Raw genomic sequence first — 57,671 nt, forward strand, 5'->3', positions numbered from 1 at the left:
AGCATCGATCCAGAGAAAGGCACACCTTCAACGTCTTTAGGTCCAAAAATGGGTATGGAAGCTACTAGCCTATCACGTACCTTAAAAACCATGGAAGAAAAAGGACTAATTATACGCAGGCCAAATCCCGAAGACGGTCGTGGCGTGTTAATTCATTTAACCGAATTTGGTAAAGAAAAAAGAAACTATTCTAAAGAAAAAGTATTAACTTTTAACGACACTATAAAAGCTAATGTGTCTTCTGAGGAACTCTCAAATTTTTACAAGGTCGCAGAAGTTATTAATACCATGATCTCCAACAAACAGATTTATAACAAAAAAGAACACATTTCAAAATAAAGATGAGCAAACGAAGAATAAAAAAAATAGCAATTATTGGATCTGGAATTATGGGAAGCGGCATCGCTTGCCATTTTGCCAATATTGGGGTTGATGTCCTGTTATTAGACATTGTACCTAGAGAACTTACCGATAAAGAAAAAGCTAAAGGCTTAACCTTGGAAGACAAAGTAGTTAGAAACAGACTCGTTAACGATGCTTTAGCGGCCGCTATAAAATCGAAGCCTGCACCACTCTATCATCCTTCTTTCGCCAACCGAATCACTACAGGAAATCTTGAAGACGATATCGCCAAAGTAAAAGATGTCGATTGGATTATGGAAGTTGTAGTCGAAAGACTAGACATTAAACAGCAAGTTTTTGAAAAGTTAGAAAAACACAGAACACTTGGGACTCTAATTACTTCGAACACTTCTGGGATTCCTATTAAGTTTATGAGCGAAGGACGAAGTGACGATTTCCAGAAGCATTTCTGTGGCACGCACTTTTTCAATCCTGCGCGTTACTTAAAATTATTTGAAATTATTCCTGGCCCAAAAACAGATCAAGCTGTTTTAGATTTCTTAAATGAATATGGCGAAAAATTCTTAGGAAAAACATCGGTAGTAGCTAAAGACACTCCTGCTTTTATTGGAAACCGAATCGGAATTTTTAGTATTCAAAGTTTATTTCACGCCGTTAAAGATTTAGATTTAACCATTGAAGAGGTCGATAAATTATCTGGCCCCGTAATTGGTCGTCCTAAATCGGCAACCTTCAGAACGGTCGATGTGGTTGGCTTAGACACCCTAGTTCACGTGGCCAACGGGATTAGAGAAAACTGTCCGAACGACGAGCGTTTAGAGTTGTTTGAATTACCAGATTTCATCAACACCATGATGGAAAACAAATGGCTAGGAAGTAAAACCGGACAAGGGTTTTACAAGAAAATTAAAAAAGACGATGGTACTTCAGAGATTTTATCACTAGACTTAAACACTTTAGAATACCGTTCTGCCAAACGCGCTAAATTCGCCACTTTAGAGTTAACAAAAACTGTAGACAGAGTGGTTGACCGTTTTAAAATTCTAGTAAATGGAAAAGATAAAGCAGGTGAATTTTACCGTAAAAGTTTCGCGGCATTATTTGCTTACGTCTCCAATCGTATTCCTGAAATTTCAGACGATTTATACAAGATTGACGATGCCATGAAAGCTGGTTTTGGCTGGGAACACGGTCCTTTTCAAATTTGGGATGCCATTGGTGTGGAAAAAGGCATCGAAATGATGCGCGCCGAAGGCTTAGAACCTAACGCTTGGGTAAACGAGATGTTAGCCACCGGGAGTACATCCTTCTATACCGTTAAAGAGGGTGCAACGTATGCGTATGATATTCCTTCGAAAAAACAAGAAAAAATACCAGGTCAAGACAGTTTCATCATCTTAGATAATATCAGAAAAACAGCTGAAGTATTTAAAAACTCAGGAGTTGTAATTGAAGATTTAGGCGATGGCATATTAAACTGTGAGTTCCAATCGAAAATGAACACTATTGGTGGCGACGTATTAGCCGGACTAAATAAAGCGATTGATTTGGCTGAGAAAGATTTCGCAGGTTTGGTAGTTGGTAATCAAGCCGCAAACTTCTCGGTTGGTGCCAATATCGGTATGATTTTCATGATGGCTGTCGAACAAGAATATGATGAGTTAAACATGGCCATCAAATACTTCCAAGACACGATGATGCGCATGCGCTATTCCGCCATTCCAACCGTTGCCGCACCACACGGTATGACCCTTGGTGGTGGCTGTGAATTATCCATGCACGCCGATAAAGTAGTGGCAGCAGCAGAAACCTATATCGGATTGGTTGAATTTGGTGTTGGTGTGATTCCTGGTGGTGGAGGTTCTAAAGAAATGGCTTTAAGAGCGTCTGATACCTTCAAAAAAGGCGATGTCAAGTTAAATGTGCTTCAAGAGTACTTCCTAACCATAGGTATGGCAAAAGTAGCCACTTCGGCTTACGAAGCATTCGATTTAGGCATCCTTCAAAAAGGAAAAGATATCGTTGTTGTTAATAAAGACCGCCAAATTGCCGTTGCCAAACAACACGCTAAATTAATGGCCGATATGGGTTACACGCAACCGGTAAAACGCAAAGATGTTAAGGTGCTTGGCAAACAAGCCTTAGGAATGTTCTTAGTAGGAACCGATGCCATGCAAGACAGTAATTATATTTCGGAACATGATATGAAAATAGCAAACAAACTAGCCTACGTTATGGCAGGTGGCGATTTATCTGAACCCAGCTTAGTCACAGAGCAGTATTTATTGGATTTGGAACGTGAGGCGTTTTTAAGTTTGTGTACAGAGCGTAAGACTTTGGAGAGGATTCAGCATATGTTGACTAAAGGGAAACCGTTGAGGAATTAGAAAAAAGTATTTAGTATTAAGTACAGAGTATTAAGTACAGAGTATTAAGTACAAAGACGTGTAAACATCGACAAGTATTTAATTAATAGTATTACGTTTTTAATATATACTTTTCAAAATCTTAATACTTAATACTAATAATCTTAATACAATTTTTTCAAGAACAATCTTAATACTTAATACTAACAATCTTAATACAATTTTTTCAAGAACAATCTTAATACTTAATACTAACAATCTTAATACAATTTTTTCAGAAACAAACTTAATACTTAATACTAACAATCTTAATACAATTTTTTCAGAAACAATCTTAATACTTAATACTTAAAGTCTTAATACAATTTTTTCAGAAACAATCTTAATACTTAATACTTAAAGTCTTAATACTAGTTACAATCAATCTTAATACTAATCAGCATGCACAGATTCGAAGATTTGAAAATATGGCAAAAAGCAATGGACATAACAGAAAATTGCTATAAAGCAACCGATAATTTTCCTAAAGAAGAAAAATACGGTTTAACATCACAACTTAGACGAAGTGCTGTTTCAATTTCTTCAAATATCGCAGAAGGAGCAGGAAGAAATACGAATGGAGAATTTAAACAGTTCTTAGGAATTGCAAATGGTTCTTCTTACGAACTATTAACACAATTATATTTATCAAAAAGATTAAACCTAATAACAGAAGAAAAGGTTAGACCTATAATTAAAGAAGTCCTCGAAGTGACTAAAATGAATTATTCACTTCAAAAAACACTTGCTAAGTCTTAATACTTAATTCTAAAAATCTCAATACTATAATAATGAAACAAGCATACATCGAACCTAATAACAGAAGAAAAGGTTAGACCTATAATTAAGGAAGTCCTCGAAGTGACTAAATTGAATTATTCACTTCAAAAACACTTGCTAAGTCTTAATACTTAATTCTAAAAATCTTAATACTATAATAATGAAACAAGCATACATCGAACCTAATAACAGAAGAAAAGGTTAGACTTATAATTAAGGAAGTCCTCGAAGTGACTAAAATGAATTATTCACTTCAAAAAACACTTGCTAAGTCTTAATACTTAATTCTAAAAATCTTAATACTATAATAATGAAACAAGCATACATCGAACCTAATAACAGAAGAAAAGGTTAGACTTATAATTAAGGAAGTCCTCGAAGTGACTAAAATGAATTATTCACTTCAAAAACACTTGCTAAGTCTTAATACTTAATTCTAAAAATCTTAATACTATAATAATGAAACAAGCATACATCGAACCTAATAACAGAAGAAAAGGTTAGACCTATAATTAAGGAAGTCCTCGAAGTGACTAAAATGAATTATTCACTTCAAAAAACACTTGCTAAGTCTTAATACTTAATTCTAAAAATCTTAATACTATAATAATGAAACAAGCATACATCGTAAAAGCATACAGAACCGCAGTTGGTAAAGCACCAAAAGGCGTGTTCCGTTTTAAAAGAACAGACGAACTAGCTGCTGAAACCATTCAGCACATGATGACTCAACTTCCTAATTTAGACAAAAAACGTATTGACGACGTTATTGTTGGAAACGCCATGCCAGAAGGTGCACAGGGCTTAAATATGGCACGATTTATTTCATTAATTGGATTAGATAGTGTGGATGTTCCTGGAGTAACCGTGAATCGTTTTTGTGCATCGGGTATCGAAACCATAGGCATTGCCACAGCAAAAATACAAGCTGGGATGGCCGACTGTATTATAGCAGGCGGTGCCGAAAGCATGAGTGCCGTACCTATGACCGGCTTTAAACCAGAATTAAACTACGATACCGTAAAAGCGGGACACGAAGACTATTATTGGGGCATGGGAAATACGGCTGAAGCCGTTGCTAAGCAATTTAAAGTCTCCCGTGAAGACCAAGATGAGTTTGCTTACCATTCGCACATGAAAGCGTTGAGAGCGCAAGCTGAAAATCGTTTTCAAGAGCAAATTGTACCGATTACAGTAGATGAAACCTATATTGATTCCAACGGAAAAAAAGCAACAAGGTCTTACACCGTTACTAAAGACGAAGGCCCTCGTGCCGGAACCAGTCTGGAAGCTTTGGCAAAACTACGACCAGTATTTGCTGCAGGCGGTAGTGTAACCGCAGGAAACTCGTCGCAAATGAGTGATGGTGCTGCCTTTGTTATGATTATGAGTGAAGACATGGTTAAAGAATTAAATCTTGAACCCATTGCACGTTTGGTCAGTTATGCTGCAGCAGGCGTAGAACCAAGAATCATGGGTATTGGCCCAGTAAAAGCCATCCCAAAAGCATTAAAACAAGCGGGTTTAAAACAAGAGGACTTATCCCTTATAGAATTAAATGAAGCCTTCGCATCTCAGTCTTTAGCAGTTATTCGCGAGTTAAACCTAAACCCAGATATTATTAACGTAAATGGTGGTGCTATTGCATTAGGACATCCACTAGGCTGTACCGGAACTAAATTATCGGTGCAACTCTTTGATGAAATGCGCAAACAAAACATGCCAGGCAAATATGGTGCTGTAACCATGTGTGTGGGTACGGGTCAAGGCGCCTGTGGGATATTTGAATTTTTGAAATAAACAGAATTAAGATTTTTAGTATGAAGTATTAAGAACTTCGTACTTGAACTTTATACTTGATACTAAATATAAATATTGAGGAAAAAGAATTAATAAAATAACAACGCAACTTGTATTTAAGTACAAAGACAATAACTTTTCAGCTGGAAAATCTTAATACTTTGTACTGCATACTTAATACTAAGAATAAATGGAATCAAAAGAAAAAGATTTATTAAGAGGCGGACAATTTCTTGTAAAAGAAACCAACTGCGAAGACATTTTTACTCCGGAAGATTTTACCGAAGAGCAAAACATGATGAAAGCATCGGTTATAGAATTTAACGACCGAGAAATCATACCCCATAAAGCACGATTTGAAGCAAAAGACTATGCATTAACAGAAGAGGTGATGCGTAAAGCTGGTGACATGGGTTTTTTAAGTGTAGCTGTACCTGAAGCCTATGGCGGTCTAGGCATGGGCTTTGTATCTACCGTATTAACCTGCGATTATATCTCGTCTGGAACAGGTTCATTTAGTACGGCCTTTGGTGCGCATACTGGTATTGGAACCTTACCTATCACACTCTATGGTACAGAGGAACAAAAGAAAAAATACGTTCCAAAATTGGCCTCTGGCGAGTGGTTTGGTGCCTATTGCTTAACCGAACCAGGTGCGGGATCTGATGCGAATTCTGGGAAAACTACGGCCGAGTTATCTGCAGATGGCAAGACGTATAAGATTAACGGACAAAAAATGTGGATTTCAAACGCCGGTTTTTGTAGCGTCATGATTGTTTTTGCGCGAATTGAAGACGATAAAAACATCACAGGATTTATTGTAGAATACGACAAAAACAACCCGAATGGTATCACTATGGGTGAAGAAGAGCACAAATTAGGTATTCGCGCCTCATCAACACGTCAAGTATTCTTTAATGATACTGTTATTCCCGCAGAAAACATGCTGGCAGGACGTGGTGAAGGTTTTAAAATAGCCATGAATGCATTAAACGTGGGTCGTATTAAATTGGCTGCGGCCTGTTTAGATTCTCAACGTCGTATCTTAACAACTGGAGTACAATACGCCAACGAACGCAAGCAATTCAACACCCCTATCGCAAATTTTGGTGCTATAAAAACCAAATTAGCCGAAATGGCAACGAATGCTTACGTAGGCGAATCTGCAACCTATAGAGCGGCAAAAAACATTGAAGACCGCATTGCATTGCGCGAAGCTGCCGGAAATTCTCACCAAGAAGCCGAATTAAAAGGCGTCGAAGAATACGCCATTGAGTGCTCCATACTTAAAGTGGCCGTTTCTGAAGACATACAAAATGCCGCAGATGAAGGTATTCAAATTTTTGGAGGCATGGGCTTTTCTGAAGACACACCTATGGAAGCCGCTTGGAGAGACGCTAGGATTACACGAATTTATGAAGGCACAAACGAAATTAACCGCATGTTATGTGTGGGTATGCTAGTGAAAAAAGCGATGAAAGGCCATGTAGATTTATTAGGTCCTGCTCAAAAAGTGCAAGAAGAATTAATGGGCATACCATCGTTTGAAACCCCAGATTATTCTGAGTTATTTTCAGAGGAAAAAGAAATGATTAAGAAGTTGAAAAAAACCTTCTTGATGGTTGCTGGTGGTGCCGTTCAAAAGTTTGGACCTCAACTTGAAGAACACCAACAATTATTAATCGCAGCTGCAGATATTTTAATTGAAATCTATATGGCAGAATCGGCGATTTTAAGAACCGAAAAGAATGTTAAGCGTTTTGGCGAAGCTTCGCAGTCGGTTCAAATTGCCATGTCTAAATTATATCTATACCAAGCGGTAGATATTATTGAAGAAAAAGGAAAAGAAAGCATTATTTCTTTTGCTGAAGGTGATGAACAACGCATGATGCTTATGGGTCTTAAACGTTTTACAAAATACCAAAACTACCCAGATATTGTAGATTTACGTATTGAGATAGCCGAAAAAGTAAAGGCTGAAAATAAGTATTGCTTTTAAAAACTAGCACTTAACTTTTAGTTTAAAGCCAATACAGCCAATAAATATTTTTGGCTGCATTGGCTTTTTTATTTCCCATTATTAGGTAAAAGCAATACATTAAAAAAACATTTCGCTATTAATCCCTTATATTTTCTTTGCTTTTAAAGCCTCAATCTCTGGAGACCGTATTCTTTTTTGCGCTGTATCGTTCAGTTAAAAAGGTTATGAGATGTCTCAATCGTACCTCATCTCGACATGACAAATCCGTGTTGGTAAAAACTTGGGAATCTGTATCCAAACAAAAATGCACAATCCTGTACCCCCCCATAAAACCTCGGTGAAACTCTCTTCAATCTCTGTGAAACTCTGTGTAAAAACCTCAATCCTTGAAAACCGTATTCTTTTTTGCGTGTATCGTTTAGTTAAAAGGATGATGTCTCAATCGTGCCTCATCTCGATAGAACAAATCTGTATTGGTAAAACATTGAAAATCTTTGTCACATAAACATATAAATATCCGAAAAAAGCATACATAATAGAAGTTGGATTAATCACAATATTTTCGGAACTTTAAAGCGCACTAATTCAAGAGCAGATAAACATCCGTAAATAAAGCCTAGTTAAATACAACAATAATTTAATTGTAGAGATGCTGCTAATAAACTCACATTTAATAATATGAAATATCTCTTCACACTTTTCGCCCTTTTATATTCAATCGTATCTTTTTCTCAAACAGATTTAAAAATCTATGATATAATTGATGCTGTTTCCGAAGAACGTTTAAAAAATGATGTGCAAACTCTAGCTAATTTTGGAACGCGACACACCTTAAGCGACACCGTTTCTGAAACCAGAGGGATTGGTGCCGCACGACGTTGGATAAAATCTGAATTTGAAACCATTTCAAAAAATTGCGATAATTGCCTTAATGTTTTTTATCAAAGTAACTTTATTAAAAAAGGCGCCAATAAACGCATTGTAAAAGATGTTAATATTGTAAATGTGGTGGCTATTCAAAAAGGCACAACCTATCCAAACCGCTATATTATTATGAGTGGTGATATCGATTCTAGAGTTTCCGACCCGAATAATTACACCTCAGATTCGCCCGGTGCTAACGATAATGCTACAGGTATGGCGGGTGCTATAGAAGCAGCTCGCGTTTTATCGAAATATAAGTTTGAAAACAGCATCGTTTATGTTGGGCTTTCTGGTGAAGAACAAGGCTTGTTTGGCGGACAGGGCCTAGCCAAATATGCCAAAGACAACAATTGGGATATTATTGGGGTGCTCAATAACGATATGATAGGGAACATATCTGGCGTAGATGGTGTGATTGATAACAGAACCTTCCGCATTTTTTCTGAAGCCATTACCACCTCAGAAACCGATTTTGAAACCTTAGCCAATCAAAATAGGCTACGTCGTTTTTATGGCGGTGAGGTCGATGGCATTTCAAGACAGCTAGCCCGCTACACCTATAAAACCACAAAAACTTATATGCCAGAAATGAACCCGATGATGGTGTACAGACTGGATCGTTTTGGTCGCGGTGGTCACCACAGACCTTTTAACGACATGGGTTTTGCCGGCATTCGCATCATGGAAGCCCATGAAAATTACACACAACAGCATCAAGATATTAGAACAGAAAACGGCATTAACTACGGTGATACTTTCGAGCATGTTAACTTTCCGTATTGCAAAAAACTAACTGCGGTAAATGCCATTACTATGGCCAGTCTAGCCGCTGCGCCACCCGAACCAAAAGAGGTAAGTATTGGTGGTATTGTAGAGGCTTCGGCAAAATTAAAATGGAATAAAGTAGCTGGTGCAAAAGGTTATAAAATTTACTGGAGAGACACCACATCGCCCACTTGGGACCATAGTCGTTACGTCGAAGACACCACAGCATTTACCTTAGAAGGCATCGTTATAGACAACTTCTTTTTTGGAGTAGCCTCAGTTGGCGAAAATGGTTATGAGAGTGTTGTTGTTTTTCCGAATAAGATTATGAGGTGATTTTTTTAGATTTACAACATTTCAAAAAGTAAATACAACAAAGAAATCATTTAATAAAATCAGATAAATCACTTTTCTTTGTAAAATCCCATACCAATACAAACTCTTTTTATTTAAAAGAGACAAAAACTACAAATCCCCATTAAAATGAAAAATATTTTATTCATCCTATCTGCTATATTCATACTAACAAGCAGTCAAAGTCAAAATATTCTATCAGAAAAGAATACCTTCACAAAACAAGACACTTTGCGTGGTAGCATCACCCCAGAACGTGCTTGGTGGGATGTCACTTATTATCATTTAGATATAAAAGTAAATCCGGACGAGAAATTTATTTCTGGAAAGAACACCATTCATTATAAAGTTTTAGATAATCGTGCTGTGATGCAAATTGATTTACAAGCGCCTTTAAAACTCACAAAAGCAACTCAAAATGGAAAAGACCTAGAAGTAAAACACGATGGAAATGCGCACTTTATTACACTAGCCAAAGAACAAAATATTGGTGACGTTAATTATGTAACTGTTTTTTACGAAGGTCATCCCAAAGAAGCCGTTAATGCCCCTTGGGATGGCGGTTTATCTTGGAAAAAAGATAATAATGACAAGCATTTTATTGCAACCTCCTGTCAAGGTTTAGGCGCCAGTGTTTGGTGGCCAAACAAAGACCATTTATACGACGAAGTGGATAGTATGCAAATTAGCGTTAATGTACCTAAAGATGTAGTGAATGTTTCCAACGGCAGATTAAGACTTGTAGAACGAATTGGCGATACAAAAACCTACCATTGGTTTGTAAAAAGCCCGATTAATAATTATGCCGTAAATATGAATATTGGTGACTATGTGAGTTTTTCTGAGGTATATGATGGTCAAGGCGGAAATTTAGATATGAGTTATTATGTACTGCGCGATAACCTCACCATAGCGACCGAGCATTTTAAAGACGCACCAAAAATGATGAAGGCCTTCGAGCATTGGTTTGGGCAATACCCTTTTTATGCCGATGGTTTTAAATTAGTAGAAGTGCCCTATTTAGGCATGGAGCATCAAAGCTCTGTAACCTACGGAAATCAATACAAAAAAGGCTATCTGGGCAATGATATCTCGGGAACCGGTTGGGGCTTAAAGTTCGATTTTATTATTATTCATGAAGCTGGACATGAGTGGTTTGGCAATAGCATTACCAATAAAGATGTGGCCGATATGTGGATTCATGAAAGCTTTACCTCCTACTCTGAAAACCTATTTTTAGACTATTACTACGGTAAAGACGCGGCAGCAGATTATGTAATTGGTACCCGAAAAAAAATAGTTAACGATATCCCTATTATTGGCAAATACTACAACGTAAATCAAGGCGGCTCGGGCACAGATATGTACTATAAAGGTGCTAATATCTTACACACCTTACGACAACTTATTGACGACGATGAGAAATGGCGTCAAATTTTACGTAAAATGAATCTGGAGTTTTATCATCAAACGGTGACCACACAACAAATCGAAAACTTTCTTTCTAAGGAAACCGAGATCGATTTAAGTGCGTTTTTTAATCAGTATTTAAGAACTACAAAAATTCCAACTTTAGAATATACATTTAAAAATAAAACTCTAAAGTATCGTTGGACTCAGGTTATTGAAGATTTCGATATGCCTATTCGTGTAAAAATTGCAGATCAAGATCAATGGTTATTTCCTAAAGCAGCATGGCAAGAACTCAAAACACCATCTAGTAATGCCACGATTAGTGTAGATAGAAATTTTTATGTGGACGTAAAAGCCCTGTAATAATAAGGCAAAAACGCCATAAAAATAAGAACTCAATTGCTTTCTTAACAACTGCTTATAAGTATATTTCACTTTATTTCTCTATTTTTGTTAGTTCTAAATCCCTGTCTTTGAAAACAAAAACTAAAAAGTTAGCCAAACAATCTAGGCTGTATAGAAAACTGCATCGCATTATTGCCGTGCCGTTTGTTCTATTGATGTTTTTATTAGGCGCAACAGGCTTGTTATTGACATGGAAAGATCAGTTAAATCTTAAACCTAGCGCTCAAAAATCGGTAGCTAATAATAGACCTTTAATTTCTCTAGATATCATTAAAGAAAATGCGATAAAGCATATAGAAACCCTAAACTTATCATCAGAAATTAACAGAATAGATTACAGACCCAACAAAGGCATTGCCAAAATACGTTTTGAAAATCATTTTACAGAATTACAAATAGACTGCTATTCTGGTGAAATTGTTTCTGAAAAACACAGAACCGCAGATATTATAGAAATGCTGCACGATGGCTCCATTTTAGATTATCTATTTAACAACCAATCCAAACCCATCAGATTGCTCTACTCTACAGCAACTTCATTAGCGCTTATGCTTTTGTCTTTTAGTGGCTTTTGGTTATGGTTGAAACCAAAGCAAATCAAAAATTTAAAACAATAAAAGGAATTTATTATGCTCTTAAACAGATTTTAGCCCATTATATTAATCTGTATAATTGTTTAAAAGCTAATAATAAGTTCAAAAAAAAATCTTAAATACCTGTTAAGACGTATATTTAGAGGCTAAATTGTTGTATTTTTATACTTCAATGAAAAAAGAAAACATAAACAGAACAGGATTTAAATTCACACCTTATTCTGCGCCTTCGCAAACCCCTTTCGAAAAACTATTTGATGTTTTTAAAGAACTTATAGTACACACTTCTGGCGATTTCGACGAGGCTATAGATTGGTTACGTGAATTAGACAAAGAATACGAGTTAACCACTCCAGACTATACCATAGAGGACTTTATTGAAGACCTCAAAGCTAAGGGTTACATTCGCGAAGAAATTAGACCAGACGGTAAAAAAGGCAACGCCATAACAGCAAAAACCGAACGCGTGATTAGGCAATCTGCCTTAGATCAAATCTTCGGTAATATTAAACGCAGTGGTTCCGGTAATCACAGAAGTAAGGGCGTGGGCATTGGCGACGAGCACACTGGCGATTTTAGAAACTATCAATTTGGAGACGATTTAGATAAAGTATCCATGACCGAAAGTTTACGCAATGCACAAATAAATCACGGTCTTAATAGCTTTAATTTAACCGAAGACGATTTGGTTGTTGAAGAAACCACCCACAAATCACAAATGAGTACGGTGCTCATGATTGATATTAGCCACAGCATGATTTTATACGGTGAAGACCGCATTACACCGGCTAAAAAAGTGGCCATGGCACTAGCCGAATTAATTACCACACGATACCCCAAAGACACCTTAGATATTTTGGTTTTTGGAAACGATGCTTGGTCTATAAAAATTAAAGATTTACCCTATTTAAACGTAGGACCATATCATACCAATACCGTTGCAGGCTTGCAATTAGCGATGGATTTATTGCGAAGAAAACGCAATACCAATAAACAAATTTTCATGATAACCGATGGCAAACCCAGTTGTTTGCGCATGCCAGACGGCACTTATTATAAAGATAGTAATGGCTTAAACCCCTACATTACCAATAAATGCTATGCACAAGCTCAACAAGCTAGAAAACTGCACATCCCTATAACCACCTTTATGATTGCTCACGACCCCTATTTAATGCAATTTGTAGAGGCCTTTACAAAAGCAAACCAGGGGAAAGCATTTTATACAGGCTTAAAAGGATTAGGCGAAATGATTTTTGAAGATTACGAAACCAACAGAAAAAAAAGAATTAAAGGATAATGAATATAGAAACCATAAATACTTTAGGTGCTTTAAAAAAAGCAGGATACAAAAGCCAATCGATTAAAGATGAATTACGCACCAATTTAATTGAAAAAATAAAGCATAAAACCACCGTTTTTGAAGGCGTACATGGTTATGAAAACACGGTAATTCCAGAATTAGAGCGCGCCATATTATCACGCCATAACATTAATTTTTTAGGCTTACGCGGACAAGCAAAAACGCGTTTAGCGCGTTTAATGTTAAATCTTTTAGACGAATATATTCCGGTTGTTGAAGGTTCTGAAATTAATGACGACCCTTTGCAACCCATCTCACGTTACGCCATCCAACTCATTAAAGAGAAAGGCGATGACACCCCTATTTACTGGATGCATAGAAGCGAACGTTACGCCGAAAAACTAGCCACTCCAGATGTCACCGTTGCCGATATTATTGGCGATGTAGATCCCATAAAAGCAGCCAATTTAAAATTGAGCTATGCCGACGATAGAGTTATTCACTACGGCATGATTCCGCGTGCCAATCGCTGTATTTTTGTAATTAACGAACTGCCAGATTTACAAGCCAGAATACAAGTCGCCCTATTTAATATTTTACAAGAAGGCGATATACAAATTAGAGGTTTTAAATTGCGTTTACCTTTAGAAATACAGTTTATATTTACCGCAAACCCCGAAGATTATACCAACCGCGGAAGCATAGTAACCCCCTTAAAAGACAGAATTGGTTCTCAAATTTTAACACATTATCCAACCGATATTGAGACCGCAAAAACAATTACCACTCAAGAAGCCAAATCTGATGCACGCCAAAAAGAAACCATTCACGTGCCAGAACTAGCCAAAGATTTGTTAGAGCAAATTGTATTCGAAGCCCGTGAAAGCGATTTTATTGACGAAAAAAGTGGCGTGAGCGCACGATTAAGCATAACCGCTTTCGAAAACTTATTAAGCACTGCCGAATTAAGGTCTTTAAAAGCAGGCGATGAACATACCACCATTAGATTGTCTGACTTTATAGGCATTATCCCCGCCATTACAGGAAAGGTAGAATTGGTTTATGAAGGCGAACAAGAAGGCGCCGCACAAGTGGCATATAATTTAATAGGAGACGCCGTAAAAAGGTTATTCCCAGAGTTTTTCCCTAAAATCGAGAAGCTTAAAAAGCAAGACGAAGAAAGTCCGTACGACGATATTGTGTCTTGGTTTTTTAACAACTCAGACGGTTTCGAACTATTAGACGATTTAAGAGACAAAGAATATAAAAACCTGCTAGACGCTGTAACCCCTTTAGACGATTTATTAGGCAAGCACCAACCCAAATTATCAAAACAAGAAAGCTATTTTGTAAAAGAATTTGTGCTTTGGGCCTTAGTAGAATACAAGCAATTAAGCAAATATAGATTTAGTGAAGGCATTCAGTTTAAAGACCCTTATGGCAGTTTTATAAGTGGGATTTAGGATGCGATTGTTGTGTTGATTAAGTTTTATTTGAAATAAAAGTTGAGGTTTTTTATACTACAATAAAAAACCTCAACATACTTATACATAAATTACATACTATTATTTATGAAGATTACAAACCGTTAATATAGTATGGTATGAATTTGCTCGCTTGGTTTTTCTCTTGGCAAAAGTGCTTCCCATTTTCTAATAGGTTGGTTTGTTTTATATATTAGTGGTTTAAATGTAGACATACACACGTTGTGAACACGCTCTGAAAAACCATTTGCGCAGTCAACCACATTCGTTTTTTCAATGCAAAAGCCAAGGCTGAAAAAAACAAAAGAGCTATTTTAGCCAACCTGTCTGTCGAACAGGTAAACGCATACTAAAAAAGAAAACAAAAGAACTAAACCAAATATGTTAGAAGACCAAAAAAGGATATTAGAAACACAACTTTGGGGAATAGCCAACCTACTAAGAGGAAAGATAAGTGCAGACGACTACCGAGACTACATTCTCGGTTTTATCTTTTATAAATACCTTAGTGAAAAACAATATCTATATGCCAACGAACTACTTGAAGGCGAAGCCGTAACCGATTATAAAGCGGTAACCGATACAGAAACCCTTAATGCTATTAAAGAGGAATCCCTATTAAAATTGGGCTATTTCCTGAAGCCCAAAGAATTGTTTTCTGAATTGGCTAAAAAAGGAAATGCCGATATCGAAAGCGAAAGCAACTACATTATTGAGGACTTGCAAGCGGTAATGAACCACATTGAGCAGAGCACAATGGGAACGGAATCTGAAGAAGATTTCAACGCCTTATTTGAGGATTTAGATTTAACTTCCACAAAAATTGGTAGAACTGTAGGCGCGAGAAACGAGGTTATCGTAAAAATATTAAACCATCTTGATAAAATAGACTTCAAATTACAAGATATAGATGCTGATGTTCTCGGAGACGCCTACGAGTATTTAATTGCAAAATTTGCCGCAGGAGCAGGAAAATCGGCAGGAGAATTTTATACGCCACAACAAGTTTCTAAAATATTAGCCAAAATTGTAACCACAGGAAAAACCAAACTAAAATCGGTATACGACCCTACCTGCGGGTCGGGCTCGCTATTGCTTCGTGTGGCGCGTGAAGTAGAAGATGTTGGGGAGTTTTACGGCCAAGAACTCAACCGAACCACGTACAACCTGGCTCGAATGAATATGATATTGCACGATGTGCATTTTAGAAACTTTAGTATTGAGCAGGAAGACACCTTAGAAAATCCGCAACACCTTGAAAAACGCTTTGAGGCAGTAGTTGCCAATCCGCCGTTTTCGGCACATTGGAAAAGCGACAAAAACCCATTGAACAATACCGACGAGCGCTTTAGCCAATATGGACGATTAGCACCCAAAACAAAAGCCGACTATGCATTTATCACGCATATGATTTACCAGTTGGCAGACAACGGCATAATGGCAACCGTAGTGCCACACGGAGTGCTTTTTAGAGGAGCCGCAGAAGGCACGATTCGAGAATATTTAATAAAAGAACTCAATTATTTAGATGCCGTGATTGGTTTGCCAGCCAATATTTTTTACGGCACGTCCATCCCCACCTGTATTTTGGTCTTCAAAAAATGTAGAGAAGTAGATGATAATATTGTATTTATTGATGCCAGCGGAGACGACCATTTCATTAAAAACGGCAATCAAAACGAATTGCGTGATGAAGATGTAGAGAACATTATTAACACCTACCGAAACCGAGAAACAAAAGAGAAATACAGCTATGTGGCCAGCTTAGAAGAAATTGCCGAAAACGACTATAATCTCAATATCCCTCGTTATGTAGACACCTTTGAAGAAGAAGAACCCATAGACTTAACGGAAGTTTCCGAACGATTGGTAGGGTACGACAATGGCCTTAAAGAAGTAAATAAGGAAATAGCAGGTTTTTGTGACGAATTAGGCATTGTTCCCCCTTTTAAAGTTGAAGAAAATGGAGAATAACATTGCACCAGAATTGAGGTTTCCGGAGTTTGAGGGAGAATGGGAGGAAAAGAAATTGGGGGATATTGCTGAAATATCTTCAGGTGGGACACCAAAAAGAACACAAATGTCTTATTGGAATGGCATTATTCCTTGGGTTAGCACCGGTCTTATTAATTATAATCTAATACTTGAAACAGACGAGTATATCACGTATGATGGTTTAATTAATTCATCTGCAAAACTTTTTCCCAAAGGAACAATTTTGATGGCTATGTATGGTCAAGGAAAAACTAGAGGAAAAGTAAGTATTCTAGGCATAGAAGCTTCAACAAATCAAGCTTGTGCAGCTTTACAGTTGAAAAATAGTTTATCAATAAATTTTGTTTATAGCCATTTAGCAAAAGACTACAATAGAATCAGAAATATTGCAAACGATGGTGGCCAGCAAAATCTAAGTTTAGGTTTAATTAAGTCTCTCAAAATCTTCATTCCCTCCCTCTCCGAACAAACCAAAATCGCGACTTTCCTCACCACAGTTGACCAACGCATCAATCTTTTAGAAAAAAAGAAAACCCATTTAGAGCAATACAAAAAAGGGGTGATGCAAAAACTTTTTCCGCCAAAGGGCGAACAGACTCCAGAAATCCGCTTTAAAAAAGAAGATGGCACGGATTATCCAGCTTGGGAGGAGAAAAAAATCAAAGAATTATTCAGTTTTAAGCAAGGTGTTCAATGTGGTATTGAGAAACAAAGCTTAATAAAAAATGATGGTCAAATAAGATTTATAAGAATTGTTGATTTAACAAAAAATGATGAGCCAATTAGATATATTGACGACCCAGGAAAAGAACATCGAATTTATAATAATGATTTATTTATGGTCAGATATGGTAATGCAGGGCTAATTGGCTACAACTATCAAGGAGTAATTGCAAATAATTTATTCAAAATATTACCAATAAATGAAAACCTAATTGATAATCAATTCTATTTTTTTGTTTTTACCATTATGCAAAGGAAGTTGGAGGCTTTAGCAAGTTCTTCAACAATGCCTGCATTAAATTTTAAATCATTAGAGGGTTTAAAACTACCTTTTCCAACGAAAAAAGAACAACAAAAAATAGCCGCATTCCTTTCTGCCATCGATAAAAAAATAGAAAGGACGCAAGAACAGATTGTGGGAATGCAGGAATGGAAAAAGGGGTTATTACAAAAAATGTTTGTATAAAATGAAGAATAAATTACCCAATAGAAAATCCATACGATTAAAAGGCTACGATTATTCGCAGGCAGGGTTGTATTTTGTGACCATTTGTACGCAAAACCGCGCCCATTTATTCGGTAACATTAAAAATGGTGAAATGATATTGAATGATGCAGGTAAAATGGTCGAAACCGAATGGATGAAATTAACCGATCGATATAAAAATATACAATTACACGAATACGTGGTAATGCCCAACCATTTCCACGCCATATTTCAAATCGTAGGGGCGACCCTCGTGGTCGACCCTGATAACGGGCAACCACAAGGGATTGCCCCGACGCCGGGGATTGCCCCGACGGAAGGGATTGCCCCAACGCCGGGGATTGCCCCGACGGGAAAAAGATTGGGCGATATGGTTGGGGCATTCAAATCCATCACGACGGTAAATTATATCCGCCATATAAAAACCAACGATTGGCCGCGTTTTTATGGTAAATTATGGCAACGTAATTATTGGGAACACATCATTCGAAATGAATTCGCATATAATCGTATCTCACAATACATTATTAACAATCCTGTAAAATGGGAAAAGGATAAATTGAATAATGGTCGTGGTAATACGGTAATGGAACCATCTGCCGATTATGGAAATGAAAATTGGAACAACTATTTATGACTACACAGCCAGAACAAATATTAGAAAACAACCTAGTTGCTCAATTACAAAAATTGGGTTACAAAAAAGTGGTTATCAAGAATGAAAGCGACCTTTTAGATAATCTAAAACGTCAATTAGAAATTCATAATAAAACTATTCTTTCAGATAGTGATTTTAAGCAAATACTTAACTACATCAACAAAGGCAATGTATTTGAACGTGCAAAAATTTTGCGAGACCGTGTTCCCTATACCAACGACCAAGGCGAACATAAAACCATTGAGCTAATCAATCAAATACATTGGTGCCAAAACGAATTTCAAGTTACCCAACAAGTAGAAATGGAAGGCGCCTACAAAAATAGATACGATGTAACCATTTTAATAAACGGCTTACCGTTGGTTCAAATTGAGCTAAAAAGAAGAGGTTTAGAACTAAAGGAGGCCTTTAACCAAACCAACCGTTACGAACGCCATTCTTACGGAGCAGGACAAGGTTTATTTCAATTTATACAAATCTTCGTCATTAGCAATGGCGTCAATACAAAATACTACGCCAACAGCCCATTAAAGGCTCGATCGTTTAAACAAACCTTTTACTGGAGTGATGTTGAGAACAAACTTAACACACAATTATCCACTTTTGCCGATATATTTTTAGAGCCTTGCCATATTTCGAAAATGATTTGTAAATATGTGGTGCTTAACGAATCGCAAAAAATATTGATGGTGCTTCGCCCCTACCAATTTTATGCAGTAGAAGCTATTATTGAGCGCGTGAAGAATACAACAGACTATGGTTATGTATGGCACACCACAGGTTCAGGCAAAACCTTGACTTCTTTTAAAGCAGCACAAATATTAACCAATTTGCCACAAGTGCACAAGGTGGTTTTTGTGGTGGACCGTAGAGATTTAGATTATCAAACCACCAAAGAGTTTAACGCCTTTAGCAAAGGAAGTATCGACGGTACAAACAACACCAATACTTTGGTAAAACAAATGGTTGGCGATAACAAACTTATAGTAACTACCATTCAAAAACTGAATACCGCAATAAGCAAAAAAAGGTATTTAAGCAGAATGGAGACATTAAAAGACGAACGTATTGTTTTCATTTTTGATGAATGCCACCGTTCTCAATTTGGGAAAACACACGAAACCATTAAAAGGTTCTTTAGCAATTGTCAAATGTTCGGTTTTACAGGCACGCCAATTTTTGAAGCCAATGCAGGAAAAAATGAGTATGGTAAGCGAACAACGACCATGCTTTTCGATAAAATTTTGCACAAATATGTGATTACAGATGCCATAAGAGATGAAAACGTATTAAAATTTTCAATCGAATACATCAGTACTTTCAAGAAGAAAGACCATATTTTAGATATAGACGTAGAAGCTATTGATGAAGCAGAAGTTATGAACGCGCCAGAGCGTTTAAATAACATTGTGGATTATATTATAACCAATCATAAACGCAAGACACATAGCAGAGAGTTTACAGGCATATTTGCGGTTTCTAATATTGACACTTTAATTGAGTATTACCAATTATTTCATCAGAAAAAGAAAAAAGGAGAACATAATTTGCGAATAGCCACCATATTTTCATATCAATCTAATGAAGATGATAAAGAGGCCATTGGAGATACATTTATTGACGATGAATTTTTAAATAATGACGCATACAGTATTGCGGCCGAACCACAAACAAAATACCTTTCTGTTGAACAGGCAGGTGGCAACCAACATTCACGAGAATATTTGGAAGACTTTATAGTTCATTACAACAAACAGTTTAGTACAAATTTTACAACTAAAGATAGTAAGAGTTTTTACAACTATTACAACGACGTTGCAAAGCGGGTTAAACACAAACAAATAGATGTTTTGTTAGTTGTAAATATGTTTTTAACAGGTTTTGATAGCAAAGCACTAAACACACTTTACGTAGATAAAAATTTACGCTATCACGGTTTAATACAAGCCTATTCGCGAACCAATAGAATTTTGAATGAGTTAAAATCGCAAGGAAATATTGTATGTTTCAGGAATTTGAAAGGAGCGACAGATGAAGCCATTTCGCTTTTTTCAAATATCAATGCGAAAGATGAAATCATAATGCAACCTTATGAAGAATATGTTGCAAAATTTAATCAGGCATTTATCGCATTGTTACAAATAGCACCTACTGTAAATAGCGTGAATGACCTTCCAAGTGAAGAGGAAGAGTTGGAGTTCATCAAAGCGTTTAGGGAGTTAATGCGATTAAAAAACGTATTAGCAACTTTTACTGAATTTGATTTTGTGGACTTAACGATGGACGAACAGCATTTTGAAGATTACAAGTCCAAATATCTAGACCTTTACGACAAAGCAAAATCGGCTCAAGCAAAAGAGAAAGTATCCATTCTTCAAGATGTCGATTTTGAATTGGAATTGATACACAGAGATGAAATCAATGTCGCTTATATTTTGAAACTCTTAGCAAAACTTAAAGATGCTAATGTTGAAGAACAAGAACAACAGAAAAAGGCAATTTTAGAATTAATGTCGGGAGACACGCAGATGCGCAGCAAACGTGAACTGATTGAACGATTCATTCAAGAAAATTTACCGCAAATTGATGATTCTGAAGATATTCCAGATGAGTTTGCCAATTATTGGAGTAAAGAAAGAATTGCTGCAATTGAAAATTTGAGCGAGGAAGAAAATTTGGATGCTGAAAAACTACAAGAGGTTATCGGGAATTATTTGTTTACCGAAAAGAAGCCATTACGAGACGAAATAATTGGGATGTTGAAAGACCGACCAAGTTTGAAAGACCGAAAAACAATAGCTGAACGAGTGACAGAAAAAATAGTTGGATTTGTAGAAACATTTATCAGTGGAATTACAAGACCATAATGAAATGCCAACGCTAAAAAGTCCTACCCCCTAACCGTCTGGCAAGTGGGTTTGCAATTCGGATTAGCCAACGCTAGGCCAAAAATTACAAAAGCGTATGTCTGTTGCCAATTCTAGCAAGTTTTCCGAAAAAAAAATAGTGTACAAAAACATGTAAAACCTATATATTATGAGCTTTACAAGAGGTATAGGCGTATATACAAAGATTGTCGTTTATTTGATTTGACCTCATTTAAATTTATAAGCATTAAAATTTGGCTGGCGAGTATTCCTGAATTTGACTTTATAAATCTTAAACAAACGTAAGGCTCTTCTAAAACATTTTATATAAATTCCCCTCACTTTTTTACCCTTCAGACTTCAAAAACGAATTGTTTAATCTCCATAAATTAAAGGTGGCCCCAATTAAAGTAGTTAACAATCTGAAACTAAAAAACGTACTTGCCCATTATTACAATTCTAAAAAAACAGCCTAGCTGTTATAATATTAGTTTTAGTATTTTTACACACTAAGAAAGATCTTAAAGCATGAAAAAGCAAGTATTCAAGTTTTTAACAAAGCTTAATAAAATGGTGTTACCAAGTTATTCTAAAAAACAGTTAGACTTAAGTAAAGCCACCAAATTACAACTGGCCATTTTTGGTTGGCGTGTTTATGTTACCAAAAATGCTTTAGATTAATTCCAGACTCATTTATAACACAACGCTAAGGTGTTGTGGCTTTGTATAGGGTTGCATTAGATGTTGTCGTTATGCTATACTCAGCATCTGCTTCTAAAAACACCGAATCGCCCTTGCCCATTTGTAATACCGTTTCGCTTTCTGTAATTTCTGCTTCGCCATCAATAACCATAATAATTTGGGCAGTTTTTGCTTTAGATTGGTAAATATCGGCTTTTATTAAATCTATTTTACTCAATTCAAAATCTGGTGCTGGTGTTTTATAAATTCGTTCAAGACCATCGGCCTGCACGTGTCCTCGCATCACATTTGGAATGGTTTCTTCAAAAGCAATATGTTTTAACAACTCGGGTACGTCAACATGTTTTGGTGTTAATCCGCCACGTAAAACATTATCTGAATTGGCCATAAGCTCTATATTTTGCCCTTCCAAATAAGCGTGAGGAATACCTGCGTCTTGAAAAACGGCTTCGTCTTTATTGGTTTTAACAATATTGAAAAAGTAAACCGAGTAAATGCCTTTATCTAATTCCTGCTTATCTTTTGTGGCGTCCATGGCTTTTGCTGCCCAATAATCTGGGCTCATTTTATCTAGCTTACCTTCTAAGTATAAAGGCATAATGCGCTTTGCCAATGGCGATAATATGCGATTCGTTTCTTCTACCGACTGTTCCATCACGGTTTTATATAAACCCAGATACCCTTCTTCTTTAAAAACAGGCAGCAAATGTGTTAATTCTGAAACTTCTTTTAATCGTTTTATAAGTTTTTCCTGAGACAAGAAGCCGTGTAACAGCCAAAAATCGCTTAAAGCCACCATAATTTCTGGTTTATGGTTATCGTCTTTATAGTTTCTATGTGCTGCGGTTAACGGAATACCCAAAGCGTTTTCGCGTTTAAAGCCTTTCTCGGCTTCTTTTTTAGTGGGATGTACTTGTATAGACAACATCTCGTGTACATCGAGCACTTTAAACAAAAAGGGTAAGCCTCCAAATTTATGCGCAACCTCTGCTCCCAAACTTTTAATAGGATTTGCCAAGATGTAAGCATCAAGCTCCTGTTTACCAGTGGCTGTAGTAATTACAGCAGGGGCTTTTTTATGAGCGCCTAACCAATATTCTGCATATTTTTCGCTCGTACTACCAATTCCCAATAAATCAGGAATAAAATTTGTACCACCCCATGCGTAATTTTGTATTTCTCCTTTAAGTGCAAATAATTTAGACATCTTTTTTAATATTGAGATATGTGAAACCTAATCCTATAGAGGACGCAATATAATAACAATTACGGCTTTTATTTGAATTAATACGTTTTCGAACACAAATTTAATCAAGCCTAATGGTTATGATTAAATTAATCTCTAATTAAAGGCATTGTCGAACAGCGTAATAAACCGCTTTGCTTGGCTATTTCAGCATAAGGGACTTCCTCAACGTTAAAACCTTGGTGGCGTAACCAGGTGTTTAATCGCGTGAAATTTTGTTCTGAAACAATCACATCTTCAGCAATTGAAAAAATATTGCTATTCATAGCGTACATTTCTTCTTTGGTAATTTCAAATATATTTTCTGCTCCAAAAAAATCAACTAACCATTGGTATTCACTTTCAACTAAAAAGCCATTTTTATGAAGTATGGCTTTATTTGTTCCGATGGGTTGAAAACAACAATCTAGATGCAAGGCATTCTCTTTGGGGTTAATATTAGATTTTCTTAACTCGAAAGACTTCACCGTTTTTTCTGGAAACAATTCCTGAATGGCTTTTACGGCAGCCGTATTGGTTCGCGCCGTAATATAGTTTGGATAATCGTCTCCTGAGTAGGTACCAATAAAAATATAATCGTTCCATGGCATAACATCGCCACCTTCTATATGACAGGCCTCTGGTAACACCATTCTGTTACTAGCTTCGACTTGATTCCAGATATAATTTATAGCTTTAAATTCTGCCTCTCTATCGGGTAGAATATTGGCCTTTATCATTTTATCATCGATCACAAAGGCAATATCTCTGGAAAATATTTGATTGCAATCCTTTATAAGTTCTGGCCTAAAAACTTGAACATTATATTTTTTAAAGACGGCAGCGAGAGCCTCCATTTCTTTAATCATATCCGCCTCTTTCGGATAAGTTCCAGCTTTAACATGTTCGATACTTTTAGGATCGTAACATTCCTCAACCTGCGGTGTTGGACCATTACTATCTGCTATTCCAAGGACAACGGCTCGTAGACGAGCTGTTTCATTTTTAATATTTAATTTAAGCATAAGAGAAACCTAGAAAATAAATTCTTTTTATTGATAGAATTTTCAAACAACAGCTTACCTTTTTAGTACCACATTACATACCATTATATTTTTATAAACCGATGCTGTTGTTTGGCAAAAAGCTTCATAAAAAAATGAAGCTTTAATTTTTGTACGATAATCCAGAGATTATCGTTTATCAATTGACTTAAAAGGTCTATGTGTTTTTCCAATATAAAGTTGTCTTGGTCGTCCAATGGGTTCTTTTCGCAGTCGCATTTCCCTCCATTGTGCAATCCAACCTGGCAAACGTCCTAAAGCAAACATTACGGTAAACATATCAGTAGGAATACCCATAGCTCTGTAAATGATACCAGAATAAAAATCGACATTAGGATACAGTTTTCGCTTTACAAAATAGGGATCACTTAAAGCTTCTTGTTCGAGAGATTTGGCGATTTCTAAAATAGGATCTTCTACACCCAAGTCTCCTAAGACTTCATCGGCCGATTTTTTAATAATTTTTGCACGAGGATCGAAGTTTTTGTACACGCGATGTCCAAAGCCCATTAATCTAAACGGGTCGTCCTTATCTTTAGCTTTGGCCATATATTTTTTAGTATCTCCACCATCTGCTTTTATGTCTTCAAGCATTTCTAAAACGGCCTGATTTGCGCCACCGTGTAATGGGCCCCATAACGCCGAAATACCAGCAGATAAAGAAGCAAATAAACCAGCGTGAGACGAACCAACAATTCTAACCGTAGAGGTCGAACAGTTTTGCTCATGATCGGCATGAAGAATTAATAATTTATTTAAGGCTTCGATAATAATTTTATTGTGAACAAATTCTTCATTGGGTTTTTCGAACATCATTTTTAGAAGATTGTCAACATAACCCAAGGTATTGTCGCCATAACCTAGAGGTAAGCCCTGTTTTTTACGCATGGTCCAAGCTACTAATACAGGAAATTTTCCTAATATTTTCACAATGGCATTATACATATCTTCTTCGGAATCTACATTCACAGAAGACGGATTAAAGGCTGTTAAGGCACTTGTTAAGGAAGATAAAACTCCCATAGGATGTGCAAACCTAGGGTAAGCATCAACAATTTTCTTTACATCGTCATCTACTAAAGATTGTTTACGTATGTCTGAATGGAACCGCTCTAACTGCTTATTAGTTGGTAATTCTCCAAATATGAGCAAATAAGCAACCTCCAAAAAACTAGCTTTTTCTGCCAATTCCTCTATACTGTAACCTCTATATCTTAAAATTCCTTTTTCACCATCTAAAAATGTAATTTCACTTTCACACGATCCTGTGTTTTTATATCCGGCATCTAAAGTTATATAACCACCTGTATCACTTCTTAATGATTTTATATCTAAGGCATATTCATTTTCTGTTCCAGCAATTATTGGGAGTTCATGCGTGTTACCGTTAATTTCTAACGTAGCTTTATTTGACATATATTAAATTTTATAGTTGAATTATAATTAAAAATTTATCTCCCCAATTTACAAAATATCTATCTATTTTTAGAGCTTATTGCAAATGATTTAGCTGATTTCACTATCATAAAAACTAATAATACCAAATTAGCAATGCCATGTGCCCAGAATTCGATTCTTTTTCACCCATTTTTCGGTATAACATGAAGCCATAACTCTGGCTATACTTTGATTTTAGCTCACGCCCAAATTATAGTAAAATAAAGAGTTCGTGAATCTGCGATTTCAATGTCATCTGAATAAAAAACAATTCAAATTAACCATACCACATTTCGAAACTAAATTGGTATAACTAAAAAAAAAGAGCGATTACCAACCTGTAACCGCTCCTTTTTAAATTTGTAATACTAGAATAATTAGATTTTAAATGCTTTTTCCTGAGGAAAATAGGCTACTTCGCCTAACTCTTCTTCAATGCGAAGTAATTGGTTGTATTTAGACATGCGATCGCTACGAGATGCAGAGCCTGTTTTAATTTGACCCGTATTTAACGCGACAGCTAAATCGGCAATCGTGTTATCTTCTGTCTCTCCAGAGCGATGAGACATTACCGATGTATACCCCGCGTTATGCGCCATATTAACGGCTGCGATAGTTTCGGTTAACGTACCAATTTGATTCACTTTAATAAGGATCGAATTCGCTATACCTTCTTGGATACCTCTTGACAACCGTTCTACATTGGTAACAAATAAATCGTCACCAACTAATTGTACTTTATGTCCTATTAATTGGGTTAAGTATTTCCAACCATCCCAATCGTTTTCATCCATACCATCTTCAATAGAAATAATCGGATATTTTTCAACGAGTGCCGCCAAATAATCGGCTTGTTCTTTAGAGTTTCTTAAGTCGCCTGAATCGCCTTCAAACTTCTTATAATCGTAATTTCCATCTTCATAAAATTCGGCTGCAGCACAGTCTAAAGCGATTTTAATCTCGTCTCCAAATTTATAACCCGCATTTTCAACAGCTTTCGCTATAGTTTCAAGCGCGTCTTCTGTACCACCAGGTAAGTTTGGTGCAAATCCACCTTCATCTCCAACTGCAGTACTTAAATTTCTGTCGTGTAATACTTTTTTAAGATGGTGAAAAATCTCAGTTCCCATTTGCATGGCATGCGTAAAGCTTTTAGCTTTTACCGGCACGATCATAAACTCCTGAAAAGCAATTGGGGCATCACTGTGTGAGCCTCCATTAATAATATTCATCATTGGTAAGGGCAATGTATTTCCAGACACGCCACCAACATAGCGATATAAAGGTAAACCAAGCTCGCTGGCTGCCGCTTTAGCAACTGCTAAGGACACCCCTAGAATGGCATTGGCTCCTAATTTAGATTTATTGGGTGTACCATCTAAATCTATCATAATTTTATCGATTAGATTTTGCTCGAAAACCGAAACCCCTAATAGGGCATCGGCGATATGGGTATTCACATTATTAACAGCGTTTTGTACCCCTTTTCCCATATAGGCAGAACCGCCATCACGCAATTCTACAGCTTCGTGTTCGCCAGTTGAAGCCCCCGAGGGAACTGCCGCTCTTCCTAAAATATTGTTTTCGGTAATGACATCAACTTCTACGGTTGGGTTACCCCTAGAATCAAGAATTTGCCTAGCATGGACATTTATAATAATACTCATAATTGGTTTGTTTATAATCGTTTTTAGACTATTTCAAATCTACGGTAAAATACCGTTTTAATATCAATGTTTAGGAAGAACTTAACACATTTATTCCTATAACGTTTTAGTAAAAACACCCTCAAAAATAAACCGATTCTCGAAGGCTTTGTACTTATTTTAGTTTTTTAAATTATCTATAAACTGATCGAAAAGGTATGATGAGTCATGTGGCCCAGGACTAGCTTCTGGATGGTACTGCACCGAAAAACAATTTTTATTTTTCAAAGCCAAACCCGCAACCGTGTTATCGTTTAAGTGAACATGTGTAATTTCGAAATCTGGATGCGCCTCGGCAGCATCGCGATTTACCGCAAAACCATGGTTTTGAGAGGTGATTTCGCCTTTTCCCGTTTTTAAATTTTTTACCGGATGATTTATGCCTCTATGTCCATTATGCATTTTATAGGTGGAAACGCCATTTGCCAAGGCTATAACTTGATGGCCTAAACAAATACCAAATAAAGGAAGGTCTCGCTTAATAATTTCTCTGGCTAACTCTTGAGCTTCTATAAGAGGTTCCGGATCACCAGGGCCATTAGAAAGAAAATATCCATGAGGTTTAAAGCCTTCTAAATCTTCGAAGGTAGCATTGTATGGAAATACTTTTATATACGCGTCTCGCTCAGCTAGATTTCGAAGAATATTCTTTTTAATTCCAAGGTCTAGAGCGGCGATTCTATAGCTCGCGTTTTCATTACCAAAATAATACGGCGATTTAGTAGACACCTTAGAGGACAGTTCTAAACCATCCATTTCAGGAATTTTGTTTAATTGAGCCATTAAACCATCGATATTATCTACTTCTGTAGAGATTACGGCATTCATAGCGCCATGATCTCTAATATAGCTCACCAAAGCTCTGGTATCGACATCGGAAATAGCCAGTAAATTATTGTCGTTTAAAAAATCTTCCAAAGACTTGTCTGCCGTATCCCTAGAATATTCATAACTAAAGTTTTTCACAATAAGTCCTGCTATTTTAACAGAATCAGATTCCATATCATCTTTATTGGTGCCGTAATTTCCAATGTGCGCATTTGTAGCCACCATAAGTTGCCCATAATACGAGGGATCGGTAAAAATTTCTTGATACCCAGTCATACCGGTATTAAAACAAACTTCACCAAAGGCACTGCCCTGCTTATTAGCAACGGCTTTACCGTAAAAAATAGTGCCATCTGCTAAAAGTACTATGGCTTTTTGTCTTTTTTGATATTTCATATTTACCTTAAATTCTTAGCATTCCTGATGTCGCAGAAACATATTTCACAAAATTGCATAAAAAAAAGGATAAACTAAAATAGTTTATCCTTTTGTATATAAATCGTTAAAAACATTTATACTTCTTCTTCGTTAGACTCTTGAGTTTCAACAGGAGCTTCAGTAGGCTTCGAGCCGCCTCTTCTACTTCTTCGAGTAGTTTTCTTTTCTTTTTTACCTGCAGTATAAATCTCATTAAAATCTACAAGCTCAATCATCGCCATATCGGCGTTATCACCTAATCGATTTCCTAGCTTTATAATTCTTGTATAACCGCCAGGTCTATCGGCTACTTTTGGAGCAACATCTCTAAACAATTCTGTTACAACGTCTTTTTGTCTCAACTTAGCCATAACAATTCGTCTGTTATGGGTTGTATCTTCCTTAGATTTAGTAATCATAGGTTCAATAAATTGTTGTAATGCTTTTGCTTTAGCTACAGTTGTGTTAATACGCTTGTGTTGGATTAACGAACAAGACATGTTAGCTAACATTGCTTTTCTGTGCGCAGTTTTTCTGCTTAAATGATTGAATTTTTTTCCGTGTCTCATGACATTGTTATTATCATCTTGCTACCAAATCTCTTTTTACTTTAAGAAGAGAGAGCAAAATATGATGGTTTATAATAGTTTTTGACATTCCTGTCGGTAATATTAAAGCACATAATTACGAGTTATGTTATAACATAACTCGTAAATGTTTTACTAATCTTTATCTAATTTATATTTAGATAGATCCATCCCGAAATTTAAACCTTTAACACTTACAAGCTCTTCAAGCTCGGTTAAAGACTTTTTTCCAAAGTTTCGGAATTTCATTAAGTCGTTTTTATTAAAAGACACTAAATCTCCCAAGGTATCAACTTCTGCCGCCTTCAAACAATTTAATGCACGAACCGATAGGTCCATATCAATTAATTTAGTTTTAAGCAACTGGCGCATATGAAGTGATTCTTCATCGTAAGTTTCAGTTTGAGCAATTTCATCAGCTTCCAAGGTTATACGCTCATCAGAGAAAAGCATAAAGTGATGGATTAAGGTTTTAGCTGCCTCTGTTAAAGCATCTTGAGGTGTGATAGAGCCGTCTGTAATGATTTCGAAAACTAGTTTTTCGTAATCTGTTTTTTGCTCTACACGAAAATTCTCAATGCTGTATTTCACATTTTTTATTGGCGTGTAAATAGAATCCATAAAAATGGTACCAATTGGAGCGGCACCTTTTTTATTTTCTTCAGCTGGTACATAACCGCGACCTTTTTCGACCGTGATTTCCATATTGAAGTTAACTTTAGGATCGAGGTTACAGATCACTAAATCTGTGTTTAACACTTGAAATCCTGAGATAAACTTTTGAAAATCTCCAGCCGTTATTTGCTCTTGTCCAGAAATTGAAATTGAAATTGACTCGTTATCGATGTCTTCAATTTGTCTTTTAAAACGAACTTGTTTTAAATTTAAAATAATTTCTGTAACATCTTCAACTACACCTGCAATCGCAGAAAACTCATGGTCTACACCTTCAATTTTAACTGAAGTGATTGCAAAACCTTCTAAAGAGGAAAGTAATACTCTTCTTAATGCGTTACCAACAGTTAATCCGTAACCAGGTTCTAAAGGACGAAATTCGAATTTGCCTTCAAAATCTGTCGAATCAATCATGATTACTTTGTCGGGCTTTTGAAAATTAAATACTGCCATATTGCGATTTCTATCAGGTTATTATTTAGAATATAATTCTACTATAAGTTGTTCGTTAATGTTTTCAGGAATTTGAATTCTAGCTGGCACACTAACATAAGTTCCAGATTTTGTATCATTATTCCAAGTGATCCATTCGTAAACTTGACTTGAGTTTGATAATGATCTTTCAATAGCGTCGAGTGATTTTGACTTTTCTCTAACGGCAACAACATCTCCAGCCTTCAATTGGTAAGAAGGGATATTAACAATCTCTCCATTAACGGTTATATGCCTGTGAGACACCAATTGTCTTGCACCACTTCTTGATGGTGAGATACCCATTCTGTAAACTACATTATCTAATCGCGACTCACAAAGTTGTAATAAAACTTCACCTGTAATACCACGAGATGCTGTCGCTTTTTTGAACATATTTCTGAACTGCTTTTCTAAAATTCCATAAGAATACTTAGCTTTTTGTTTTTCAGCTAATTGTATAGCATATTCAGATTTTTTTCCACGTCGTCTTGCGTTTCCGTGTTGACCTGGAGGATAATTTCTTTTTTCGAAAGATTTATCTTCTCCGAAAATAGCTTCACCGAACTTTCGGGCTATTTTTGTTTTAGGACCAGTATATCTTGCCATTTTAATTGTTTTTTTAGAGTGATTATGAATTAAGGTCTTAATCTTATCCTTCGATAATCATGTTGTCTCTAGTTAATACTTGTTTATTGTTATTTTTCAGTTTGCAAATTTACACAAAAAATTAATACCATCTGCAGGACAGTTGATATTAATTTTTTGAATTCGATTACAGCTTAATTTAGAAACAGAAATCCATTTCGAAATTAACATTGCAATCGTTAGACTCTCCTACGCTTTGGAGGGCGACATCCATTATGTGGTAATGGTGTTACATCGATAATTTCTGTAACTTCAATACCCGCATTATGAATTGAACGGATAGCAGATTCTCTACCATTTCCAGGGCCTTTAACGTAAACCTTTACTTTTTTCAAACCTGCTTCAACAGCTACTGCTGCAGCATCTTCGGCTGCCAATTGTGCAGCATAAGGTGTGTTTTTCTTAGAACCTCTAAATCCCATCTTACCTGCAGACGACCATGAAATTACGTCGCCTTTTTTATTGGTAAGTGAAATAATAATGTTGTTGAAAGATGCACTCACGTGGGCTTCTCCAACAGCATCAATAATAACTTTACGTTTTTTTGTGCTTGTTTTTGCCATATTCTTTTAGTTCTTAGTTTTAGTTGATAGTCGCTAGAATCCTAAACCATTATAATTTCAAACAGATTCTTTCCAACGTCTAAATACTAAAGACTATTTAATTATTTCGTTGCTTTTTTCTTATTAGCAACTGTTTTTCTTCTACCTTTTCTAGTTCTAGAGTTGTTCTTAGTACGTTGTCCTCTTAATGGAAGACTAGATCTGTGACGTATACCTCTGTAACATCCAATATCCATTAATCGCTTAATGTTTAATTGCGTTTCAGAACGTAATTCACCCTCGATTGTAAATGTACCAACAGCTTCACGAATGCCTGCTATTTGATCATCTGTCCAATCTTGAACTTTTGTACTTTCATCCACTTTAGCCGATGCTAAAATTTCTTTTGCTCTACTTCTACCTACTCCGTAAATATAAGTTAAAGAGATTACTCCTCTTTTGTTTTTTGGTATGTCTACACCTGCAATTCTTGCCATAGCTTATCCTTGTCTTTGTTTGAATCTAGGATTCTTTTTGTTTATTACGTAAAGTCTACCTTTTCTGCGTACGATTTTACAATCTGCGCTTCTTTTTTTAACTGATGCTCTTACTTTCATCTTGTACTAGTATCTATAAGTTATGCGAGCCTTCGTTAAATCGTAAGGACTCATTTCTAATTTAACTTTATCTCCAGGTAATAATTTAATGTAATGCATACGCATTTTACCCGAAATATGTGCTGTCACAATGTGACCGTTTTCTAACTCAACACGAAACATAGCATTGGATAATGCTTCAATAATAGTTCCGTCCTGTTCAATTGCTGCTTGTTTTGCCATAGTATTTCTTAAGCTACTGATTTTCTATTTTTACCCGTTTTCATCAAGCCATCATAGTGTCTATTTAACAAATAAGAATTAATTTGTTGCATAGTATCAATTGCTACACCAACCATAATTAAAAGCGAGGTTCCACCGAAAAATAAAGCCCAACCCTGACTTACTCCCATAAGCTTAACAATAAAAGCTGGGAACACAGCGATAAGTGCTAAAAATATAGAACCTGGTAAAGTGATTTGAGACATTATTTTGTCAAGATAATCTGAAGTTTCTGAGCCTGGACGAATACCTGGGATAAATCCTCCACTACGTTTTAGATCGTCTGCCATTTTATTCGTAGGTACAGTAATAGCGGTATAAAAATACGTAAAAATTATAATTAATAGCGCGAACGTTACATTGTACCAAAACCCAAACATATCAGAGTAGTTAGTTTGCATCCAAGCCCCAGCAGACGTTTCTTTCAATATTGCAGAACCGCCAATTAAGCTCGGAACAAACATAAGCGCTTGTGCAAATATTATAGGCATCACCCCAGAAGCGTTTAGCTTAAGCGGTATATATTGCCTAGAACCAGCCATGGCACTTTTCTCGTAACCACCAGATGCAGTTCTTCTAGCATATTGCACTGCAATCTTTCTAACCCCCATAACTAACATAATAGAAGCTAAAATGATAACCAGCCATATAACCAATTCAAAAAGAATCAACATAACATTATTACCTTCCAATCGTGTAGCCGCATTTTGCAAAAATGCTTGTGGTAAGGTTGCGATAATTCCAACCATAATTAGTAGTGAAATACCGTTTCCAATACCTTTATCGGTGATTTTTTCACCTAACCACATCGCGAATATACAACCTGTCACCAATATCGTAATTGAAGAGAAGTAAAATAATGGTCCTTGCCCCAACAAGAAAGCACTTTGTGGAATACCAAACATTGGTGTTAAACTCGCAAGGTAACCAGGAGCCTGCAATAAACAGATTGCAATGGTTAACCAACGGGTAATTTGAGTAATTTTCTTTTGTCCACTAGCACCTTCTTTTTGAAGTTTTTGTAAATACGGAATAGCGATTCCCATTAACTGAACTACAATAGAAGCAGAAATGTAAGGCATGATGCCCAAAGCAAATACAGATGCATTTGCGAAAGCTCCACCAGTAAACATGTTAAGTATACTTAATATACCCGAATCTGTCCCTTGTTGCAAACCGCCTAATTGCGAAGCATCAATACCTGGTAAAACAACTTGTGCACCAAAACGATAAACTAATAACAAACCAAGTGTAACTATGATTCTATTTCTTAGTTCTTCGATTTTCCAAACATTTTTAATTGATTCTATAAATTTCATACTTATAATAAAATATTATAATGTTACAGCTTCTCCTCCAGCAGCTTCAATTGCAGCTTTAGCCGAAGCGGTAAATTTATGTGCACTTACTTTTAACTTTGATTTTAACTCGCCGCGACCCATAATTTTAACTAAGTCGTTTTTTCCAACTAAACCGTTAGAAAAAAGAGTTTCAAAATCTACGGTGTCTTTAATTTGGCTATCATCCACTAACTTTTGTAGTGTATCAAGATTAATTCCTTGATACTCCACACGGTTAATATTTGTAAAACCAAATTTAGGAACACGTTTTTGAAGCGGCATCTGACCACCTTCAAAACCAAGCTTTTTAGAATAACCTGAACGAGATTTTGCTCCTTTGTGACCACGTGTAGCGGTACCACCTTTACCAGAACCTTGGCCTCGACCTATTCTTTTTCCTTGATTTTTTACAGAACCTTCTGCAGGTTTTAAATTACTTAAATCCATTTTCTGTCTTTATTTTTAAGCTTCTTCTACAGAAACTAAATGTGAAACTTTTGCAACCATACCAAGTATATTAGGCGTAGCTTCGTGCTCTTTAACTTGACCCATCTTTTTAAGACCAAGAGCTTCTAAAGTTCTTTTCTGTCTTAGCGTTCGATTAATTGCGCTTTTAACTTTTGTTACTTTAATTTTTGCCATTTCTTTTAAGTATTAAGTATTTAGTATTAAGATTCAAAATTTAATCACTAATGATGTTGTCTGATCTCTTAATACGCTGTACTTGCATCTATTTAATTAAGCGTTAAAAACTTGCTCAAGTGTAATTCCTCTATCTCTTGCTATCGTATTTGCATCTCGTAATTGTAATAAAGCATCAAATGTTGCTTTTACTACGTTATGAGGGTTTGAAGATCCTTGAGATTTAGATAAAACATCTTGCACGCCAACTGCCTCTAGCACTGTTCTAACAGCACCACCAGCAATTACACCTGTACCAGGAGAGGCAGGAATAATGTTTACTCTAGCTCCGCCGTATTTACCTTTTTGTTCGTGTGGTAAAGTTCCTTTGATGATTGGAATACGTACTAAGTTTTTCTTAGCGTCTTCAACAGCTTTTGCAATGGCACTGGCAACATCCTTAGATTTACCTAATCCCTGTCCTACAACACCAGCCTCATCACCAACTACAACAATAGCTGAAAAACCAAATGCTCTACCACCTTTAGTTACTTTTGTAACTCTTTGTACACCAACTAAACGATCTTTAAGATCTAGCCCACTTGGTTTTACTAATTCTGCACTTTTATATTTTTTAAACATAATTTCTTAGAATTTAAGTCCGGCTTCTCTAGCGCCGTCGGCTAATGATTTTACTCTTCCGTGGTATAAATACCCACCTCTATCAAAAGCAATAGTTTCAACACCAGCTTTTAAAGCTTTTTCTGCAAGCGACTTCCCTACTAGGGTTGCTATTTCAGATTTATTGCCTTTTGCCGAACTAATATCTTTATCTCTTGAAGATGCTGCACTAATGGTTTTTCCATTCACATCATCAACAATTTGAGCATAAATTTCTTTATTACTTCTAAAAACAGCTAATCTAGGTCTAGTTTCTGTACCAGAAACTACCTTGCGAATTCTGTTTTTTATTCTTGTTCTTCTTTGATTCTTTGTTAATGCCATAACTTACTTATTAAGCTGATTTACCTGCTTTTCTTCTTAATTCTTCACCAACAAACTTAATACCTTTACCTTTATATGGTTCTGGCTTTCTAAATCCTCGAATTTTAGCAGCTACTTGTCCTACAAGTTGCTTATCGTGTGAAGTTAATTTGATGATTGGATTCTTTCCTTTGTCACTAATTGTTTCTACTTTAACCTCTGGAGCTAAATTCATAACAATATTGTGAGAAAAACCTAAGGCTAAATCAAGTTTCTGACCTTGACTAGACGCTCTATAACCAACACCCACTAATTCTAAAGATAAAGTCCATCCTTTAGATACACCTTCAACCATATTATGCATTAATGATCTGTATAAACCATGTTTTGCTTTTTGGTCTTTAGAATCAGAAGAACGTGTTACCCAAACACTATTGTCTTCAACTTTAATTTCGATAGAATCGTAACTCTGTGTTAACTCTCCTAATTTTCCTTTTACAGTAACAACGTTATCTTTAACATCGACTGTTACACCCTCTGGAATGGCTATTGGATTATTTCCTATTCTTGACATTTCTTTAAGGTTTTAAATTAGTAAACGTAACATAATACTTCTCCGCCTATATTATCTCTTTTGGCCTGTTTCCCCGTCATTACTCCGTGAGAAGTAGAAACTATGGCAACACCAAGACCGTTAAGAATTCTAGGTAAATCTTTAGAACCAGAATACAAACGCATCCCTGGTTTACTAAGACGTTGAAGTTTTTTAATTACAGGCTCTTTTGTTTCCTTATTGTACTTCAAAGCAATTTTAATTGTTCCTTGTACTGAAGTGTCATCAAACTTGTAACTTAAAATATATCCTTGTTCGAATAATATTTTAGTAATGTCTTTCTTTAAATTAGAAGCAGGAATCTCTACCACTCTGTGGTTAGCACGCACTGCGTTTCTAATTCTTGTAAGATAATCCGATATTGGATCTGTATACATATTTATTAATTTGCGGTAATGGTTTTTAAGAGAACTATTCTCTTAAACCTAAAACCAATTTAAAATTCTTTTTTACCAACTTGCTTTTCTAACTCCTGGAATTAATCCTTGGTTAGCCATTTCTCTGAATGTTACACGAGAAATTCCGAAAGTTCTCATATACCCACGAGGTCTTCCAGTAAGTTTGCATCTGTTGTGCATACGAACAGGAGAAGCGTTTTTAGGTAACTTTTGTAATGCTTCGTAATCTCCAGCTTCTTTCAAAGCTTTACGTTTTTCGGCATACTTAGCTACTGTTTTCGCTCTTTTTACCTCACGAGCTTTCATTGATTCTTTAGCCATATATTAGTTCTTTTGAAAAGGTAGACCCAATTCCGTTAATAATGATTTTGCTTCTTTATCAGTATCGGCGGTTGTCACAAAAGTAATATCCATACCAGAAATTTTATTAACTTTATCAATATTAATTTCTGGGAATATAATTTGTTCTGTAATTCCTAAATTGTAATTACCACGACCGTCGAATCCTGTAGCTTTTATTCCGTTAAAATCTCTAACACGTGGAAGTGAAGAGGTTACTAAACGATCTAAAAACTCATACATTCTTTCTCCACGTAAAGTTACTTTAGCACCAATTGGCATCCCTTTACGTAATTTAAATGAGGCAACATCTTTTTTAGATAATGTAGATATTGCTTTTTGTCCAGATATTGTTGTTAATTCTTCTACTGCGTAGTCAATTAACTTTTTGTCTGCAACAGCCGCTCCCACGCCTTTAGATATTACTATCTTAGAAAGCTTAGGAACTTGCATTACATTTTTATATCCAAATTCTTCGGTAAGAGCAGCAATTACTCTGCTTTTGTACTCTTGTTTAAGTCTTGGTGAATATGCCATATCTATATTACTTCATTAGATTTTAGTGAGAATCTCACTTTTTTATCACCTTCCATTCTATATCCCACTCGTGTAGCTTCTCCTTTAGAAGTTAACAACGATAAATTTGAAATATGAATAGCGGCTTCTTTCTCAACAATTCCGCCTTGAGGATTTTGTGCACTAGGTTTAGTGTGTTTCTTAACCATATTGACACCCTCAACGATTGCCTTATTCTTCTCTATAAATACCTTTTGTACTTTACCTTCTGATCCTTTGTGATCTCCAGCAATTACTCTAACGGTATCTCCAGTTTTTATTTTAAGCTTTCCCATCTTAATTTTCTGTATTAAAGCACCTCTGGTGCTAATGATACAATCTTCATGTATTGTTTATCACGAAGTTCTCTAGCAACAGGACCGAAAACACGTGTACCTCTCATTTCACCCGTAGGGTTTAATAAAACACAAGCGTTATCATCAAATCTTATATAAGATCCGTCTGGTCTTCTTACTTCTTTCTTAGTACGAACAACTACTGCAGTAGAAACCGCACCTTTTTTGATGCTTCCATTAGGAGTTGCGTCTTTTACCGAAACCACAATTTTGTCTCCTACAGATGCATATCTCCTTTTAGTGCCACCTAAAACACGGATGGTTAAAACTTCCTTTGCCCCAGTGTTGTCTGCTACTTTTAATCTTGATTCTTGTTGTAACATAATTATTTAGCTCTTTCTAGGATTTCTACTAATCTCCAACATTTTGATTTACTTAAAGGTCTTGTTTCCATGATCTTTACTTTATCACCAATGTTGCAGTCGTTTGTTTCGTCGTGTGCCACGTACTTCTTCGTTTTTGTAACGAATTTTCCATACATAGGGTGTTTTACTTTTTTAACCTCTGCAACAACTATTGATTTTTGCATTTTGTTACTAGTAACAACTCCTATACGTTCTTTTCTTAAATTTCTTGTTTCCATCTTTCAGCAGAATTATTGTAATTCTCTTTTAGTTAATTCGGTCGCAATTCTTGCTACAGTTCTTCTTAGTGAACGCAATTGAATTGGATTTTCTAAAGGAGATATTGCATGAGCCAATTTTAGGTCTGAATAACTCTTTTTAATTTCACCAAGTTTTTCATTTAACTCAGCTACAGATAATTCTTTAATTTCTGATTGTTTCATCATATCAAATAAATTATGCTTCGTAATCTCTAGCGATTAAAAACTTAGTTTTTACTGGTAACTTTTGTGCGGCTAAACGTAAAGCTTCTTTTGCTACGTCTATTGGCACACCACCAACTTCAAATAAAATTCGTCCAGGTTTAACTACAGCTACCCAATATTCAACGGCACCTTTACCTTTACCCATACGTACTTCAAGAGGCTTTTTTGTAATTGGCTTATCTGGAAATACTTTAATCCAAAGTTGACCTTCTCTTTTCATGTAACGTGTAGCGGCGATACGTGCTGCCTCAATTTGACGCGAAGTTAAAAAATTCGAATCTAATGCTTTTATTCCAAAAGTCCCGTTTGAAAGTTGAAAACCTCTACCGGTATTCCCTTTCATACGTCCTTTTTGTTGTTTACGAAATTTTGTTTTTTTAGGCTGTAACATTTTTCTTTACTTTATAAAAAATTACTTTCTACGACGAGGGCCTTTATTAGCACCACGTCCTCCGGCTCCACCTTTTCCTTGCTTCTTAGATAATCCAACAAGCGGAGAAAGCTCTCTTTTACCATATACTTCACCTTTCATGATCCATACTTTAACACCTAATCTTCCGTAAGAAGTATGTGCCTCAACTAAAGCATAGTCAATATCGGCTCTAAAGGTTGACAAAGGAATACGTCCTTCTTTGTAGTGTTCAGAACGTGCCATTTCAGCCCCATTTAAACGCCCACTAATTTGGATTTTAATTCCTTCGGCATTCATACGCATTGTTGCAGCAATAGCCATTTTGATTGCTCGTCTGTATGAAATACGATTTTCAATTTGACGGGCAACACTTGTTGCAACTAAAAACGCATCTAGTTCAGGTCTTTTAATTTCAAAAATATTAATCTGAACTTCTTTACCAGTAATTTTTTTAAGCTCTTCTTTTAACTTGTCTACCTCTTGACCGCCTTTTCCGATAATAATACCAGGTCTAGCCGTAGTGATAGTAACGGTTACAAGTTTTAAAGTTCTTTCAATAATTACTCGACTTACACTAGCTTTAGATAAACGTGCGTGAACGTACTTTCTTATCTTATCGTCTTCGGCAAGCTTATCTCCATAATCATTACCTCCGTACCAGTTAGACTCCCATCCTCTGATAATCCCTAAGCGATTCCCGATTGGATTTGTTTTTTGTCCCATATCTATCTTAGCTTTGTGTGTTATTGTTAGCTCCTACCACGATGGTTACGTGGTTTGAACGTTTTCTAATTCTGTGTGCACGACCTTGAGGTGCTGGACGTAATCTTTTTAACATAGATCCGCTATCAACTTTTATTTCCTTAACAAACAATTCCGCTTCGTCGATATTAGCATCTTCGTTCTTAGCTTGCCAATTTGCAATGGCAGATAACAACAACTTCTCTAAACGACCTGAAGCTTCTTTTTGATTAAATTTAAGAATATTAAGTGCATGTTCTACTTTTTCGCCTCTTACTAAATCGGCTACTAAACGCATTTTCCTCGGTGATGTAGGACAGTTATTAAGTTTTGCAAAAGCAACTTGCTTTTTAGCTTCCTTAATAGCGTCTGCCATTTGTTTTTTACGACTTCCCATAGCTACTACCTTTTACCTTTATTTTTAGCACCTGCATGTCCACGGAATGAACGCGTTGGTGAAAATTCTCCTAACTTATGCCCTACCATGTTCTCAGTTACATATACTGGTACAAATTGACGGCCATTGTGTACTGCTATAGTTTGTCCAACAAAATCTGGAGTAATCATAGAGGCTCTCGACCACGTTTTGATTACTGTTTTCTTATTAGATTCAACATTTACAGCGACTTTCTTTTCTAATTTATAATGAACGTAAGGTCCTTTTTTTAATGATCTTGCCATGTCTCTTATTTCTTTCTACGTTCTACAATATACTTATTACTTGCTTTAGTCTTAGAACGGGTTCTATAACCTTTTGCAGGTATACCATTTCTAGAACGTGGATGTCCACCAGAAGCTTTACCTTCACCACCTCCCATTGGGTGATCAATTGGATTCATCACAACTGGTCTAGTACGAGGTCTTCTTCCTAACCATCTTGTTCTACCTGCTTTTCCACCAACTAATAATTGGTGATCTGAGTTCGATACCACACCTACAGTTGCCATACAAGTTACTAGAATGTAACGTATTTCTCCCGAAGGTAATTTTATAGAAGCGAACTTACCATCTCTTGCAATTAATTGAGCAAACGCTCCAGCACTACGCGCCATAATAGCACCTTGACCTGGGCGTAATTCTAAACAAGAAATAATCGTTCCTAAAGGCATTTCACTTAATGGCATTGCATTCCCAATTTCTGGTGCAATACCTTCTTTACCAGAAACTACATTTTGACCAACCTGAAGACCATTTTGAGCAATAATGTATCTTTTCTCACCATCTTGATAATTCAATAGAGCGATAAAAGCTGTTCTGTTTGGATCGTATTCGATTGAAGCGACTTCGGCAGGAATCCCCACTTTATCTCTTTTAAAATCGATAATACGATACTTTTTCTTATGACCGCCACCAATATAGCGCATGGTCATTTTTCCCTGACTGTTTCTACCACCAGACCTTTTATTCGGAACGAGCAAACTCTTTTCCGGCTTATCAGTAGTAATGGCGTCATAACCATTTACTACTCTAAAACGCTGTCCTGGTGTGGTTGGTTTTAATTTTCTTACTGACATTTGTCTTTAATTACATGTTACTGTATAAATCAATCATTTCACCTTCCGCCAGCTGTACAATTGCTTTTTTAACAGCATTTGTTTTACCATTTTGAATACCAGTTTTCGTGTGCTTGGTACTACGATCTGGACGGACATTTATAGTACGAACTTTTTCAACAGAAACACCATAAACAGCTTCCACTGCTTTTTTTATTTCTACCTTGTTCGCCTTGGTATTCACTGCGAAAGTATAGCAGTTTCTCAACTCACTATTTGTTGTCGCTTTTTCTGTGATTATAGGTTTAATTAAGATACTCATTGTTTCTATTTACTTAAATTTGTTTCAATTCCTGCTAACGCACCTTCTAAAAACACTACTTGATTAGCGTTTAAAATTTTGTAAGTGCTTAATTCTGAGAATAATACAACATCAGAACCTTTTAAATTACGCGAAGACAAATATACATTATTATTTGGCTCACCCAACACAAAGAGTGTTTTTTTATCCTCTAGCTTTAAGGCCTTTAAAACCGATGTGAAATTTTTAGTCTTTACAGAATCGAAGTTAAAATCTTCTAAAACTGTAATAGATTGCTCACCTGCTTTGATACTTAAAGCAGATTTACGTGCTAAACGCTTGAGGTTTTTATTAAGTTTGAAGCTGTAATTTCTTGGTCTTGGGCCGAACATACGACCACCGCCCTTAAAAATACCAGACTTAATACTTCCCGCTCTTGCTGTACCGGTTCCTTTTTGCTTTTTAATCTTACGTGTACTCCCAGAGATTTCTGCACGCTCTTTCGATTTGTGCGTTCCCTGACGTTGGTTTGCTAAATATTGTTTAACATCCAAATATACGGCGTGATTATTAGGCTCTATAGCGAACACATCGTTAGAAAGGTCTGCCTTTCTACCTGTGTCTTTTCCGTTTATATCTAAAACTGCTACTTTCATTATTTTCTAATAATTACATAAGCGTTTTTGTGACCAGGAACACATCCTTTTACCACAAGTAGATTCTTTTCAGCAACTACCTTTAAAACTCTTAAATTTTGAACTTTAACTGTTTCTCCACCCATTCTACCGGCCATTTTCATGCCTTTGAATATTCGAGCAGGATAAGACGCCGCACCAACAGAACCTGGAGCTCTACCCATGCTTTGTTGACCGTGTGTTCTTTCAGAACCAGCGAATCCATGACGTTTTACAACACCTTGAAATCCTTTTCCTTTAGAGGTCCCTGCGATATCCACAAAATCACCTTCTGCAAAATGATCTACAGTGATAGCATCACCTAACTTGTACTCCTCATCAAAACCTTTAAATTCAACGATTTTGCGTTTTACAGAAGTTCCCGCTTTTTTAGCATGACCTAAGGCCGCTTTTGTTGCGCTTTTTTCTGTCGCGTCATCGAAACCTAATTGAACAGCTTTATAGCCGTCAACCTCTTCAGTTCTGACTTGGGTAACGATACATGGTCCAGCTTCGATTACTGTACATGGTATATTCTTACCATTTTCGTCGAAAATGCTGGTCATACCGATTTTTTTTCCAATTAACCCAGACATATTTATTATTTATTAATTATTACTATGGTGTTGATACCCTATCAACTTTTATAATTCGCTATAAACATTCAAGGCCGAAAATACGTTTCAGCCTTGAATTGTATTTTTACCGTTTTTCCTTCGCTCGCAGCTCAGGACATGTTAGTTTATTACTAAACTTTTATCTCTACTTCAACCCCACTTGGTAATTCAAGCTTCATCAAGGCATCAATTGTTTTTGATGACGACGAGTAGATATCAAGTAAACGCTTGTAAGAGCTTAATTGAAATTGTTCTCTAGCCTTTTTATTAACGTGTGGTGAACGTAATACAGTGAAAATTTTCTTGTGCGTTGGTAATGGAATTGGTCCCGTTACAACAGCTCCTGTACTTTTTACTGTTTTTACAATCTTATCAGCAGATTTGTCTACTAAGCTGTGATCGTAAGACTTTAACTTTATTCTGATTTTTTGACTCATTTTTCTTAAAATTTACGATTCAACGCCTTTAGCTGCATTTATAACTTCCTCTGCAATGTTAGAAGGTGTTTCAGCATAATGTGAGAATTCCATTGTTGATGTTGCACGACCAGATGACAAAGTTCGTAATGTAGTTACATAACCAAACATTTCTGATAATGGTACGGTAGCCTTCACTGTTTTAGCTCCTGCTCTGTCACCCATATCACTCACCTGTCCACGTCTACGGTTTAAATCTCCTACAATGTCACCCATGTTTTCTTCAGGAGTAATTACCTCAAGTTTCATAATAGGTTCCATGATTACAGCTTTTGCAGCTTTTGCAGAATTTCTAAATCCAAGTTTAGCCGCTAATTCGAATGATAACTGATCTGAATCCACATCGTGGTAAGATCCATCTTTCAAGGTCACTTTCATAGCATCTACCTCATAACCTGCAAGTGGTCCATTAACCATAGCCATTTTAAATCCTTTTTCAATTGAAGGGATAAATTCTTTTGGAACGTTACCACCTTTAATTTCAGATATAAATTGCAATCCAGTTACACCTTCATCAGCAGGCTCAATAGTAAACACAATATCAGCAAACTTACCTCGACCACCAGATTGTTTCTTGTAAACTTCTCTATGATCGGCTGCTTGTGTAATAGCTTCTTTATACTCAACTTGTGGTTGCCCTTGATTTACTTCAACCTTAAACTCTCGCTTTAAACGGTCTACAATAATATCTAAGTGCAGCTCACCCATTCCAGAAATAATAGTCTGTCCTGATGCTTCGTCTGTTCTTGCAGTAAATGTAGGATCTTCTTCAGAAAGCTTAGATAAAGCCATTCCCAATTTATCTACATCTGCCTTAGTCTTAGGTTCAACAGCGATACCAATTACTGGATCTGGAAAATCCATAGACTCTAAAACAATAGGATGTTTTTCATCAGACATAGTATCACCAGTCTTAATGTCTTTAAATCCTACCGCTGCTCCAATATCACCTGCTTCGATAAAATCAATAGCATTTTGTTTATTTGAATGCATTTGATAAATACGTGAGATACGCTCTTTCTTACCTGAACGATTGTTCAAGATGTAAGAACCTGCATCTAAACGACCAGAATAGGCTCTAAAGAATGCTAAACGACCTACAAAAGGATCGGTTGCAATTTTAAAGGCAAGTGCTGCAAAAGGATCCTGAACACTAGGCTTACGTATTTCCTCTTCGCCTGTTACCGGATTTGTTCCTACGATACTTTCTCTATCCATTGGAGATGGTAAGTAACGACAAACAGCATCTAATAAAAACTGCACACCTTTATTCTTGAATGAAGAACCACACACCATTGGTATAATGGCCATATCCATAACAGCAGCTCTTAATGCAGCGTGCACCTCGTCTTCTGTGATAGAATCTTCATCTTCCATGAATTTTTCTAGCAAGTTCTCGTCGTAACTAGCAACTTCCTCTATTAATAAAGCACGGTATTGACGCACTTCTTCTTTCATTTCTTCAGGAATTGGCACCACATCGAAAGTAGAACCATAATTTTCATCATGCCATACAATCGCTCTATTCTTAACTAAATCTACAATACCTTTAAATCCATCTTCTTCACCTATGTTAAGAACAATTGGCACTGCATTAGATTTCAACATGTCTTTAACTTGTTGACAAACCCCTAAAAAGTCTGCACCTTGACGATCCATTTTATTAACGAATCCAATTCTAGGCACTTTATAGTTATCTGCTAACCTCCAGTTCGTTTCAGACTGAGGCTCAACACCATCTACAGCACTAAATAAAAACACTAAACCATCCAGTACACGTAAAGAACGATTTACCTCTACGGTAAAATCTACGTGACCAGGAGTATCGATAATATTAAAGTGATAATCTTTAGCATCTTCAGTTGGTTGTCCATTTTCCATTGGGAATGTCCAATCACAAGTAGTCGCGGCAGAAGTAATGGTAATACCTCTTTCGGCTTCTTGCTCCATCCAGTCCATCGTAGACGAACCTTGATGCGTTTCACCCATTTTATGGTTAACGCCCGTATAAAAAAGAATACGCTCTGTTGTTGTCGTTTTACCAGCATCAATGTGAGCCGCAATTCCTATGTTTCTTGTAAGTTTTAAATCTCTTGCCATATCGTCTTAAAATCTAAAGTGAGAGAATGCTTTATTTGCTTCTGCCATTTTATGAGTATCTACTCTTTTCTTAACTGCCGCACCTTCTTCTTTAGCTGCCGCTAAAACCTCAGAAGCTAAACGTAAAGCCATAGACTTCTCATTTCTCTTTCTCGAATAAGTAATCAACCACTTCATAGCGGTAGAAACCTTACGATCTGGACGAATCTGCATTGGTATCTGAAAAGTTGCACCACCTACACGACGACTACGTACTTCTACGTGAGGCATCACATTAGATAAGGCGTCTTTCCACACCTCTAGTCCCGATTTTTCTTCATCAGTTTTTTTTGACTCTACAATATCAATCGCATCGTAGAACACTTTAAAAGCTACCGATTTTTTACCATCCCACATCATCATATTAACGAAACGCGTCACTAATTGATCATTAAACTTTGGATCTGGTAAAAGAGGCCTCTTTTTTGCTGCTTTTTTTCTCATGTCTTCTTTTTGAGTTTTTAGTTATTAGTTTACCGTTATTGTTTAAAATTTAAAACCCTAACTTTAAACTTCTAACTTTGTTTTACTTCTTAGGGCGTTTTGCACCATACTTAGATCTACGTTGCGTTCTACCCGTAACACCAGCTGTGTCTAAAGCACCACGTACAATGTGATATCTAACTCCTGGTAAATCTTTTACCCTTCCACCTCTAACCAATACTATCGAGTGCTCTTGTAGATTATGTCCTTCTCCACCAATGTATGCGTTAACCTCGTTCCCGTTTGTTAAACGCACCCTTGCCACCTTACGCATTGCTGAGTTAGGTTTTTTAGGAGTTGTTGTGTAAACACGAGTACATACACCACGTCTTTGCGGACAAGAATCTAAAGCAGCCGATTTACTCTTCTTGGTTATTTTGGCTCTTCCTTTTCTTACTAATTGCGAAATTGTTGGCATATTAATTAAATATAATTTTTATTATCCTCTTTTTTAAGAGGCTGCAAAGTTAGAAATTAAATTGAATAATTCAAACACTAATACATTAATTTTCAATAGAATTTGAAATTATTTATATTTTTATTTTTCGGCACGCTTGAGATTAAAAAAAAATTAAACTGTCAGGCCGCTCATTCTTCTAAAAAAAATAAAAACAAAGGCTCAGTATAATCTGGGAAAGAATTGATGGATAGCACCTATTATGCTCTCTGTTCTCGTAAATCATTTTAAAACAACAGCGCCAAGTTTTTTTTAAATAATAAAGTCTTTAATAATGATAAGTATAAATAATGATAACTATAATTATCACAAGGTAAATTACTTAGTCATCAAGCCTAAATAAAAAACTTATATGCAAAAAGCGAATCACTAAAAACAGTTGCAACACCATCATTGAAAAATATATAAGACGTCATATTAAAAAAAAAAAAAAAAAAAAAAAAACGATATGACTCACCCAAACCAAAAGAGCGATTTGCTGCATAAAGCAAAAAAAAAAAAAAAAAAAAACCGCTAAAACCTTCAAACCGTTCAAATTAAAAACCCCAAAAACACCAACAACGATAGTAACTAACTTGAGAATAAAAAATACCTATATCACAAACTTTAACTTTTATTTGTTGTTTTATTAACTTTATTTTATGATTTTTGACGTTGACTAATTCAAATAATTATAAAATGAAAACAAAGTTTAATGGAATTTTAACGCTATTTCTAGCGTTTGTTGTGCAATTTGCATTTGCACAAGAAAAGACAATTTCTGGGACAGTTTCAGACGAATCTGGAATGCCGCTGCCTGGAACAACAGTCTTAGTAAAAGGTACAACCACTGGCACATCGACAGATTTCGATGGCAAATATTCAATCAATGCGAATCAAGGGGCCACCTTGGTTTTTAGCTTTGTTGGGTATACTACTCAGGAGGTTACAGTCGGAGTTTCGAACACTGTAAATGTGTCTTTGCAGGAGGATGCCGAGTCTCTTGATGAGGTTATTATTACTGCCTTAGGTATAGAAAAGAAAAAAGATGATGACCTTTCTTCTTCTACCACAGTTAGCGCGGAAGACATCCAAAAATCAGGAGAATCTGGTGTTATTCAAGGTTTGGCTGGTAAAACTTCTGGTCTTAAAATTACCAGAAACTCTGGAGACCCTGGAGCAGGTGCTTTTATACAAATTAGAGGACAAAATACCATTTTAGGAAACGGCTCGCCTTTAATTGTTGTAGATGGTATACCAATGTCTAACAGTAGTATTGGTGGAGATGTAGATGGTGTTACCCAACAATCCAGACTTAATGATATAAACCCTGATGATATAGAAAACGTTACTGTATTAAAAGGTGCAGCAGCTGCTGCAGTTTGGGGTACAGGTGCTGCGAACGGTGTTATTTTAATCAATACCAAAAAAGGTAAAGGGAGAAATAAAGTATCGGTATCTGTAAGAAGCACAATAGCTATTGATGTTATTAATATTGAATTTGACAAACAAAACAAATTTGGTCAGGGAGTTAATGGAGAATATTCACTTAGTGGATTATCATGGGGTGATAAAATAGCAGATCGTTCTGGTGGTGCCGATGGTTTTATAGTAGGCAACCAAAGATTAGAATCTATCACAGGAAATATTATATATCCTTTAGATACAAACCCTGATGGCTCACTAGCCAAAAACTCACGAGAAGTTTTTAATCAAAAAAATAGAGATGCCATTTTTGGTACAGGGTTTACTTGGGATAAATCTATTGGGATTAATTTTTCTGGTGACGTATTTAAGACTTATTTAAGTTTTTCAGATTGGGATCAAGAAGGGATTATTAAAGGAAAATCTAATTATAGAAGACAAACGCTACGTTTAAATCATGTTGTTGATTTAACTGATAAATTTTCAATCCAATTTAACACATCGTATGCAAAGGTGGTTTCAGACCGTATACAGCAAGGTTCAAATCTTAATGGTTTATACCTTGGTTACTTAAGAAATGCTCCTGACTTTGATATCACTGATTACAAAGGTACTTTTTACAATAGTGCCAATGTACCAACGGCGAACTACCACAGAACTTACAGAAACCATGTTGGCGGTGGCGGAGCTATTTATAACAACCCGCTTTGGACAATTAATGAGCAGGCTAACCCAAACCAAGTTGAACGTTTTACTATTGCTCCTCAACTTACATGGAAAATAAAAGATAACATGAGCGTAATTGCACGCTACGGAATCGATTACTATACTGACCATAGAGAAACATTCTTTCCAGTTAATTCTGCTGGAAGTGGTGTAGGTCTTTACGAGCAACAAGACATCAATGAAAAAGTACAAAACTTTAATATTTTTATTCAATCTAGCCACGACATTAGCGATGATTTTAATTTAAATTGGGTTCTTGGAACTTCATTGGATAGAAAAGAATTGGCATGGGTTACAGGTACTTCAGAAAATTTCACAAACCCTATAGTTGATGACCTTAGAATATTTAGTAATGCTTCAGCTGCAGATAATTCCATAGAGAATTATAAGGAAGAAACTCGAAAACATGGAGCTTATGCAACTATAGGAACAGAATTGTTTAATCAACTATATTTTGAGTTTGCAGGACGTTATGAAAGACCATCTACATTAGAGACTAATTTATTCTATCCGAGTGCCTCTTTTGGATGGAAATTCTCTGAGATTATTGGTGAGAACGATATCTTAAGCTTTGGTAAGATAAGAGCATCTTACGGTGAAATTGGAATCGAGCCACAACCTTATCTTTTAAGTTCTACTTTTTCTGCTGGTGGTGCAACGAGTAGCGTAGAATCAAGCTGGGGAGATGGATTAAATAATGCTGCCTACGGTAACCCTTTTCAAAGAGATGTTATTGCAGGTAATCCAGACCTAAAAGAAGAACGTGTAAAAGAATTCGAAGTTGGAGCAGACATACGCTTCTTTAATAACAAAATTACACTAGGAGCAACCTATTACGATAGAACAACTGAAGATGCAATATTAGATTTACCCGTACCTAATAGTACTGGGTTTACATCACAGTTTAGAAACGCTGCCGAAATCTCTAATAAAGGATTCGAAATAGATTTAAGCGCAAATATTATTAACAGTGGAGATTTAAAATGGTCTTTAAACACCATGTTCTCAAAAAATAAGAGTCTTGTTAAAAGTTTAAGTGGGGTGAAGGAATATGGATTAAATGGTTTTACTTCGGCTTCTTCAAGTTTAGTTGAAGGTGAACCTTTTGGAGTGATTTTTGGTAATGAATTTGCCAGAGACGCTAATGGTGAGATGATTTTAGAGAATGGCTTCCCTACAACTACTGCAGGCTATGAGGCCGTAGTACTTGGAGATCCAAATCCAGATTGGATTGGTGGCTTAGGGACAGTTGTTTCCTATAAAAACTTTACACTTTCCGCTCAATTTGAAACATCTCAAGGAAATGATGTTTGGACTGGAACGGAAGGCGTTCTAAATTATTTTGGAATTAGTGAAGTAACCGCTAATGAATCTGTGTCTAATCAAGATTTACGAGTTTATAATTCTACTGATGTGATTCCCGCTGGAACCGTTTTTAGAGGTAACATTAAAGACTTTGGTGATGGCGATGTTGCTTTAACTCAATCGTGGTACACCGCAGAAGGTGGAGGATTTGGTAATGTAACAGAGGGTTTTGTTAAAGACGCTTCTTGGACACGTTTAAGAGAACTTTCTCTTACCTATGATTTCAACACAGCTTTAATTGAAAACACGGGAATTACTGAACTACAATTAAGTGTGACAGGACGTAATTTATTTTTATGGACTGATATTGAAGGATTTGATCCAGATTTAAATTTAACAGGAGCGAGTAAAGGTAGAGGATTAGATTATTTTACTAATCCAGCAACTAAATCCTTTCTTATGACCGTTACAATAGGATTCTAACTAAAAAAGACAATATATTATGAAACAAATAAAATTATATACATTATCACTATTTATGGCTGTTTTAACACTCGCCTCTTGTAGTGAATATACCGATGGTATTAATGACGACCCGAATGCATTCACTTCTGCTCCAGCAGAATTATTGTTAGGAAATGCACAATTGTCGATTATTACCCTATCTGAAAGTCAGGCAGCAAGAGTAGCTGGGATTTTCACAGATCAGTTTACAGGTGCAGATAGACAATTTATCCCTTTAAATAGTTATACGACTTCCAATACGGACTATGATGACATTTGGTCAGATTTGTATGTCGAAGGTGCTACACAAGCAGATTTAGCAATAAAAAAGGCTGCTGAAGAAGGTAATACAGTGCTTGAAGGTGTTGCTGAGATAAATTTAGCTTTATTAATGGGTGAAGCAGCAGCTCTTTTTGGAGATGTACCATTTACAGAAGCCTTTGATGCTCAAGCATTCCCTGAGCCTAATTTCGATGCGCAAGCAGACGTTTTAAATAGTGTTCAAGATTTATTAACTTCTGGAATTTCTAAAGTAGGTTCTACACCTGTTTCCATATATGGCGATTTAAGGTTTGCTAGTAATGGTGCAACATGGGCGGAAGTAGCTCACTCCCTTAAAGCACGTTATTATTTAGTTGCCAAAGATTATCCTTCTGCATTGGCAGAAGCTAGGCTAGGCATATCATCTAGTAATGGAGATTTAGTGGCTAGTCACTCTTCAACAGTTGGTGCAAAAAATTTATTTTTTGTATTTACAAAAGTAGAAAGAGAGGGTTACTTAACAACTGAAGGATCACATCTATACAATCTGGTATCTGGTGCGACACCAAGATTATTAGCAACACCAGGAGAAACCCAAAGAGAAGCGTATTACTATGCAGACAATGTTAATCCTAATACAGCCTCTGGTGGTGTTTTTGCTGAAGACGCAGATTTCCCAATCATCTCTTATATAGAAACTAAGTTGATTGAAGCTGAAGCAGCACAAAGAACTGGTGATGACGCCCTAACCCCTTTTAATGCTGTAAGAACAGAATTAGCAGGAATTTATGGTGGTGCTTTCCCAGCAACTACATCTACCGGAGCAACACTTTTAGAAGAAATTTTAGAAGAAAAGTATATTTCTCTAATTGGGTCTTTACAAGTTTTTCATGATGTTAGACGTACAAATAACTTAATTGGTGTACCAATTAAAAATGCAGATACGCCTATTTTACCACAAAGGTTTCTTTATCCTTTAAATGAAATAAATTCTAACACAAACACCCCTGCAACATCTGTAGGTCTTTATGATACTACTCAAGTTAATCAATAGTTATCTAGCTTAAAAAGCTAGTAAATAAACTAAAGCTGAACAATAAGATTATTGTTCAGCTTTTTTTATGTACTTAAAACCTCTTAGCAATTCCAAAACATGGTTAACAATAAATTATACACATACTTATAAACACTTCAATTACTACTATGCAAAAGAATGTTAAAATCTGATCACATTAAAGTCACTATTTAGATCACTTTACCAAAGAGTGTCTTGAAATAATAATAAATTTAATAACTGACACAAAATAGCCTAAGTTTTTTACCTTTGCATAATGCAAGATCAAACACAGATATTCGGATTAAGAGCCATTATAGAAGCGATTAATGCTAACAAAACCATAGATAAAGTTTTTCTCCAAAAAGGACTAAAAGGTGAATTATTTAGCGAGTTAGAGACGTTGTTAAACAGAAACGCTATAAATAAGTCTTATGTTCCTGTCGAAAAGCTTAATCGCTTAACAACTAAGAACCATCAAGGTGCTGTTGCTCAAATATCGCCTATTGCCTTCCATAATATGGAAGAGCTGATTGCAAACGTCATGGAATCTGGTAAAACACCTTTGTTTTTACTTTTAGATCAATTAAGTGACGTTCGTAATTTTGGTGCTATTATAAGAACTGCAGAATGCACAGGTGTAGATGGTATTATTATTCAGAAAAAAGGTGGTGCTCCTGTAAATGGCGATACGATTAAAACCAGTGCTGGTGCCGTTTTTAAAATCCCTATTTGTAAAGTAGACCATATTAAAGATGCCGTATTTTATATGCAAGCTTCAGGAATTAAAGTCGTTGCTGCCACCGAAAAAACTCAATATATTTTATACGATGTATCCTTTAAAGAGCCCTGTGCCATTATTATGGGATCTGAAGCCAGAGGGATAAACCCCTCTACCTTAAAAGTAGTTGACGCTAAAGCTAAATTGCCTTTAATGGGTGATATTGAATCGTTAAATGTATCTGTAGCTTGCGGGGTGTTTTTGTATGAAGTCTTAAGACAAAGATTATAATTAAAAAATGTAATCATCTAATCCTCGGTTTTCTTGAATGTATAAACAACTGTGGGAGGCTCTATCTCGACTTCGGTTTCGGGAACTTCGAAAGATTCTATAAAATTACCGTTTTCATCAAAATGCTTTAAAAATGGGTCGTCCGCTTCATTATAATGTTCGTGTTCCCAGACATATTTTTTGGGTTGTGCAATTTCTTTCTTAAAAAATAAAGCGAAAAACAAGCCCGTTATTAAACCTCCTAAATGGCCTTCCCAAGAGATGCCTCTTTCCAGTGGTATGGCATACCAAATCATACTTCCGTAAAGAAAAATAACTAATAATGACAACGCAATAAGCCGATAATGCCCTGCAAAAACGCCTTTAAAAAAGGTAAAACTAACTAAAACGTATATGAGGCCGCTAACACCGATATGATATGATGGTCTGCCTATAACCCACGTGATAATACCTGAGAATAAAATGCCAAACCATAGTACTTTCCATGCAATATGTCGGTAAAAGTAAAACAATGCCGTCGACAATACTAACAGTGGAATTGTATTGTGGTAAATATGTTGAATATCGCCATGAATAAACGGACTAAACACGATGCCACGAAGGCCACTAAACGTTTGGGGATAAATACCATATTTGCTTAGATTGATTCCAAAACGAACTTCGAACCAAAAAACCAGCCATAGTATTAAAACGAATAAAATAGGATACGCGATTACCCCTGTAGAAAATTTAAAATGCTCTTTATTGCTCATTATACGTTAAAGATAACAAATAATTAATTATCACTAAATTTGATATTTAATTGAACTCTACTTACTATGGGTACAGAACTATACAAAATTTAGAAAGCCTAATAAGATAGTATTGTTTTGGGAAACGTAAATACTTTAATTTTTAGCCATGAATGAACCTTTAGCCGAACGTTTAAGACCAAAAACTTTAGAAGATTATGTGAGTCAATCGCATTTGGTGGGCCCTAACGGTGTACTTACTCAGCATATAAAACGGGGATTAATACCATCCATGATTTTTTGGGGACCACCCGGAACAGGAAAAACGACCCTTGCAAATATAATTGCTACAGCGTCTGGACGACCCTTTTATACGCTAAGTGCCATAAATTCTGGTGTTAAAGATATTCGTGATGTAATCGATAAAGCCAAACAAAGTGGCGGGTTATTTACAACTAAAAATCCGATTTTATTTATTGACGAAATACACAGATTTAGCAAATCGCAGCAAGACTCTTTATTACAGGCCGTTGAAAAAGGCTGGATAACCTTAATTGGTGCCACGACAGAAAACCCTAGCTTTGAAGTCATTTCAGCGCTTTTATCGCGCTGCCAAATTTACATTTTAAAGCCTTTTAGTAGAAACGATCTGGAAACACTTTTACATCGCGCCATGGAGAAAGACGATGTTATATCGAAAAAATCAATCGATTTAAAGGAAACCAAAGCCCTTTTAAAACTCTCTGGAGGTGACGCTAGGAAGTTGCTAAATATTTTTGAGTTGATTATAAATTCCTACGACACTAACACTATAATAATTACAGATGAGGAAGTTTTAAAAAAAATTCAAAATAATACCGTTAGGTACGACAAAACTGGCGAACAACATTACGACATTATTTCAGCCTTTATAAAATCAATTCGTGGTAGCGATCCTAATGCAGCCGTTTATTGGCTAGCACGCATGATTGAAGGAGGTGAAGATGTGAAATTTATTGCACGCCGCTTGCTCATTCTTGCCAGTGAAGATATTGGAAATGCTAACCCCACAGCTTTAGTAATAGCCAATAACACCTTTCAGGCCGTGACGACTATTGGCTACCCAGAATCTAGAATTGTTTTAAGTCAATGTGCTACCTATTTAGCGTGTTCGCCAAAGAGTAATGCCGCTTACCTAGCTATTAATACAGCACAACAACTGGTTAAAGAAACAGGAGATTTAAGTGTACCGCTCGAAATTCGTAATGCTCCCACAACACTCATGAAAGAACTCGGTTATGGTGATAATTACAAATATGCACACCATTATAACTCAAACTTTGTCGAACAAGAATTTATGCCAAACGACATAAAAAACACGACGCTTTACGATCCAGGAAATAACACGCGAGAAAATGCACAACGCGAATTTTTAAAACAACGATGGAAAGATAAATACGGGTACTAATTTTTCAGGAATGCCTTCTGGTTTGGGTTATTAATGAATAAGATCGTACCGTCCTAGAATAACCTAGAGCAGTATTTATTGTATCGATAACTCATCAAAACATAAGCTTAAGCACCCACGCAACGCGTGGTTTTGAAATCCTAAATTTATTTTTAAAATTTAATATTTAAGATGTCTTGTTTCAAATCATTTTTCACGTAATATTCTAAAACCCAATCATTGTCTTTCTTATAAATAAGAGCACTTTTGTTTTCGACTAAGAAAACGTCATTTAAATTTGTGGATTTTATTCTATACACAACTTTAGGAGTACTATCGACCAGCTGAAAACCGTTTTCAATCGCTTGGGCATACAAAATAGTCATGCTGGTGCGGGTTACTGTAGGTGTAACCGCTTTAATTTCAGATTCTAAGACCTCGACAGCAGCCTCATTTTCCTTTTTTAAAGGCACCATTTTTTCTTTTGGTTTTTGTATTTCTTGAGTGGTCTCATTGCCAATTGTATTCGCATTACCTGCGGTCACTAAAGCCTCACTTTTAGCTGGATTATATTTGTAATTTTGAGCACTCAAGGCTTGAAAGGTCTTGCGCATGGCATCGACATAGGCTTTGTCGAACTCTTTTATTCTACTTTCTCCTAAAGGCGAGGTATACACGACTCTGTCGTTACAATCTTTTAATTGAATTTTAAGTTTTGTTTTAAACAAACCCGATTCTTTTAACACATTAGCCTTTAAAGCTAAGCACCTATTAAAAATAAGCTCGTCTGGGTAAATTTCACTTTCCATTAAAGCAATAAACCCTTCTTTTTCAAATAAAAATTTTGCCAATTCGTTTAAGCGATATTGATTTTCTTCATTTAAAAAACCAAATTTTTTCGGAACAATTACGTATTTATAATCATTTAAAACAGATTGAGAGAATGCAGTACTAATTATAAAACAAGCTAAAAACAGTGAGATTAATTTAGTTTTCATATTTTTAAATATAGAGTTTAATGGTAAATGTAAATATACAATTTGTAAGTTATAAATAATTTTTTAACTGAAGTAAATCATTTATTTGCTTAAAACCAGTACCGACTTCCTTATTAAAATCTCCAAAATAAATAGCATCCATTCCAATATTTTTAGCCCCAAGTATATCGGCCTCGTAACTATCACCTATCATTAAAGCCTGGTCTACCGTGGTATTTGCGTTTTTAAGCGCGTAATTAAAAATTAAGGGATTGGGCTTTTTAACTCCTACAGATTCCGAATTTGTAACCGTTTTAAAATAAAGGTTAATCTTAGCGTTTTTTAGCTTCTTATGTTGAATTTCTCTAAATCCATTGGTAATAATATGGAGGGTGTATCTAGATTTTAAATAATCTAAGATCTCAAAGGTGTTGTCGAATAAGTGATTAAAGCTGCTTAAATGTGTGATATAATCGTCAGACAACTGGTTAATAAGCTTGTTATTAATTGCATAATTCATTGCAGTAAAGGCTTCGTTTAATCTACCGAAGCGCAGTGATGCTTTATCAATTTTTTCATCTCTATAAAGCCGCCAGTACTTTAGATTAATAGGTTCGTAATACGATAAAAATTCACGCAAATCAATTTGGACATTGTTCATTTTAAAAATTTTATCGAATGTTAATGCCGAATTTTTATCGAAATCCCAAAGGGTATGATCTAAGTCGAAAAAAATATCTGTGATGCCTTTAATTTTCATTTTGCTGATTCTAAAATAATATTAAATAGTTCTTTAAACCCTTTCCAGCGATGTATATTGCTAAAGGTATAGTTATGAAAAACGGGGACAAACTCGCCGTTTACCTTCTTTATTTCATTTATTATTTGATTTAATGCCTTCTTTTTGTCTAATTGTGATTGATTTTTTAACAAAGCAAAATCCATAAGGTGATAGCCATAAACTTTTAAAGGGGTCTGCGTTTCGTAATCTAAATCGTAAAATAAAAATGGTGTACAGGAACCTGCTCTAAACCCAATATGATTGATATAACCCATGGTATAATCTTCTTTAATTTCTAATTCGATAAGATTTCTGTAAGATTCGGGCAAATTAAGTTTAGAGTGAGAATGCCTCGATGCTGTTAAAGCGGTGTTTATAATCGCCTCCATTTGCAGTTTCTCTTTCTTTAAAATAGCACTGTCTTCCATAGCAAAATAAGAAGCTTTTAAGCCTACCGTACTATAGTCTGCCACTTGTTTTATAAGGGATCTCAATTTCTTTTTGTTAACATTTACACCTTTATCGTATGTGGAGTAATTGCCTATTAAAAAGAAAAACATAAATTTATAACGACACTGTTTTTGCTTATTGATTATATACTTAAAAGTATCGAAAGTGTCTTTTTTTAAACTTAAAATAATAACAAACCTTTCGTATAAACTTCTAAACCTAAATCGCAAAATATCTTTAATAGTACCGCCAAAAGTCCTTAAAAACCCCTGAAGCTTATATTTGTAGGCACTAGGCACATCAATTACCGGTTTAATACGATAGGATTTTTTTGGAAATTTAAAATCTGGTAAATGATCTTGCAAAGCGGCTTTAAATTTTAAAGCCCAAATATCGACAACTGGTTGATGTAAAAAATTATGTTTGAATGCCAAACTCTCGGTAGCCAAAAACCTACCATACGAGTCTCTTACTTGGGGTAAGTACTCCTCGTATCTGGATAATAAATAAAAAGATGCCGAAAAAATATCGAATGGTAAAGCACATTTCTCACCATTGTAAAAGAAACATTTGGTATCTTCCCAATCGTGTACTTGAATATCTAAATCCGACAGCCCTTGCTCAAATAATACATCGTGACTTTTAATAAAAAATTCGTTTGAAAGTTGCTGTCTTGTGTACGACATTTTTAAATTATCGTGTGCAATAAACTCTTCAATTACCGTTGTAAAC

Annotated in this window: 60 protein-coding genes (2 of these 60 running past the window's edge); 19 read left to right on the forward strand and 41 right to left on the reverse strand. The window is 35.9% G+C overall.

The window, feature by feature from the left end; all coding sequences use genetic code 11:
- From FEZ18_RS02870 to FEZ18_RS02940, 15 genes are all read left to right on the forward strand, one after another.
- Positions 1 to 339 carry the 3' portion of a MarR family winged helix-turn-helix transcriptional regulator gene (locus FEZ18_RS02870; RefSeq protein WP_153266929.1) on the forward strand. The gene continues 117 nt to the left of window position 1, outside the view, so 339 of the gene's 456 nt are visible here — the last part of the coding sequence; the start codon falls outside the window, past its left edge; the stop codon is at positions 337 to 339.
- A gap of 2 nt (positions 340 to 341) precedes the next feature.
- Positions 342 to 2,750: a 3-hydroxyacyl-CoA dehydrogenase/enoyl-CoA hydratase family protein gene (locus tag FEZ18_RS02875; protein ID WP_153266930.1), complete on the forward strand. Its 2,409-nt coding sequence runs from the start codon at positions 342 to 344 to the stop codon at positions 2,748 to 2,750.
- A gap of 420 nt (positions 2,751 to 3,170) precedes the next feature.
- Positions 3,171 to 3,527: a four helix bundle protein gene (locus tag FEZ18_RS02880; protein WP_153266931.1), complete on the forward strand. Its 357-nt coding sequence runs from the start codon at positions 3,171 to 3,173 to the stop codon at positions 3,525 to 3,527.
- 630 nt (positions 3,528 to 4,157) lie between these two features.
- Entirely contained in the window at positions 4,158 to 5,348 is a 1,191-nt protein-coding gene (locus FEZ18_RS02885) for an acetyl-CoA C-acyltransferase (RefSeq protein ID WP_153266932.1), read from the forward strand.
- 190 nt (positions 5,349 to 5,538) lie between these two features.
- A complete protein-coding gene (locus FEZ18_RS02890) occupies positions 5,539 to 7,347 on the forward strand; it encodes an acyl-CoA dehydrogenase family protein (protein WP_153266933.1) in 1,809 nt (602 codons plus the stop codon).
- A 660-nt stretch (positions 7,348 to 8,007) separates the two neighbouring features.
- The gene (locus FEZ18_RS02895; protein ID WP_153266934.1) at positions 8,008 to 9,354 is read left to right on the forward strand and encodes a M28 family metallopeptidase; all 1,347 of its coding nucleotides are present in this window, start codon (positions 8,008 to 8,010) and stop codon (positions 9,352 to 9,354) included.
- 147 nt (positions 9,355 to 9,501) lie between these two features.
- Positions 9,502 to 11,148 carry a M1 family metallopeptidase gene (locus FEZ18_RS02900; RefSeq protein ID WP_153266935.1) on the forward strand — a complete coding sequence of 549 codons (1,647 nt, stop codon included), beginning with the start codon at positions 9,502 to 9,504 and terminating at the stop codon, positions 11,146 to 11,148.
- A gap of 110 nt (positions 11,149 to 11,258) precedes the next feature.
- Positions 11,259 to 11,807, forward strand: a complete 549-nt coding sequence (locus FEZ18_RS02905) for a PepSY domain-containing protein (RefSeq protein WP_153266936.1) — start codon at positions 11,259 to 11,261, stop codon at positions 11,805 to 11,807.
- Between the two features lie 148 nt (positions 11,808 to 11,955).
- Complete coding sequence (locus FEZ18_RS02910) at positions 11,956 to 13,083, forward strand: vWA domain-containing protein (RefSeq protein ID WP_153266937.1); 1,128 nt, start codon at positions 11,956 to 11,958, stop codon at positions 13,081 to 13,083.
- Positions 13,083 to 14,549, forward strand: coding sequence for a magnesium chelatase (locus FEZ18_RS02915; RefSeq protein WP_153266938.1), 1,467 nt, complete (start codon positions 13,083 to 13,085; stop codon positions 14,547 to 14,549). The genes FEZ18_RS02910 and FEZ18_RS02915 overlap by 1 nt, the downstream gene beginning before the upstream one ends.
- 402 nt (positions 14,550 to 14,951) lie before the next feature.
- Positions 14,952 to 16,544 (forward strand): type I restriction-modification system subunit M, encoded by a 1,593-nt coding sequence (locus FEZ18_RS02920; RefSeq protein ID WP_153266939.1) that lies wholly within the window; start codon positions 14,952 to 14,954, stop codon positions 16,542 to 16,544.
- Positions 16,534 to 17,754, forward strand: coding sequence for a restriction endonuclease subunit S (locus FEZ18_RS02925; RefSeq protein WP_153266940.1), 1,221 nt, complete (start codon positions 16,534 to 16,536; stop codon positions 17,752 to 17,754). Before FEZ18_RS02920 ends, FEZ18_RS02925 begins: the two co-directional genes overlap by 11 nt.
- Position 17,755: 1 nt before the next feature.
- Entirely contained in the window at positions 17,756 to 18,412 is a 657-nt protein-coding gene (locus tag FEZ18_RS02930) for a transposase (RefSeq protein WP_228122830.1), read from the forward strand.
- Positions 18,409 to 21,300 (forward strand): type I restriction endonuclease subunit R, encoded by a 2,892-nt coding sequence (locus FEZ18_RS02935; protein WP_153269030.1) that lies wholly within the window; start codon positions 18,409 to 18,411, stop codon positions 21,298 to 21,300. The genes FEZ18_RS02930 and FEZ18_RS02935 overlap by 4 nt, the downstream gene beginning before the upstream one ends.
- 528 nt (positions 21,301 to 21,828) lie before the next feature.
- Positions 21,829 to 21,981, forward strand: a complete 153-nt coding sequence (locus FEZ18_RS02940; RefSeq protein ID WP_153266941.1) for an SsrA-binding protein — start codon at positions 21,829 to 21,831, stop codon at positions 21,979 to 21,981.
- 25 nt (positions 21,982 to 22,006) lie between these two features.
- On the opposite strand, the gene manA is transcribed toward FEZ18_RS02940, so the two are convergent.
- From manA to rpsL, 37 genes are all read right to left on the reverse strand, one after another.
- Positions 22,007 to 23,209, reverse strand: coding sequence for a mannose-6-phosphate isomerase, class I (manA, locus tag FEZ18_RS02945; RefSeq protein ID WP_153266942.1), 1,203 nt, complete (start codon positions 23,207 to 23,209; stop codon positions 22,007 to 22,009).
- Between the two features lie 128 nt (positions 23,210 to 23,337).
- Entirely contained in the window at positions 23,338 to 24,252 is a 915-nt protein-coding gene (locus FEZ18_RS02950) for a dimethylarginine dimethylaminohydrolase family protein (RefSeq protein WP_153266943.1), read from the reverse strand.
- A gap of 168 nt (positions 24,253 to 24,420) precedes the next feature.
- Complete coding sequence (locus FEZ18_RS02955; protein WP_153266944.1) at positions 24,421 to 25,707, reverse strand: citrate synthase; 1,287 nt, start codon at positions 25,705 to 25,707, stop codon at positions 24,421 to 24,423.
- Positions 25,708 to 26,105: 398 nt separating this feature from the next.
- The gene (gene eno, locus FEZ18_RS02960; RefSeq protein ID WP_153266945.1) at positions 26,106 to 27,395 is read right to left on the reverse strand and encodes a phosphopyruvate hydratase; all 1,290 of its coding nucleotides are present in this window, start codon (positions 27,393 to 27,395) and stop codon (positions 26,106 to 26,108) included.
- Positions 27,396 to 27,554: 159 nt separating this feature from the next.
- A complete protein-coding gene (carA, locus tag FEZ18_RS02965) occupies positions 27,555 to 28,658 on the reverse strand; it encodes a glutamine-hydrolyzing carbamoyl-phosphate synthase small subunit (RefSeq protein WP_153266946.1) in 1,104 nt (367 codons plus the stop codon).
- 116 nt (positions 28,659 to 28,774) lie between these two features.
- The gene (gene rplQ / locus FEZ18_RS02970) at positions 28,775 to 29,248 is read right to left on the reverse strand and encodes a 50S ribosomal protein L17 (RefSeq protein WP_153266947.1); all 474 of its coding nucleotides are present in this window, start codon (positions 29,246 to 29,248) and stop codon (positions 28,775 to 28,777) included.
- Between the two features lie 153 nt (positions 29,249 to 29,401).
- Positions 29,402 to 30,394: a DNA-directed RNA polymerase subunit alpha gene (locus FEZ18_RS02975; protein ID WP_153266948.1), complete on the reverse strand. Its 993-nt coding sequence runs from the start codon at positions 30,392 to 30,394 to the stop codon at positions 29,402 to 29,404.
- Positions 30,395 to 30,415: 21 nt separating this feature from the next.
- Positions 30,416 to 31,021 (reverse strand): 30S ribosomal protein S4, encoded by a 606-nt coding sequence (rpsD, locus tag FEZ18_RS02980; RefSeq protein WP_153266949.1) that lies wholly within the window; start codon positions 31,019 to 31,021, stop codon positions 30,416 to 30,418.
- Positions 31,022 to 31,239: 218 nt separating this feature from the next.
- Positions 31,240 to 31,623 (reverse strand): 30S ribosomal protein S11, encoded by a 384-nt coding sequence (gene rpsK, locus FEZ18_RS02985; RefSeq protein ID WP_153266950.1) that lies wholly within the window; start codon positions 31,621 to 31,623, stop codon positions 31,240 to 31,242.
- Between the two features lie 101 nt (positions 31,624 to 31,724).
- Complete coding sequence (gene rpsM, locus FEZ18_RS02990; RefSeq protein WP_153266951.1) at positions 31,725 to 32,099, reverse strand: 30S ribosomal protein S13; 375 nt, start codon at positions 32,097 to 32,099, stop codon at positions 31,725 to 31,727.
- Between the two features lie 3 nt (positions 32,100 to 32,102).
- The gene (gene ykgO, locus FEZ18_RS02995) at positions 32,103 to 32,219 is read right to left on the reverse strand and encodes a type B 50S ribosomal protein L36 (protein WP_013305171.1); all 117 of its coding nucleotides are present in this window, start codon (positions 32,217 to 32,219) and stop codon (positions 32,103 to 32,105) included.
- A 6-nt stretch (positions 32,220 to 32,225) separates the two neighbouring features.
- Positions 32,226 to 32,441 carry a translation initiation factor IF-1 gene (infA, locus tag FEZ18_RS03000; RefSeq protein WP_007094967.1) on the reverse strand — a complete coding sequence of 72 codons (216 nt, stop codon included), beginning with the start codon at positions 32,439 to 32,441 and terminating at the stop codon, positions 32,226 to 32,228.
- Positions 32,442 to 32,449: 8 nt separating this feature from the next.
- The gene (secY, locus tag FEZ18_RS03005; protein WP_153266952.1) at positions 32,450 to 33,799 is read right to left on the reverse strand and encodes a preprotein translocase subunit SecY; all 1,350 of its coding nucleotides are present in this window, start codon (positions 33,797 to 33,799) and stop codon (positions 32,450 to 32,452) included.
- Positions 33,800 to 33,814: 15 nt separating this feature from the next.
- On the reverse strand, positions 33,815 to 34,267 hold the full coding sequence (rplO, locus tag FEZ18_RS03010; protein WP_153266953.1) for a 50S ribosomal protein L15: 453 nt from the start codon (positions 34,265 to 34,267) through the stop codon (positions 33,815 to 33,817).
- A gap of 15 nt (positions 34,268 to 34,282) precedes the next feature.
- Positions 34,283 to 34,462 carry a 50S ribosomal protein L30 gene (rpmD, locus tag FEZ18_RS03015; RefSeq protein ID WP_153266954.1) on the reverse strand — a complete coding sequence of 60 codons (180 nt, stop codon included), beginning with the start codon at positions 34,460 to 34,462 and terminating at the stop codon, positions 34,283 to 34,285.
- A gap of 96 nt (positions 34,463 to 34,558) precedes the next feature.
- Positions 34,559 to 35,083: a 30S ribosomal protein S5 gene (rpsE, locus tag FEZ18_RS03020; RefSeq protein ID WP_153266955.1), complete on the reverse strand. Its 525-nt coding sequence runs from the start codon at positions 35,081 to 35,083 to the stop codon at positions 34,559 to 34,561.
- Between the two features lie 6 nt (positions 35,084 to 35,089).
- Positions 35,090 to 35,446, reverse strand: a complete 357-nt coding sequence (rplR, locus tag FEZ18_RS03025) for a 50S ribosomal protein L18 (RefSeq protein ID WP_153266956.1) — start codon at positions 35,444 to 35,446, stop codon at positions 35,090 to 35,092.
- Positions 35,447 to 35,456: 10 nt separating this feature from the next.
- Positions 35,457 to 35,999 carry a 50S ribosomal protein L6 gene (gene rplF / locus FEZ18_RS03030; protein WP_153266957.1) on the reverse strand — a complete coding sequence of 181 codons (543 nt, stop codon included), beginning with the start codon at positions 35,997 to 35,999 and terminating at the stop codon, positions 35,457 to 35,459.
- 17 nt (positions 36,000 to 36,016) lie between these two features.
- The gene (rpsH, locus tag FEZ18_RS03035; protein ID WP_153266958.1) at positions 36,017 to 36,415 is read right to left on the reverse strand and encodes a 30S ribosomal protein S8; all 399 of its coding nucleotides are present in this window, start codon (positions 36,413 to 36,415) and stop codon (positions 36,017 to 36,019) included.
- 72 nt (positions 36,416 to 36,487) lie between these two features.
- Positions 36,488 to 36,757, reverse strand: a complete 270-nt coding sequence (rpsN, locus tag FEZ18_RS03040; RefSeq protein ID WP_148456585.1) for a 30S ribosomal protein S14 — start codon at positions 36,755 to 36,757, stop codon at positions 36,488 to 36,490.
- Positions 36,758 to 36,760: 3 nt separating this feature from the next.
- Positions 36,761 to 37,312: a 50S ribosomal protein L5 gene (rplE, locus tag FEZ18_RS03045; protein WP_153266959.1), complete on the reverse strand. Its 552-nt coding sequence runs from the start codon at positions 37,310 to 37,312 to the stop codon at positions 36,761 to 36,763.
- 2 nt (positions 37,313 to 37,314) lie between these two features.
- Positions 37,315 to 37,626, reverse strand: a complete 312-nt coding sequence (gene rplX / locus FEZ18_RS03050; RefSeq protein ID WP_153266960.1) for a 50S ribosomal protein L24 — start codon at positions 37,624 to 37,626, stop codon at positions 37,315 to 37,317.
- A 14-nt stretch (positions 37,627 to 37,640) separates the two neighbouring features.
- Entirely contained in the window at positions 37,641 to 38,009 is a 369-nt protein-coding gene (rplN, locus tag FEZ18_RS03055) for a 50S ribosomal protein L14 (RefSeq protein ID WP_153266961.1), read from the reverse strand.
- A 2-nt stretch (positions 38,010 to 38,011) separates the two neighbouring features.
- Positions 38,012 to 38,269 (reverse strand): 30S ribosomal protein S17, encoded by a 258-nt coding sequence (rpsQ, locus tag FEZ18_RS03060; protein ID WP_153266962.1) that lies wholly within the window; start codon positions 38,267 to 38,269, stop codon positions 38,012 to 38,014.
- 12 nt (positions 38,270 to 38,281) lie between these two features.
- Positions 38,282 to 38,473, reverse strand: a complete 192-nt coding sequence (gene rpmC, locus FEZ18_RS03065) for a 50S ribosomal protein L29 (protein WP_153269031.1) — start codon at positions 38,471 to 38,473, stop codon at positions 38,282 to 38,284.
- 13 nt (positions 38,474 to 38,486) lie between these two features.
- Positions 38,487 to 38,906, reverse strand: coding sequence for a 50S ribosomal protein L16 (gene rplP / locus FEZ18_RS03070; RefSeq protein ID WP_153266963.1), 420 nt, complete (start codon positions 38,904 to 38,906; stop codon positions 38,487 to 38,489).
- A gap of 21 nt (positions 38,907 to 38,927) precedes the next feature.
- Positions 38,928 to 39,650 (reverse strand): 30S ribosomal protein S3, encoded by a 723-nt coding sequence (gene rpsC / locus FEZ18_RS03075; RefSeq protein WP_153266964.1) that lies wholly within the window; start codon positions 39,648 to 39,650, stop codon positions 38,928 to 38,930.
- 7 nt (positions 39,651 to 39,657) lie between these two features.
- Positions 39,658 to 40,065 (reverse strand): 50S ribosomal protein L22, encoded by a 408-nt coding sequence (gene rplV, locus FEZ18_RS03080; RefSeq protein WP_153266965.1) that lies wholly within the window; start codon positions 40,063 to 40,065, stop codon positions 39,658 to 39,660.
- A 5-nt stretch (positions 40,066 to 40,070) separates the two neighbouring features.
- Complete coding sequence (rpsS, locus tag FEZ18_RS03085; RefSeq protein WP_153266966.1) at positions 40,071 to 40,349, reverse strand: 30S ribosomal protein S19; 279 nt, start codon at positions 40,347 to 40,349, stop codon at positions 40,071 to 40,073.
- Positions 40,350 to 40,354: 5 nt separating this feature from the next.
- The gene (rplB, locus tag FEZ18_RS03090) at positions 40,355 to 41,182 is read right to left on the reverse strand and encodes a 50S ribosomal protein L2 (RefSeq protein ID WP_153266967.1); all 828 of its coding nucleotides are present in this window, start codon (positions 41,180 to 41,182) and stop codon (positions 40,355 to 40,357) included.
- Positions 41,183 to 41,192: 10 nt separating this feature from the next.
- Positions 41,193 to 41,483: a 50S ribosomal protein L23 gene (gene rplW, locus FEZ18_RS03095; protein WP_153266968.1), complete on the reverse strand. Its 291-nt coding sequence runs from the start codon at positions 41,481 to 41,483 to the stop codon at positions 41,193 to 41,195.
- A gap of 5 nt (positions 41,484 to 41,488) precedes the next feature.
- Positions 41,489 to 42,118 (reverse strand): 50S ribosomal protein L4, encoded by a 630-nt coding sequence (rplD, locus tag FEZ18_RS03100; RefSeq protein WP_153266969.1) that lies wholly within the window; start codon positions 42,116 to 42,118, stop codon positions 41,489 to 41,491.
- On the reverse strand, positions 42,118 to 42,732 hold the full coding sequence (gene rplC / locus FEZ18_RS03105; RefSeq protein ID WP_153266970.1) for a 50S ribosomal protein L3: 615 nt from the start codon (positions 42,730 to 42,732) through the stop codon (positions 42,118 to 42,120). Before rplC ends, rplD begins: the two co-directional genes overlap by 1 nt.
- Positions 42,733 to 42,884: 152 nt before the next feature.
- On the reverse strand, positions 42,885 to 43,190 hold the full coding sequence (gene rpsJ / locus FEZ18_RS03110) for a 30S ribosomal protein S10 (RefSeq protein WP_129018480.1): 306 nt from the start codon (positions 43,188 to 43,190) through the stop codon (positions 42,885 to 42,887).
- A gap of 12 nt (positions 43,191 to 43,202) precedes the next feature.
- Positions 43,203 to 45,329 carry an elongation factor G gene (gene fusA, locus FEZ18_RS03115; protein WP_153266971.1) on the reverse strand — a complete coding sequence of 709 codons (2,127 nt, stop codon included), beginning with the start codon at positions 45,327 to 45,329 and terminating at the stop codon, positions 43,203 to 43,205.
- Between the two features lie 6 nt (positions 45,330 to 45,335).
- The gene (rpsG, locus tag FEZ18_RS03120) at positions 45,336 to 45,812 is read right to left on the reverse strand and encodes a 30S ribosomal protein S7 (protein WP_153266972.1); all 477 of its coding nucleotides are present in this window, start codon (positions 45,810 to 45,812) and stop codon (positions 45,336 to 45,338) included.
- Between the two features lie 82 nt (positions 45,813 to 45,894).
- Positions 45,895 to 46,269 carry a 30S ribosomal protein S12 gene (gene rpsL, locus FEZ18_RS03125; RefSeq protein ID WP_153266973.1) on the reverse strand — a complete coding sequence of 125 codons (375 nt, stop codon included), beginning with the start codon at positions 46,267 to 46,269 and terminating at the stop codon, positions 45,895 to 45,897.
- A 717-nt stretch (positions 46,270 to 46,986) separates the two neighbouring features.
- On the opposite strand from rpsL, the gene FEZ18_RS03130 reads away from it, so the two are divergent.
- The 3 genes from FEZ18_RS03130 (at position 46,987) to rlmB (ending at position 52,574) form a co-directional block, all read left to right on the forward strand.
- Positions 46,987 to 50,226 carry a SusC/RagA family TonB-linked outer membrane protein gene (locus tag FEZ18_RS03130; protein WP_153266974.1) on the forward strand — a complete coding sequence of 1,080 codons (3,240 nt, stop codon included), beginning with the start codon at positions 46,987 to 46,989 and terminating at the stop codon, positions 50,224 to 50,226.
- 19 nt (positions 50,227 to 50,245) lie between these two features.
- A complete protein-coding gene (locus tag FEZ18_RS03135; RefSeq protein ID WP_153266975.1) occupies positions 50,246 to 51,562 on the forward strand; it encodes a SusD/RagB family nutrient-binding outer membrane lipoprotein in 1,317 nt (438 codons plus the stop codon).
- A 277-nt stretch (positions 51,563 to 51,839) separates the two neighbouring features.
- Complete coding sequence (gene rlmB, locus FEZ18_RS03140; RefSeq protein WP_153266976.1) at positions 51,840 to 52,574, forward strand: 23S rRNA (guanosine(2251)-2'-O)-methyltransferase RlmB; 735 nt, start codon at positions 51,840 to 51,842, stop codon at positions 52,572 to 52,574.
- A gap of 17 nt (positions 52,575 to 52,591) precedes the next feature.
- On the opposite strand, the gene FEZ18_RS03145 is transcribed toward rlmB, so the two are convergent.
- The gene (locus tag FEZ18_RS03145) at positions 52,592 to 53,326 is read right to left on the reverse strand and encodes a rhomboid family intramembrane serine protease (RefSeq protein ID WP_153266977.1); all 735 of its coding nucleotides are present in this window, start codon (positions 53,324 to 53,326) and stop codon (positions 52,592 to 52,594) included.
- A 148-nt stretch (positions 53,327 to 53,474) separates the two neighbouring features.
- On the opposite strand from FEZ18_RS03145, the gene FEZ18_RS03150 reads away from it, so the two are divergent.
- The gene (locus FEZ18_RS03150; RefSeq protein ID WP_153266978.1) at positions 53,475 to 54,752 is read left to right on the forward strand and encodes a replication-associated recombination protein A; all 1,278 of its coding nucleotides are present in this window, start codon (positions 53,475 to 53,477) and stop codon (positions 54,750 to 54,752) included.
- Positions 54,753 to 54,904: 152 nt separating this feature from the next.
- On the opposite strand, the gene FEZ18_RS03155 is transcribed toward FEZ18_RS03150, so the two are convergent.
- The 3 genes in view from FEZ18_RS03155 to FEZ18_RS03165 are tightly spaced (at most 49 nt apart) and all read right to left on the reverse strand, a layout consistent with a single transcriptional unit that may run on beyond the window.
- A complete protein-coding gene (locus FEZ18_RS03155; protein ID WP_153266979.1) occupies positions 54,905 to 55,729 on the reverse strand; it encodes a hypothetical protein in 825 nt (274 codons plus the stop codon).
- Positions 55,730 to 55,778: 49 nt separating this feature from the next.
- Positions 55,779 to 56,468 carry a YjjG family noncanonical pyrimidine nucleotidase gene (locus FEZ18_RS03160; RefSeq protein WP_153266980.1) on the reverse strand — a complete coding sequence of 230 codons (690 nt, stop codon included), beginning with the start codon at positions 56,466 to 56,468 and terminating at the stop codon, positions 55,779 to 55,781.
- Positions 56,465 to 57,671 carry the 3' portion of a polysaccharide deacetylase family protein gene (locus tag FEZ18_RS03165; protein ID WP_153266981.1) on the reverse strand. Its footprint extends 89 nt past the window's final position, so 1,207 of the gene's 1,296 nt are visible here — the last part of the coding sequence; the start codon falls outside the window, past its right edge; the stop codon is at positions 56,465 to 56,467. Before FEZ18_RS03165 ends, FEZ18_RS03160 begins: the two co-directional genes overlap by 4 nt.

The organism is Oceanihabitans sp. IOP_32 (assembly GCF_009498295.1).
GTDB classification, from domain to species: Bacteria; Bacteroidota; Bacteroidia; order Flavobacteriales; family Flavobacteriaceae; genus Wocania; species Wocania indica.

Excerpts from the sequence above, each read along its gene's own strand:
- FEZ18_RS02875 (WP_153266930.1), top strand. The coding sequence starts at position 342 with ATGAGCAAACGAAGAATAAAAAAAATAGCAATTATTGGATCTGGAATT.
- FEZ18_RS02880 (WP_153266931.1), top strand. The coding sequence starts at position 3,171 with ATGCACAGATTCGAAGATTTGAAAATATGGCAAAAAGCAATGGACATA.
- FEZ18_RS02885 (WP_153266932.1), top strand. The coding sequence starts at position 4,158 with ATGAAACAAGCATACATCGTAAAAGCATACAGAACCGCAGTTGGTAAA.
- FEZ18_RS02890 (WP_153266933.1), top strand. The coding sequence starts at position 5,539 with ATGGAATCAAAAGAAAAAGATTTATTAAGAGGCGGACAATTTCTTGTA.
- FEZ18_RS02895 (WP_153266934.1), top strand. The coding sequence starts at position 8,008 with ATGAAATATCTCTTCACACTTTTCGCCCTTTTATATTCAATCGTATCT.
- FEZ18_RS02900 (WP_153266935.1), top strand. The coding sequence starts at position 9,502 with ATGAAAAATATTTTATTCATCCTATCTGCTATATTCATACTAACAAGC.
- FEZ18_RS02910 (WP_153266937.1), top strand. The coding sequence starts at position 11,956 with ATGAAAAAAGAAAACATAAACAGAACAGGATTTAAATTCACACCTTAT.
- FEZ18_RS02915 (WP_153266938.1), top strand. The coding sequence starts at position 13,083 with ATGAATATAGAAACCATAAATACTTTAGGTGCTTTAAAAAAAGCAGGA.
- FEZ18_RS02920 (WP_153266939.1), top strand. The coding sequence starts at position 14,952 with ATGTTAGAAGACCAAAAAAGGATATTAGAAACACAACTTTGGGGAATA.
- FEZ18_RS02925 (WP_153266940.1), top strand. The coding sequence starts at position 16,534 with ATGGAGAATAACATTGCACCAGAATTGAGGTTTCCGGAGTTTGAGGGA.
- FEZ18_RS02930 (WP_228122830.1), top strand. The coding sequence starts at position 17,756 with ATGAAGAATAAATTACCCAATAGAAAATCCATACGATTAAAAGGCTAC.
- FEZ18_RS02935 (WP_153269030.1), top strand. The coding sequence starts at position 18,409 with ATGACTACACAGCCAGAACAAATATTAGAAAACAACCTAGTTGCTCAA.
- FEZ18_RS02940 (WP_153266941.1), top strand. The coding sequence starts at position 21,829 with ATGAAAAAGCAAGTATTCAAGTTTTTAACAAAGCTTAATAAAATGGTG.
- manA (WP_153266942.1), bottom strand. The coding sequence starts at position 23,209 with ATGTCTAAATTATTTGCACTTAAAGGAGAAATACAAAATTACGCATGG.
- FEZ18_RS02950 (WP_153266943.1), bottom strand. The coding sequence starts at position 24,252 with ATGCTTAAATTAAATATTAAAAATGAAACAGCTCGTCTACGAGCCGTT.
- FEZ18_RS02955 (WP_153266944.1), bottom strand. The coding sequence starts at position 25,707 with ATGTCAAATAAAGCTACGTTAGAAATTAACGGTAACACGCATGAACTC.
- eno (WP_153266945.1), bottom strand. The coding sequence starts at position 27,395 with ATGAGTATTATTATAAATGTCCATGCTAGGCAAATTCTTGATTCTAGG.
- carA (WP_153266946.1), bottom strand. The coding sequence starts at position 28,658 with ATGAAATATCAAAAAAGACAAAAAGCCATAGTACTTTTAGCAGATGGC.
- rplQ (WP_153266947.1), bottom strand. The coding sequence starts at position 29,248 with ATGAGACACGGAAAAAAATTCAATCATTTAAGCAGAAAAACTGCGCAC.
- FEZ18_RS02975 (WP_153266948.1), bottom strand. The coding sequence starts at position 30,394 with ATGGCAGTATTTAATTTTCAAAAGCCCGACAAAGTAATCATGATTGAT.
- rpsD (WP_153266949.1), bottom strand. The coding sequence starts at position 31,021 with ATGGCAAGATATACTGGTCCTAAAACAAAAATAGCCCGAAAGTTCGGT.
- rpsK (WP_153266950.1), bottom strand. The coding sequence starts at position 31,623 with ATGGCAAAAACAAGCACAAAAAAACGTAAAGTTATTATTGATGCTGTT.
- rpsM (WP_153266951.1), bottom strand. The coding sequence starts at position 32,099 with ATGGCAAGAATTGCAGGTGTAGACATACCAAAAAACAAAAGAGGAGTA.
- ykgO (WP_013305171.1), bottom strand. The coding sequence starts at position 32,219 with ATGAAAGTAAGAGCATCAGTTAAAAAAAGAAGCGCAGATTGTAAAATC.
- infA (WP_007094967.1), bottom strand. The coding sequence starts at position 32,441 with ATGGCAAAACAAGCAGCAATTGAACAGGACGGAACTATTATTGAAGCA.
- secY (WP_153266952.1), bottom strand. The coding sequence starts at position 33,799 with ATGAAATTTATAGAATCAATTAAAAATGTTTGGAAAATCGAAGAACTA.
- rplO (WP_153266953.1), bottom strand. The coding sequence starts at position 34,267 with ATGGATTTAAGTAATTTAAAACCTGCAGAAGGTTCTGTAAAAAATCAA.
- rpmD (WP_153266954.1), bottom strand. The coding sequence starts at position 34,462 with ATGGCAAAAATTAAAGTAACAAAAGTTAAAAGCGCAATTAATCGAACG.
- rpsE (WP_153266955.1), bottom strand. The coding sequence starts at position 35,083 with ATGTTTAAAAAATATAAAAGTGCAGAATTAGTAAAACCAAGTGGGCTA.
- rplR (WP_153266956.1), bottom strand. The coding sequence starts at position 35,446 with ATGGCATTAACAAAGAATCAAAGAAGAACAAGAATAAAAAACAGAATT.
- rplF (WP_153266957.1), bottom strand. The coding sequence starts at position 35,999 with ATGTCAAGAATAGGAAATAATCCAATAGCCATTCCAGAGGGTGTAACA.
- rpsH (WP_153266958.1), bottom strand. The coding sequence starts at position 36,415 with ATGTATACAGATCCAATATCGGATTATCTTACAAGAATTAGAAACGCA.
- rpsN (WP_148456585.1), bottom strand. The coding sequence starts at position 36,757 with ATGGCTAAAGAATCAATGAAAGCTCGTGAGGTAAAAAGAGCGAAAACA.
- rplE (WP_153266959.1), bottom strand. The coding sequence starts at position 37,312 with ATGGCATATTCACCAAGACTTAAACAAGAGTACAAAAGCAGAGTAATT.
- rplX (WP_153266960.1), bottom strand. The coding sequence starts at position 37,626 with ATGGGAAAGCTTAAAATAAAAACTGGAGATACCGTTAGAGTAATTGCT.
- rplN (WP_153266961.1), bottom strand. The coding sequence starts at position 38,009 with ATGTTACAACAAGAATCAAGATTAAAAGTAGCAGACAACACTGGGGCA.
- rpsQ (WP_153266962.1), bottom strand. The coding sequence starts at position 38,269 with ATGGAAACAAGAAATTTAAGAAAAGAACGTATAGGAGTTGTTACTAGT.
- rpmC (WP_153269031.1), bottom strand. The coding sequence starts at position 38,473 with ATGAAACAATCAGAAATTAAAGAATTATCTGTAGCTGAGTTAAATGAA.
- rplP (WP_153266963.1), bottom strand. The coding sequence starts at position 38,906 with ATGTTACAGCCTAAAAAAACAAAATTTCGTAAACAACAAAAAGGACGT.
- rpsC (WP_153266964.1), bottom strand. The coding sequence starts at position 39,650 with ATGGGACAAAAAACAAATCCAATCGGGAATCGCTTAGGGATTATCAGA.
- rplV (WP_153266965.1), bottom strand. The coding sequence starts at position 40,065 with ATGGGAAGTCGTAAAAAACAAATGGCAGACGCTATTAAGGAAGCTAAA.
- rpsS (WP_153266966.1), bottom strand. The coding sequence starts at position 40,349 with ATGGCAAGATCATTAAAAAAAGGACCTTACGTTCATTATAAATTAGAA.
- rplB (WP_153266967.1), bottom strand. The coding sequence starts at position 41,182 with ATGTCAGTAAGAAAATTAAAACCAACCACACCAGGACAGCGTTTTAGA.
- rplW (WP_153266968.1), bottom strand. The coding sequence starts at position 41,483 with ATGAGTATCTTAATTAAACCTATAATCACAGAAAAAGCGACAACAAAT.
- rplD (WP_153266969.1), bottom strand. The coding sequence starts at position 42,118 with ATGAAAGTAGCAGTTTTAGATATAAACGGAAAAGACACAGGTAGAAAG.
- rplC (WP_153266970.1), bottom strand. The coding sequence starts at position 42,732 with ATGTCTGGGTTAATTGGAAAAAAAATCGGTATGACCAGCATTTTCGAC.
- rpsJ (WP_129018480.1), bottom strand. The coding sequence starts at position 43,190 with ATGAGTCAAAAAATCAGAATAAAGTTAAAGTCTTACGATCACAGCTTA.
- fusA (WP_153266971.1), bottom strand. The coding sequence starts at position 45,329 with ATGGCAAGAGATTTAAAACTTACAAGAAACATAGGAATTGCGGCTCAC.
- rpsG (WP_153266972.1), bottom strand. The coding sequence starts at position 45,812 with ATGAGAAAAAAAGCAGCAAAAAAGAGGCCTCTTTTACCAGATCCAAAG.
- rpsL (WP_153266973.1), bottom strand. The coding sequence starts at position 46,269 with ATGCCAACAATTTCGCAATTAGTAAGAAAAGGAAGAGCCAAAATAACC.
- FEZ18_RS03130 (WP_153266974.1), top strand. The coding sequence starts at position 46,987 with ATGAAAACAAAGTTTAATGGAATTTTAACGCTATTTCTAGCGTTTGTT.
- FEZ18_RS03135 (WP_153266975.1), top strand. The coding sequence starts at position 50,246 with ATGAAACAAATAAAATTATATACATTATCACTATTTATGGCTGTTTTA.
- rlmB (WP_153266976.1), top strand. The coding sequence starts at position 51,840 with ATGCAAGATCAAACACAGATATTCGGATTAAGAGCCATTATAGAAGCG.
- FEZ18_RS03145 (WP_153266977.1), bottom strand. The coding sequence starts at position 53,326 with ATGAGCAATAAAGAGCATTTTAAATTTTCTACAGGGGTAATCGCGTAT.
- FEZ18_RS03150 (WP_153266978.1), top strand. The coding sequence starts at position 53,475 with ATGAATGAACCTTTAGCCGAACGTTTAAGACCAAAAACTTTAGAAGAT.
- FEZ18_RS03155 (WP_153266979.1), bottom strand. The coding sequence starts at position 55,729 with ATGAAAACTAAATTAATCTCACTGTTTTTAGCTTGTTTTATAATTAGT.
- FEZ18_RS03160 (WP_153266980.1), bottom strand. The coding sequence starts at position 56,468 with ATGAAAATTAAAGGCATCACAGATATTTTTTTCGACTTAGATCATACC.